We start from the raw sequence: 57,671 nt of genomic DNA on the forward strand, positions 1-57,671 counted from the left end.
CATCTCCCGCTCGAATGCCACCGCGATCGGCAGGAGAGTTGGCGAAGACCTTCGCCACCAACACCCCATGATCCTCCTGGACGCTCAGACCACTATTGGGATCACCGTTAATCTCTTGCTGAACTTGGGGCGTCAGGGTTACCAGTTGAATGCCCAGGTAGGCATGGTCAACCTTTCCCCGAGCAACAAGCTGCTGGGCAATTTGCTGAACCCGATCAATGGGAATCGCAAACCCCAGTCCTTGGGCACCTTGAATAATTGCAGTATTCATCCCGATCACCTCGCCGTTGCGGTTCAGCAGTGGCCCCCCAGAATTGCCAGGGTTAATGGCCGCATCGGTTTGGATAAAATCCACCCGCTTATCGGGGATGCCCACTTCCCCGCTGGAACGGCCCGTGGCGCTGATAATCCCCTCAGTCACGGTGTTGTCCAGCCCAAGGGGATTGCCAATGGCGATCGCCCATTCCCCAGGCTGCAGATTTTTAGACGTTCCCAGCTTCACAGTTGGCAAATTAGAGGCTGCAACTTTAACAATGGCCACATCGGTGACCGGATCAGATCCCAGCACCTTGCCCTGAAAACTGCGGCCATCCTTGAGGGTCACCTGCACCGTATCTGCGCCCTCAACCACATGGGCGTTGGTGATGATTTGGCCCTCACTGTTCATAATGAAGCCGGATCCCAGCCCCCGCTGCACCTCTTGATTGGGCGAGGTAGGAACCTGATTTCCAAAAAATTCCCGAAAGAAGGGGTCTTTAAAGATATCTGGCACCGGCTCGCTGACCGTACGCGAGGCATCAATGCGAACCACCGCGGGTCCCACCTGGTTGACAACCTGGGTAATGAAATTTGTCGCCGAGTCCTGAGGCGTTGGCTGGGGCGACAGCCCCAGGGTGGGCGAGTTTTCTGCTGAATTTAGGGATCGATGCCACATCCAATAGCGACCCACCGTGGCCAGACTTGCCCCTATACATAAGCTTATTAAAACAAGCCCCAGTCGTCCCCAGGGCCGCCGCGACGGAGTAGGAGGACTGGAATGATGACCCATGGAAGATTCTGAGGAAGTTGTCATGTGGAGTCTCCTTTCCATAACACCAGAGCGTAATAATCGAAAAAGCAATGCTGTTGTCAACTCAGATGGAATCACCGGACATCGAATTTGATCTACGGCGACTTTGCCTCAGACCACTAGAAGGGATAGTTCTGGGGTTCAAACCGATTCAGAGCATCGGGGCAGCTGTCGTTCTGAGACCAATAACCCCCCGAAACCAGCAGCAGCTTCTTGCATCATCTGGCGATGGAAGCAATCCCTCTGATAAATGGTCAAATCCTCCATATGCTTCTCCTACAGAAAACCAACCCTCTTCCAATCCATCCCCCTAGGGGGCGATAGGATTCACTGTAGAAAAAGGTTGTGTCAATCTGATGAACGATTCGTGTCAGTTTAATCCGAGGCCATCGCCCGTTCCCCTCCATGCCCTCTAGCCCCTGCACCGGGTCGTCCAGTCGGACAGCCAGAGGGGTGGCACTAACTCCAAGGGGGAATCAGCTGTACCTTAACGGCCCAGGCAATCAGTGGTACAGTCAATTTCGTGGCGCCAGAAAGTTCAGTCACCCCTGACATCCACGACTTTTTTCAGAAGTCTAGAACGGAGGGAATAGATGCCAATTGAAACCAATGGGGAGAATAGAAACGCCAAGCCCAATCCCAAACGTTTCGGGGGCACTCTCCTCTCGTTCCTGACCTTTTTGATTTTATTTAATCTTTTCCTGCTGCCGGCCTTGAGACCTGGTCCGAAGCGGGTTCCCTACAGTCAGTTTATTCAGCAGGTGCGCGCCGGGAAGGTGCGTCAAGCGCTCATTGAAACCAATGAAATCCGCTATCTGCTGAGGGCCGATCCGCCCAAGACTGGGACAAGTCCGCCCAATCAGATCAGCAGCACCACGGACCCGGAAGATCTCTACGTGACGGCCCCCATTCCCAGTGACATGGATTTGGTGCAGCTCCTGGAGGAAAAAAATGTCGAATTTGGGGCACCGCCCCCCGATCAGTGGGCCTGGCTGGGAACTTTATTGGGGTGGCTTGGGCCGCCCCTGGTTTTCATCGCCCTCTGGGCCTGGATTCTCAATCGATCAGGCGGCATGGGATCTGCAGCACTAACCGTGGGGAAAAGTAAAGCGCGCATCTATTCTGAGGGGGTGACCGGAGTGACCTTTCAAGATGTTGCTGGGGTTGATGAAGCCAAGGCCGAGCTAGAGGAAATTATCACCTTCTTGAAGCATCCGGATAAATACACCCGCCTTGGGGCTGTCATTCCCAAGGGGGTGCTCCTCGTCGGACCGCCGGGTACGGGGAAAACCCTGTTGGCCAAGGCGATCGCCGGAGAGGCGGGGGTTCCCTTCTTCAGCATCTCCGGCGCTGAATTTATCGAGCTATTTGTGGGGGTGGGAGCAGCCCGCGTCCGGGATCTGTTTATGCAAGCGAAACAGCAGGCCCCTTGCATTGTCTTTATTGATGAACTGGATGCCCTGGGCAAAACCCGTCGGAGCAGCAACTCCCTGGGGGGAAATGATGAACAGGAACAAACCCTGAATCAGCTGCTCACGGAAATGGATGGCTTTGAAGGAAACACCGGGGTGATTTTGGTGGCGGCCACCAATCGTCCTGAGGTACTGGATCCAGCACTCCTGCGTCCGGGTCGCTTTGACCGGCGTGTGGTGGTGGATCACCCGGATAAATCGGGCAGATTGGCAATTCTGCAGGTTCATGCCGCGAAGGTGCAGCTGTCATCGGAGGTTGACCTCGGGGCGATCGCGGCTCAAACCCCTGGGTTCGCCGGGGCAGATCTCGCCAATTTAATCAACGAAGCGGCGCTGTTGGCGGCTCGCCAGGATCAAGAAACCGTGAGTATGGCCAACCTCAATGAAGCCATTGAGCGAGTCATTGCTGGACTAGAGCGCAAGTCTCGGATTCTCAATCCCAGTGAAAAAAAGATTGTGGCCTATCACGAAGTGGGCCATGCCATCATCGGATCCCTGATGCCGGGGGCCAGTCGGGTGCAGAAAATATCCATTGTGCCCCGAGGCGCAGGCGCACTGGGCTATACCCTGCAGCTTCCCGAAGAGGATCGCTTTCTCATGTCAGCCCCCGAAATTCGAGGTCGCCTGACGACGCTCTTGGGGGGGCGTTCCGCGGAGGAAGTGGTGTTTGGCCAGGTTTCCACCGGGGCCAGTGATGATATCCAAAAGGTAACGGATCTCGCAGAACGGATGGTCACGCTCTACGGCATGGATTCCAAACTCAGGCCCATTGCCTTTGAAAAAACGCAGCAACAGTATCTGGAGGGACTACAAAATACAAGGCGGGTAATCAGCCCCACCGTGGCCGCGCAAATTGATCAAGAGGTGAACGCCATCATTGAATCGGCCCATCACATCGCCCAACAAATCCTGTGCACCAATCGTGACCTGCTAGAGACCATGGCTCAGTCCCTTTTGCACCAGGAGATCCTGGAAGGAAAGCAGCTTCAGGATTATTTGGCACAGTCGAAATCCCCTGAGGATCTGGCGCCTTGGCTCCAAACTGGACAACTCCAGCAGCCCCCCCCCGCTGAACATCCCCAAGATCCCGGACCGGACCTCTAGTGAGCCCTGGACGGCTCAGGGTCTTTGCTCTAGGGCGTTATCCTGTTCCTCGGACAGGGACTCCGGGAATAGCATCGCCAGGGTTTTCAGACTAATCCCCGTCAGAAAAACCAAGGAAATCAGCACTAAAAAAATCAGCATCGTCAAAGCTTCCCCTGATGAGGTACAAAAATTAGCCTAACGGGTTCATGTGACAGGGCTGTGTCATGGGTGTCACTGTTCTACTCACCGTTAAGGGCGGTGACGATCCGCTAAGGGCAGCGAGACTCTGAAGGTGCTGCCCTGACCCAATTGGCTCTGCACCGTGAGGGTCCCTCCCTGCAGCTCCACTAGCCGGCGGGTAATGGCCAGCCCTAACCCAGATCCCTGGGAGTGGGTCTGTTGGGCCTGGGGCGATCGCCAGAATCGATCAAAGACATGGGGCAAATCCTCAGGGGCTATGCCTGGCCCGGTGTCGCTGATGTCAATCCACAGACGATCCTGTTGCAGGCTGGGGGAAACGCTAATGCAGCCCTGTGTCGTGTAGCGAAGCGCATTCCCCATCAAATTGAGCAAAATTTGCTCCGTCCGATCGGGATCGGCCCAGGCTAGCGGTAACGCGGGGGGGATGTTCACGACTAAACGGGGGCTATTCTCGTCCAGTTGGGTGGCAAACACCTCTTGGACTTGCCGTAGCAGGCGAGCTAAATCCACCGCTTGAAAGTGGAGGGGCAGATGCCCCGTCTCCGCCTTGGACAGGGTTTGTAAATCCGCCACCAGACGTTCCAATCGTCGCACCCGGTTCTGCAACTGATTAAACAGGAGCGGAGTGGGCGCAATGCGCTCATCGGCTAATTCTTCCAAATAGCCGCGCAGAATCGTGAGGGGAGTTCGCAACTCATGGGCCAGATCTCCAATCATTTCCTGGCGTTTTTGCTCCACTTGCTCCAAACTCAAGGCCATGCGGTTAAAGCTGCGACCCAGACGATTGATTTCAGGAATAGAACTGGCTGGAATCCGCGCCTCTAGGTTGCCCGAGGCAAAGGCCTGGGTGGTGTGTTCCATGTTGATTAACGGGGTGGTAATGCGTTTGGCGACCCAATAGCTGAGCAAGAGCGCCACAATGGCCCCCGTAAAAATAGACCATCCGGCACTGGCATGCCAGGCGATGGCAAATCCCTCGATCAACACATCCTTAAGGGGCAAAATCTCGGTTTGATTCAGGACCAGATCTTCCAGATGATCGGCAAAATAGCGAAAGGCGGCGTAGCGATTAATGACGATATAGCAGCTCAGGCTAAAAATCATCACCAGCAGGTGAGAAAGGAATAGCCGCGATCGCAACCCCATGTTGTTCATCTTTGCGGGTACTCACTGCAACTTTTTATTCCTGGTCTTCAAATTTGTAGCCCACACCCTGCACAGTTTTGATAAACGTGGGTTTGGCTGGATTCGGCTCTATTTTTTTACGCAGGCGAGCGACTTGGGTATCCACCACGCGATCATCGCCATAAAAGTCATCTCCCCAAAGATTATCAATGAGCTGGGTCCGACTCCAGGCCCGCCCCGGATAACTCACAAAGGTTTCCAGCAGCTTAAATTCCAGGGTGGTCAATTCCAAGATTTCCGCCTCCTGTCCCGACAGATGACGTTGGGCAATATGCTGATCCAGGTTAACCGTGAAGTGCGGAGTGCGATAAATCAGGGCAGCCGTGGGGTCATGGCGCAAACTGCGTCGCAAAAGGGCCCTCACTCGAGCCACCAGTTCTCGTGGGCTGAAGGGCTTCGTGAGGTAATCATCTGCCCCGGTGGATAGGCCAATAATTCGGTCCAGCTCCTCTGCACGAGCCGTTAACATCAGGATATAGGGATCCTTACCCAGGGGCTGCTGGCGAATTCGGGTACAGATTTCCAGTCCGTCGATGCCCGGCAACATCAGATCCAAAATCACCAGATCCGGCTGTACGGTTTGAACCGATCTCAGGGCCTCCGCACCATCCCGACAGGTTTCACAAACAAATCCTTCAGTTTCAAGCAAGTTTTGTATCAATAGCGCAATCTCTCGCTCATCTTCGATAATCAAAATGCTCGGTTTCATGGAAGTTGTTGTCTTCACCTGCGTATGCTTTACCGCTCTATATTGTACTGGTTCAGCCCCGGCTCGCCGCCGAAGAGGGCGGGGACCCATGGGGTTGGACAGGATGGCCCACAAAGGATAGGGCATCACTCAGGTGCCGGTGAAAGAAGTTCCAGCCCACATCGGGACCGGAAAGGCCATGTCCACCGGGGAAGACCGCCAGAACATGATCAATCTTGAGCTGATTCAAGGTTTGATGAAAACGGTGACTGGAGTGGCGGAAAAACGTATCTTCCCTATTTTTGCCAGCGGCCAGATAAATCCGTAAACCCTGAAGATCTTGAGCAGGAAGTTGAGAAATAAACTGTTCCGGACTGTTGTGAGCACCGCTGGGATCGGTGAAGTAGCCACTGAGACTGAATAGCGTTTTGAAATGGTCAAGGTGGCGCAAGCCAATATTCACAGCGCCCCAGCCCCCAGAGGATATCCCCCCCATGGCCCATTGTTCTGGATCATGAGCTGTTCGGTAGCGACTCTTGACCACCTGCACAAGTTCAGTGCCGATTAGGGTTCCCACCTTGCCATTTGGGCCGTCAAAGTACTGTGGATCCCAGAGGGGGCTGGATCCTCGCCGATCGTTGCCGTCGGGCATAATCACAATCGAGGGAGGCAGTTTTTTCTGGCCGTAGAGCTGATGCAGCACCGATGCAATGGCGTATTTTTGATCGTAGGCTGTCACCCCATCGTGGCCCCCATGCAGCAGAAAGATCACCGGGTAGTTCTGCTGGGGATGTTGGGCATAGCCGGGGGGCAAGATCACACCGTATTGGCGCAGGGTTCCCATGGCTTGACTTTGAAACGACTCCAGCTTGAAGTCCAGGCCCGGAATGGCTTGCCCCCCGATCGCATCAAGCTGGGGCGCCCCCGCGATAAACACGTAGCCATAGAGGGCGGATCCCGCTAGGATTGCTGGGCCCACGACACTCAGCCATAGGAGCCATAGGCGTCTGTAGCGCATTGAAGACTTCTCCACCTGATTAGGAGCAACGCCAAAATTGGGAGATTCAAGGACGAGCTTTGCGCCGACGCCCCGTTCTCCACAGGGAAAATCCGGTGACTGCCAGCACAAGCAGCCCCAAAGCATTCAGAAAGGGATAAAGGATCTCTAAACGGATCGGCCCAAGGTTTCCCTTGTGCAGTTCTAGCAACCAATCAAATCCGCTGTCTTTGCCCAGAAGATCAACCATCTGGTAAACCGTGCCGGTTATTAAGGTGAGCAGAATTGGTCCCAGCAGGATTGGTGCTAACGTGCGATGGATCTGGCGCAATGAAATTGCGCGGGAGGAGGATTTGTGAGTCATGCAGGGATGGGCCTATTACCCTCGATCAAAAGAATGGGGAGCGATCGCGTCTATTACGATGTCCTTTACAACACACGATGACTGGATGCATCCTCAGTGTTGAGGATCGAGGTGACCTGAGTGTGACAATCTGGTGTCATTTCCAAGAGTCACGCCGTTAACCTTTGGCAAGAACGATTCTAAATCTAGCCGAGGGGGGATCTGGGAGGTCAAGCTCATTGGGGTAGGGATCACGGAAAATCGCTACAATAAAGCGGTCTTGGCCGATGCCCCTGGGAGCGCCAGCATTCCATGGGCGATGAGCTGCACGGCGATCGCCAAGGGAAAGAGGACTAGAGAATCGGCGAGATATCGGCGATAATTAGCATAGAGATAGCGCGTGGAGGTCAGAAAAATGATCACTCTATCGCTTCCCGTACAAATTATTGCCCTCTGGACGGTTTTTCTATTCGGGCTTGTCTTTCACACTCAGCTGGCCTTGATGCCCTTGCTATATGGCGTAGAGGTGGCCATTCCTCGCTACCAGGGCAAAACGCCAATCTCTCATCTGTGGGGAATGCTGGGCTTCTTCGTCGTCCCCATGGTCATGATTGTGCTCACGGCCCTCAACACTTCTTGGATCTATCGCATAATCCATTTGGGCGTCACGGTGATCTATTCCATTCTAAATTTCCTGCACGTTGCTCTGGATCTGAAGGTTCAGCCCATCGAATGGTACCAAATTGCTCTGGTTGCCACGATGTTCATCGTGGGCCTGGGATTGAACGGGTTAGCAGTCCTCTGGATTTTGCAGTAAGGGGGCGGGAAAGGACTGGCGAAAGGAGCAAGGTGATCAGGTAAACACTGCCCGACACCAGAATGATGGTGGCCCCTGAGGTGAGATTGAGGGTAAAGGAAAGCCAGAGCCCACCAGTGGTGAAGATAACCCCTAAAAGACTGGCCACAACCATCATCCACTTCATATTTTTTACAAACTGCCCACTAATCGCCGCGGGCATAGTGAGCAGGGCAATCACCATGATCAAGCCAACCACGCGCATCATCATCACCACCGTGAGCGCAATTAAGCACAGTAGGGTGATGTAAATGGTTTTGACGGGGACATTCATGACCGTGGCAAACATTTCATCAAAGGAAATGGCTAACAGTTCTTTATAAAAGAGAGACACTAAGGTCACAATGATGCCGTCTAAAATCAACATGATCCAGAGATCCTGGGTGGGAACAGCTAATATGCTCCCAAACAGGTAACTCATCAGGTCGGCCTTATAGCCGCTGGTAAGATCCACCAGGACAATCCCAATTGCCATGCCAATCGCCCAAATGACGCCGATGATCGTGTCGGTTCGCTGGCGAGTTTGGAGTTGCACGACGCCCATTGCTAGCGCAGCGCCAATACTAAAAATCACGGCCCCCAGCACAGGATTAAACCGAAAGAAATACCCCAGACCAATACCTCCGTAGGCGGCATGGGCAATGCCGCCGCTCACGAAGACAATCCGGTTGATCACCACAAAGGTGCCCACAATCCCACAGGCAATGCTGACCAGCACTCCCGCCAGCAGAGCATTACGCATAAAGTCAAACTGTAAGGCCTCAATCATCGCTTATTTCTTCACTGAGGTGTTTTGGAAAAACTCGGTGCGGCACCCCATGGGCAATGAGATCAACCGGACATTGGTAGACCATCTCCAACATTTCAGAGGTGATATGGTCGTCCCCGTGGTAGTACAACGTCCGATTCAGACAGCCAACGGTCTTGACACAGGCAGCGATCGCACCAATGTCGTGGGAAATCATTAAGATGGTGATGCGCTCATTCAGGGTTTTTAACAGATCATAGATATGCGTTTCCATCTGAGGGTCAATGCTCGCCAAAGGCTCATCCAGGAGCAAAATCTGGGGCTCCGTTGCCAGGGCTCGCGCAATGTAGACTCGCTTTCGTTGCCCCCCAGATAGCGTGCCCACCGCCCGATTTTTTAAATGCAGCAAATCTACGCTCTGGAGGGCAAGGGAAACCTGCTGCGCATCCTGGCGAGTATAGCGCTGGAGTATTGAACGGTGACCCAATCGGCCCATCATCACAACATCCCAAGCCGTCACCGGAAAAGCGCGATCGCAATCAACCTGCTGGGGCACATAGCCCACATAGCGACGGCCTTGACGCACCGCGCAATCCATAATCTCAACCGTGCCTTGCCAGGGCGCTAACAATCCCAGCAACACCTTAAAGAAGGTGGTCTTGCCCCCGCCATTCGGACCGATTAAGCCAATGAAATCCCCCTGCTTTACGGTTAAGTTGACCGCTTCGAGAACGGGTTGGTGGTCATACCCGGCCCAGAGCCCCTGAACCCGGATGACCACGGGTTGCCGATCGGTGCGTTGCTGAGGGATGTGAGCCTGCTGCATTGCGTCAAAAAGGAAGCCAGAGGGGATTCAGGGCCAGAACAGCTTCAGAGTTCCTCAGAAAATGTCTCTGCCACCTGCTGTAAATTATCTATCCAATCATAGGCCAGGGGATCAATGAGTAAAACCTTCCCGCCAATTTCCTGGGCAATCGTCTTCGAAGCCCGCTGGCTAAATTGTGGGGAGGCAAAGACCACCTTGATGTGGTGTTGCTTTGCAAAGCGAACAAGATTTGCAAGTTCTGCCGCACTGGGTTCCTCTCCCCCCACCTCAACTGCAAACATTTGTAACTGATAGTCTCGCGCAAAGTAGCCCCAAGCCGGATGAACCACCAGAACGCGGCGGTTTTTAAGATTTTTTAAGCGGGTTCGGATGGTTTGGTCCAGCCGATCGATATCTTGCCCTAGAACCTGAAAATTTTGTTGAAACTGAGCCGATTCTGGGGGGCGCAGTTGGGATAGGGTGTCATAGATGACCTGGACTTGTTTTTTAGCCAATTGGGGCGATAACCAAATATGGGGGTCGACATTGTCCTTGGCAGCCTGCCCCTGGGGTGCAAGGGGCGAAGGCTCGGCTGAATAGATGGGCGTGGGTAGGGGCAAGCGCTGAATTCCGCTGGTTGTGTCTACCACCTTCATCCTGGGGTTAATCGCCCTGAAGCGATCCATCCAGGCCTCTTCAAAACCAATGTGGATTTGGAAGTAGGCATCGGCCCGACTCATCACCCTCAACTGGGCCGGGCTGGGTTCGTAGGTATGGGGCTCGGTGCCCGCAGGAACCATTGTTTCCACCTTCACGGCCGCTCCCCCAATTCGGTTAACCCAGTAAGCCTGGGGCGGAATACTCACCATCACCTCAGCAGTGGTGGGGGACTGAGGCAGTTTGGCAGGTGCCCGACAGCCCGCGATCGCGCCGGAGCCGAGGAGGCATAGCAAGATTCCCAACATCCAGGATGTTTTGAGTCTATCCATTGATATCCAAGCCAATTCACGCAGACCGGAACCCTCACTCCCCACCGAACCGATATTCTCGCATCAATCGCGACAGTCGGGCCAGAACCTGATCGACCTCTGCAACAGTTTGGGACTCAAGCCCCAGCGCCAGCAAGTCGGGGCCGAATTCACCGGCATCTCCGAGTTTCAAAATCATCCCCAGGTCTTGAGCGCCCGCAAGCACAGCCGGGAGAGGACTGGGTTCGTCCACTTCAAAATCGAAAGGGATCCTGAAAGAGATCTCGGACTCCTGTTCCGGAATCTCCTCAACACGGACTCCCTTTGTTCCGATCACCGAGACACTCGTGAGGTTGCTCATGACCGTGATATCATGGGTTTGAAGCTCATGAGTGACCAGTTGTTCGTCTTCATGGCCTTATCCTCCGAAACAGAAATGAACTGGAGTCGCCCTGGCACTAATATATATTTATATACTCATATAAAGGAATGATCGTAGCATTTCTCAATCTCTGCTAGGTCGCCAAGCTGGAGAGGAAAAAGCCAGGGATTATAGAGGCAAAGCTCCATTGCAACTCCACCACTCCAGGGAGTAAACCTCTCTCGGGGTGAGTCCGTGCAAGCAGAGAATTGAATTTGGAGTCAGAAAGAGACAATCAGGGAAGAAACGCGAAGGGAAGAACCCAGATGTTTGCCAAACTATTAGTCGCCATGGATCATTCTCCCCGAGGAGAAGCGCTGTTCCAGAAAGGCTTGGCGCTGGCCAAACTCCACCAAGCCGATCTCATGCTCTTGCATGTGCTCAGCAGCGAAGAAGAGGGAAGTCCAGTTCCCATTCCCGCTGGCGCAGACAATATGTACTGGTCTCCTGGACTCGACTTCAATACCGAAATTTGGCGGCAGGAATGGGAAAATTATGAAAGCGAATGCGTGGAGAAACTGCGATCGCTTGCCCAGGAAGCGAAAAAATCCGGTGTTAACAGCGAATTTCGTCAAATTCTTGGCAATACAGGCCGCGTTATCTGCGAGTTTGCCCAGTCTTGGGGAGCCGACTTAATTCTAATTGGCAATCGCGGTCGTTCAGGTCTCAAGGAAATGGTTCTCGGTAGCGTCAGCAACTATGTGCTGCATCATGCCCTGTGTGATGTCCTCACCTTTAAGTCCTTATAAATTTTCCGCCAGCGCCCTTAGATCATCGCCAGGGGCGAGGCCATAACCCGGTCTTGCCAGGGCTGATCAACTTTACCTCAGCTTTATCTGACTGGATTCCTGGAGTTTATCTCCCCCGCAGCCCTGCGCGTAAACACAAATTTCCGCAGCTCCTCCAGTCCCAGCAGCAAAAAAGGCCACATGATCAGCATCCCCCATTGATCCAGCCGGAGGGGAGCAGTCCCAAAAATATTTTCCAGCGGGGCAAGATAAATAATGGCAAGGATAATCGTCCACTCAGAAACAATCCCGATCCAGATCAAGGGGTTACTAAAAAAGCCCATCCGAAAAATAGATCGACGCTCTGATCGACAGGCAAAAACATTTCCGTCTTGACAGGCCACAATGGTGGCCAGGGTCAAGGTTGTGGCCTGATGATAGATATTCAGAACCTGGGGATCCGCTTGATGCTGCAGAATTTGGGGGGTGATTGCCTGCAAATCGGCGAGGCCGTAGCCCTGCTGCTGCCAAACCGCTAGAAACACCGCCATGCCAGCAAAGGCCTCGAGAGGCCCCAGAAATCCGTAGGCCCGAGCGAGTAAGGATCGATCCAGCAGCGGCTTGTGCTTGGCCCGCGGCGGCTGATTCATCGTTCCAGGTTCTGCAGCCTCTGCGCCCAGGGCCAGGGCGGGAACCATGTCGGTGCCCAGGTCGATGGCAAGAATTTGTAAAATTACCAGGGCGGGAGGAATTTTCAGGATGACCATCAGCAAAAACGGCACAATTTCAGCCACATTAGAAGCCAAAATATAGGTCATAAATTTGCGGATATTCTGGTACACACTGCGTCCCTGCTCCACCGCACTGACGATGCTGGCAAAATTATCGTCTAAGAGCACGATATCAGCGGCTTCGCGGGCCACATCCGTGCCATTGCGCCCCATGGCAATGCCAATGTTGGCCGCTTGCAGGGCAGGCGCATCGTTCACACCATCGCCCGTGACGGCCACCACCTGGCCCAGGCTTTTATAGGCTTCCACAATTCGCAGCTTTTGCTCTGGCATCACCCGCGCAAAAATAAGCCCCGGCCAGCGGTGGAGAATCTGGCGGAGCTGCGCATCGGAGAGATGGGATAGTTCATGGCCAGTCACCACCCGCGCCTTACCCTGGACTAAACCAATATTGTTGGCGATCGCTGCGGCGGTTTTCCCATAGTCTCCGGTCACCATTGTGACTGAGATGCCCGCCCGATGACAGTGGGCGATCGCCTCTGCCACCTCAGGACGCGGCGGGTCCATCATTGCTGTTAGCCCAATAAAAATCAGTTCCTGCTCTAAATCCTCTGGGGGTTGATCTAGAAGTTCCCGGTCACCTTTGCGGGCGGCAACCCCCAGGACGCGAAAGCCCTGATCGGCCCAGTGGTCGTTGGCCTGGGTAATCAAGGTACGTTCGGCCTCGCCCAAGGGCACCAGCTGGCCCGCCGCAAGCATCCACTGGCAATGATTTAAAACATCCAGAGGCGATCCCTTCGTAAAGCTTAAATAGGCGTGTTCATTGGGCCACAGCTCTGCCAGGTTCCAGTCCAGAACCACGGTCATCATGCGCCGATTGGAATCAAAGGGAACTTCCCGCAGTCGCGGCGATCGCTGCTGCAATTGTTCGCTTTCAAGACCAGCCTTGAGGGCCGCAACCAGCAGGGCCGCTTCGGTGGGATCTCCCACCTCCTGCCAATCGGAAATGGGCTTCACCTTGCCCTGCGCTGGCGAGGTGAGATGAATCAGTCTTGCATTGGAACACAGGGCACCGCCCACCAGCAGCAGTTTTGCCTGCAGTTGGGCATGGGAGTCTGCAGGCAGATCCACCTGCCCCACGGGACTATAGCCCACCCCCGTCACCGGAATGGATTGATTCGGAATCCACAGCGATCGCACCGTCATTTCATTTTGGGTCAGGGTCCCGGTCTTGTCTGTGCAGATGACTGAAGTGGCGCTGAGGGACTCAACCGCAGACAGACGCCGGACCAAGGCGTTGCGTTGGGCCATGCGCTGAACCGCGATGGCCAGCGACAGCGTCACCGTAGGCAGCAGCCCCTCCGGCACAAAGGCCACGATAATGCCAATGGCGAAGACAAAGCTCTCCTGAAAGTCCATCCCCACCAGAAACTGGGTTAACAGAAACACCAGCATCCCCATACTGATGGCCAAACCCGTAATAAAGCGCACGATCCGACTAATCTGAAATTCCAGCGTGCTGGGCTCTCGCTTCACGGTAGTCGTCAAATGGGCCACATGGCCAAATTCTGTGCGGTTTCCGGTGGCGTAGACCACGGCCAACCCTCGACCCGCCGCCACCGTAGAACCGGCAAAAACGAGATTCGACAGCTCAGCAGGCTGCACTTTTCCCCCAGAGGGCACCGTTCCCTGGGCCGCAATTGGATTGGCCTGCCGCGCCACCGGCAGGGATTCTCCGGTGAGGATGGAGGTATCCACGTAGAGCGCCTGCACCGAAATCAAGCGGGCATCGGCAGAAATTCGATCCCCCTCCTCCAGCTGGATTAAATCTCCCGGCACTAACTCTCGGGCTGGAACGATCCCCAGAACTCCCTCGCGGAACACCTTGGCCTGAGCAGGCAGCACATTCTTCAGAGCAGCAATGGCCCGTTCCGCCTGAAACTCCTGAGAAAAGCTGAACAGGGCATTAATCCAAATCACGGCCCAGATTGCCCATCCCAGTTCCGTCGCCCCGGAGATAAAGGCTAAAATCCCGGCCACCCACAGCAGCAGCGCCATGAAATGGGTGAGTTGATCTAAAAATCGCAGCAGGAGAGGACGGCGGGGCGGATCGGGGAGTTCATTCGGCCCATTCTCAATCAGGCGCTGCTGAACCTCCTGGGGCGCAAGGCCCTGAGGTGAGCTGGATAGGGACGAAAAAACGGCTTCGGTTTCCAGAGACCAGATGGGCGGCAGCATAGATCTCCCTCTCTAGCAGCGAACTCCAGGGTAGACGGATAGACTGAGACGATGGACTGGAGAGGGCTTGAATAGGGTGAACGGATCCGGGGAACCCCAGTTTTTCTCCAGGATGGGATTACTGTAGCTGAATCCAAGAGGGGGAAAAACAGCGATCGCCCAGATCTTCACAAATCTCTAGTACAGCACTTTTAGTCCGGCGCTTTAAACGCTGGGCATCCCCCGAAGGGGGCAAGGGCAACCGGTTGGGTCCGGTTCAATCTCCCTCGAAGTAGGGATGATCCGGGAGGGCGATCCGCACGGTCGATGAATCGGGAAGATCCCCAGGATCCCCATCAATCCTGGCGGGGCCTCGATTAAGATAAGGAATGGTCTATCCTTGCCGAAGAGAGGCCCCCTGGCGCAAGAGACGGACAGATGCCCCCAAGGTGTGAGGTTAGAGATGCCCTCTGATGTCTTGCAGTTAATTCCCCTGGAAGCCTTCAAGTTAATAACCGTCTTGTTTTTGTCCTTCCTGATTGGGCTGGAGCGCGAAGAACATAAGCTGAGCAAGGGGTTTGCCTTTGGAGGTGTGCGCACCTATCCCCTCATTGGCTTGCTCGGCTACAGTATTGCCTTCCTCTCCCAGCGTCAGGCTCTCCCCATTGCCTTGGGATTAGCGGTGATTGCGGGCTTTATGATGCTCTCCTATTGGCATAAGATGACCACCGCGCAACGGGTGGGATTGACCTCGGAGATGGCGGGTTTAACCACCTATATCGTCGGAGCTTTGGTCTATTATGAACACTTTTGGATTGCCTCTTCCCTGGCGATCGCCAGCTTGATCTTGCTGGAGCTGAAATCTTTTTTAGAAACCCTGGCCCGGCGGTTTTCCGAGACCGATATCCTCAATTTCACGAAGTTTCTATTCTTGACCATCGTAATCCTGCCGATTCTGCCGGATCAGGTCCTAACCCCGTTTGCCCTTAATCCCTTTAAAACCTGGCTGGTGGTCGTTGCCGTCAGCGCCATTTCCTACGGCAGCTATCTCCTGCAGCGCTTTGTCCAGGGAAGACGCACCATTTCCTTGGTTGCATTGCTGGGAGGCGCCTACTCCTCCACCGTGACCACGGTCGCCCTGGCCAAGCGAGCCAGTGTCGACTCCCGCCACTGGGCCAGCTACACCGGCGGCATTTTGATTGCCTCGGGCATCATGTACTGGCGTCTAATGGTCCTGTTGAGAATCTTTAATGCCAACCTAGCCGCAAACTTGAGCGCTCCCTTCCTGGGGTTGGGAGCCATGGGCCTGGTGAGCGGATTGGGCATCTCGCTGCGGCGACCGGCCATCTCCGATCCCGAGGTTGTGGAGGCCCCTCCCCCCCAGGGCAATCCCCTGGAACTGAAGGCTGCCTTTAGTTTCGCCGCTCTATTCATTGGCATTACGATGATTGCCAAATATGTCATTCAGTATTTCGGCAACAGCGGTGTCTACACCCTGGCCGTTATCATGGGGGTCACCGATGTTGACCCCTTTATCTTAAGTTTGACCCAGACCGGAGGCCATTCCATTCCAGGGGGGGTTGCGAGTGCCGCGATTGTGATTGCCGCCGCCAGTAACAACCTCGTTAAAGGGGTCTACGCCCTCATCTTTGGCGATCGCCAAACGGGGCGCCGGAGTTTGGCGGGGCTGGTGATCTTCAGTCTCCTCGGACTGTTACCCTTGCTCGGCCTCTTGTAGAGAGATCCGCTTATGTTTCAGATTATTTTAGAAATATCCAACCCAGATTAAAAATAGACGGTATGACTCAGCATCAGATGGGGTTTTGGTCGGTGGTCGCGGTGGGAATCGGCGGCATGGTCGGAGGCGGCATTTTTGCCGTTCTGGGATTAGCGGTCAAGGTCACCCAAGGAGGCGCGCCCCTTGCCTTTGGTCTGGCCGGCATCCTGGCCCTATTCACAGCCTACTCCTACGCAAACCTCTCCGTCAGCTTCCCCAGCCGTGGCGGCACCGTGATCTTCTTTAATCGGGCCTTTGGCACGGGGCTATTTACCGGCGGCATGAATATTCTCCTGTGGCTGAGCTACATTGTGATGCTCTCTCTCTATGCCTCTGCCTTTGGCAGCTATGGCGCAACCTTTTTTCCAGAGTCCTTTCAAGGCTGGGCTAAACATCTGCTGATCAGCGGGATTATTGTGGCGATTACAGGACTCAATCTCCTCAGCGCGGATTTGGTGGGGCGAGCTGAGCGCTGGATTGTGATCTTCAAGCTGGTCATCCTGACCCTATTTGTGGGCATGGGATGTCAGGGAATCCAGGGTAAATCTATTCAACCCGACACCTGGGCCTCACCTCTGGCATTGGTCGCCGGCGGAATGTTAATTTTTTTGGCCTATGAAGGCTTTGAGCTGATTGCCAATGCCGCAGAGGATGTGAAAGATCCCGGTCGAATCCTGCCGCGGGCCTACTATACCGCCGTAGGATTTGTCCTGATTCTCTACGTCCTCATTGCAATGATTACGGTGGGAACCCTCTCGCTCTCGGAAATTCAGGCAGCCCATGAGTATGCCCTCGCCGCCGCGGCAAAACCCTTTCTGGGCCCTGAGGGCTTTACCTTAATTGCGATCGCGGCGATGCTGTCTACAGCCTCTGCTATCAATGCCACGCTCTATGGCACCTCGCGACTGAGCTACATGATTGCCAAGTCTGGCGAGTTGCCTAAAATTCTCGAAAAGAAAGTTTGGAACCAGCCCATTGAGGGACTTTTAATCACCAGCACCCTCACCTTGGTGATCGCAAATTTCTTTGATCTGTCGGGCATTTCCACCATGGGCAGTAGCGGATTTTTAATCATTTTTGCGGCGGTGAACTGGGCCAACGTCAAACTGCACTCACAGACCCGCAGTCATCGCTGGGTTTCGCTGATCGGCGCGATCGCCTCCATTGCCGCAGTGCTTGTTCTCCTCGGGCAAACGGCCCAGACCCAACCCCAAAACCTCTGGGTGGTGGTGATCATGGTGCTGACAGCCTTCACCCTTGAGTTGATCTACCGTGCCCTCAAGGGCCGGACTTTGCGACTGAATCAGCCCCCTAAGTCAGACCCCTAAATCAAACCCCTAAGTCAGACCCCTAAGTCAGACCCCTAAATCAGCCCAGAGGTCCCCTGAAAACCGAATGAATAGGGAACCCCCCGTCTTGATATGAATGCAATGAATCGTTGGGGTATTCTTAGGCCCTCATCGAGGTGAAACAGGTTGAAATATGACTCAACAGAGTTTCTAAATCGAAGGGTTTCGCCAAAAAAGAGCTGGCACCCGCAGCCAGGGCGGTTGCCTCATGGGTTGGAACACCGCTGAGGGCCACAATATAAACGGCGGGGTCCATGGCCTTCAGGCGACGGATCAAGGTAAAACCATCCATATTCGGCATCATCAGATCGCTCAGAACCAGCTGAATTTCTGACCGATGCTGCTGGTATTGTTCTAGGGCTTCTACACCATCTTGTGCCAGCAAGGTGCGGTAATGGTGGCTTTCGAGAAAGGATTGTAGCATCATGCGCACGATTTCCTCATCTTCCACCACTAACACCAAGGCCTCGTGAGTTTCTGACATCAACGCCGGGGAAAGACCTGCCAAGTCGGAGTCCGGGACGCTGTCCTCCATCTGCGGAAAATACACTTTAAACTGAGTTCCCTGGCCCACCTGACTGACAACTTGCACAAACCCCTGATTTGCCTTGACCAGACTGCGCACCGTGGCCAGACCTAAGCCAGTGCCCTGTCCCGGAGGTTTGGTGGTAAAGAAGGGATCAAACATTCGCTCCTGGACCTCGGGCGTAATCCCCGTCCCGGTATCAGTCACAGTGATCAGGGCATAGCGGCCCACCCGAGCATCCAGCGTTTGAGCCGCCATGGCCTCATCTACCCAGACATTCTGGGCGGAAATGCCCAAAGTGCCGCCGTTGGGCATGGCATCGCGCGCATTCACATAGAGATTCATAACAATCTGGTGTAGATAGGTGGGGTCAGCCAGCACCTTGCCCAGAGCGGGCTGAGTGGCCCCTGCGGTAGGAATCTCAACCTGTATCTCGATGGATTTCGGAAAGCTTTGCTGCACAATCTTGATTTCTTCTTGCAGGAGAGCGGCCAAATTCACCGCGGTTTGCTGGCCCTGGCTGGCCCGTGTAACTGACAAAATTTGTTTAACCAGGTTCGCTCCTCGCTTGGCGCTGGATTCGATAATTTGCAACTGTTCTATCCCCCTGGCATCCAATCCCCGCTGCGTCATCTGCAGCACTTGAGTCATGCCCAGAATAGGGGTGAGCATATTGTTGAGGTCGTGGGCAATGCCGCCCGCCAGAATACCCAAGCTTTCTAGGCGTTGGGCCTGATAAAACTGAGCCTCCAGATTTTTCTTTTCGGTGATATCGGTGGAGATACCGCAGAGGGCGTAGGGAGTTCCGGTGGCATCAGACAGGGGAAATTTGACGGTAATGAAGCTGTGGATGCCATCGGGCAAGGGCAACGTGTCCTCAATTTGCAGCAGTTGACCGGTTTCTAAAACAGCTCGATTTTGGGTGGCAAACCGATCGGCCATCTCCGGGGGCCACACCTCCTGCAACCCTTTGCCCACCAGATCCTGGGCCGAGATGGACAGCAGGGCGGCATAGCTGTGATTCACGAGCAGGTGTCTATTTTGATGATCGAGCAGGTAGATAACCGCCGGAGAGTGATCCAAAATGGCTTGGAGCCGCTGTTCGCTCTCTCGCAGCGCCTGTTCAGCCTGCTTGCGTTCTGTAATATCTTCGTGGGTACTGACGTAACCGACGATTTCTCCGGCTGTGGATTGAATGGAGGCTACATGGGCAGAAATCCAGCGGATTTCTCCCTGGGGCGTGAGTAACCGAAATTCAGGCAGGCGATCGCTGTCCCCCTTCAGCACCCTTTCCCAAATCACCCCCAGCCTGTGCCGATCTTCCGGGTGAACGGCTTGCAGCCAACCGTTCCCCAGACAATCTTTTAGGCTGAGCCCCGAGAGTGCTAACCAGCAGGGATTGACATACAGGCAAATCCCATCGGCATTGGTCTGACAGATGCCAATGGGAGCCGCTGCGCTCAGGGAGCGAAAGCGCGCTTCGCTGGCTTCCAGAACTGCCTGCATATGCTGCCGGGCAGAGAGTTCATCGCGCGTTTGTTCGTAGAGTTCTGACTGCTGACTGGCAATTCCCACCTGGATCGCCAGGCGCTGCAGAAGTTCAATTTCAGCCGGTTCCCACTGGCGAGGAGCGTCACACTGGTGGGTGATCAGCAACCCCCACAGATCATGACCTAGCAAAATCGGCACGGCCAAACTCGCCTTCACCTGAAACTGCTGTAATAGATCAACATAGCAGGGCTCTAGACCCGGCTGGTTGATATCCCGCAAGATGGAAACGTGCCCCTGAAGATAGGGCTGGATAAACTGGTCTGCGAAGCAGGGGTCATCAATGGTGGTGGATTGCAGAGCAGGCCATTGTTTGCCTACCGATTCCATGATCACATCGCCCTTCCAGTCTGGGCGGAAACGAAAGATCACAACGCGATCGCACGCTAGCCATTCTCGGACCCGCTCCACAGTGCAATGGAGAACCTGATCTAACTCCAGGGACTGGCGAATTTCCTGGGCAATATCAACCAGCAGTTGCTCCTGGCGGATCTTCTGTTGTAAAGCCAGTTCAGCCTGTTTGCGATCGCTAATATGAATCCCCACCGTGGTCACCTGCCAGCAAGCAGCCGCCTCATCCCACTGGGAGGTCAGGGTTTCGGAAATCCAGCGCACGCTATCGGTTTTATCCCGGAAGCGGTACTCAATCGTGAAGCTCTGCTCGGCAAAAATCCGCTCAAAGGCGGGCATGATCACCGTTTCCACATCTTCCGGCAGCACCCGCGATCGCCAGAGTTCCTGGTCTCCGATGATTTCAGCCTGAGAGTAGCCGTAAACACTCTCACAGCCCAGGGAAATGAGTTTGTGAACGTAGGTGCCATCGGCATAGGCAGCCAGCTCACCAATGGCCACGCCCACATTGTCAAGAATGCGGCTGAGTTGGGCCTCGGATTGATACAGAGCGGCTTCGGCCTGTTTGCGATCGGCATCTAGTCGTTTCCATTGGCTAGTCTCCAAGACAGTGCCCACCAGTCGATCAATCTTGCCTGCAGCATCACGCACCGGTGAGAGGGTGGTGAGGAACCAGACGGGGCGATCTTGATAGACAAAATGATTCTCGAAGACCATGCAGTGATTCGCCTGCACACACTGCTGATAGTGCTGGCGAAATCGGGAACCGATTTCGGGGCCAAACACCTCCTCAGGAGTTTTCCCTTGCACATCTACCAGGGCAATGCCGGTCATCTCCTGAGCCGCGCGGTTGTGACTCACATAGCGAAAATCTCCCGTTTCGGCCACCGCCACCACAAAAATAGGCTGCGCTGCCCCATCGTAAATGCTGCGCAAAAAGGCTTCCCGCTGGCTTAACTCCGCCGTTCGTTCTGCTATCCGATCCGTGAGTTTCTCCTGCACAGCCTGCAGTTCCTGATTTTTCTGCTGCAGTTCTGCCTGCGTCGCGTGAAGCTGTGCCAAGGTTTGTCGCAACTCTTCGTTGACAGCCTTCAGTTCCGCCATCTGCAGCGTGGCGGCGGACTGCTCCGGCGGGGAAAACGCCTTGTCTCCATAGAGAGGATTCAGGCGATAGCCCTGGCGATGCAAGGTTTTGATAAAGTCCTCCGGTGCCCCGGCGGCTTTTAGCTTTTTACGCAACTTCTTGAGATGGGTGCGTACCGTTTCATTGCCAGGAGCCTCCAGAGCACTCCAGCCTTGTTCCACAATGGTGCGAGCATTCAAAATATTGGGGGCATGGCGGAGCAACACCTCCAGCAGGCTATATTCCTTCGGGGTTAGCTGCAACAGCGTTGCCCCATAGCTCACCTGCAAACGACTGGGGTCCAGGGACAGAGATCCCCATCGCAGGACCGGAAAAGCTTGCAACGCACCCCGACGCAGCAGAGACTGGATGCGAGCCAGTAATTCCTCCGCATCAAAGGGTTTAGTCAAATAGTCATCGGCTCCAGCATTGAGAGCAGTCGCCTTCGCCTTGGCCTCCGCCTCCTGTCCAGTCAAGAGCAGAATCGGGCTTTGTATCCCGCTGGTGCGCAGCTGCTGACAGAGTCTGACGCCGTCCATTCGGGGCAACCCAATATCCAGCAGCATCAGATCGTAGCGATAGGCCTCAGCCATTTCCAACCCCGCTAGGCCATCGGCCGCAACGTCCACTGAGTAGTGACAGCTCACCAGTAACGCCTCAATGGCCTGGGCTACAGGGGCTTCGTCTTCCACCACCAAAATTCTCATGACCTCCACCCTGTGAATGATGAGCGGCCTGTTTAATCCTATTATCGGCCTTCACAACATCTTCACGAAAACCGCTCCATAATTCTTATCGATGCTACAGCCGGTGCGTCCCTCTGGTGAACCCAGCCTCTCTAAGGGCGATCTAGAGGGACTGTACGGCTGTAATCTGCCCAAAACAAAGAAAATGAACCCCCTTACCCTGGAGTGATTGCCCTGGAGTCATTTTAATCGTTACCACGGCCAAGAACTTGATGGGGGGGTTCAGGAGTTAGAGATGCCCTTACCGGAAGATATTCTCTGTTGCTATACCAATGACACAGACCAATGTCATATTATTCGCATTTCAAATATTCCTTGCTGGTTCTTTGAAAGAGCCGTTTTTCCGGGAAAATCCGTATTCTTTAGGACTTTCTCCCATGCTCGTCTTGAAGTTCATACCGGAGGAATGAGTAGCTCAATCCTGTCAGATATCATTCCCTGCGATCGCCTTGCAACAAGCAATTAAATCCGCAGCCGGTTCAGGCGATCTAGCCCCTTTTTGTCCTTCAATTAACTGCATCCTAGGAACAAAGAGATCATGGATAGATTCTGATTCCTCAAAGAGCCCCTTTCAGTAAGCACAAAATCAGTAAGCACAAAATATAAGCAGGTTACATCGAACTAGATCCAGTTACTCACAGTTTCTTCACAGAAAAAATAAATAATAGAGTTATAGAATCCAATAATTCATGAACCTTGGGGGTATATCATGCTGAATAGGGACTGTCCAGCAACAATAGATTTGGCTTGGTGGATGCAGATTGAGACCCGAAATCCGGTCGCAATTTACTACTTTGGTCCCTTCGAAGATCAAATTCAGGCTGAAGCATCAAAATACGCCTACATATCAGACCTGGAGGCAGAAAATGCCAGCATTCTCTGTGCAAAGGCTGTTTTCTGTCAGCCTCGACAGCTGACTATATACCAAGATGACCTCAATATTCACGACCTGGAACAAGCATCTTTCTGGCTATTCATGAATTTGCTGGACGAACCTGAAGATCGAGGCCTGCATCAGGAAGAGCGCGAAGCCCTCACCTTCTAGCAGCGAGGAAGCAAACCCAGCCTTTGCATAGGGGATCGAGCGAGGCGATCCCTGGTGTCTCAGAGGAGGTTCAAAGGACTCACAGAGCCCAGGATTGAACTTGATCTTGCGGCCCGATGTGCTTGACGAAACTGTCACGACTTGGACACAGCGGTGTCACACCCGATGTCTACCGTTAAGCCTGTTAAAAAGTATCCAGTTTGGAGATCAAGGCAATGAACCTCTCCTCCTCAACAAAAGGATCTTCTCTGATTGTATTGCTCATGAGCTTTGGATTACTGAGTAACCCAACCATCGCAGCAGTGAATGCCGAAGAGATTCTCCAGCCTGAAGCAGAAACTTCAAGCCAGTCCGTCCCCCCAGCCACGAAGGATCTAATCAAGGCAGATATGGCCTATATCAAGGCCATGAAACTCCGACTAGAAAGAGACTAGGTCAAACCAAAATCTGAGCCAAATGCGCTACTTCCGCAGGGCTCAGTTGCCAACCCAAAGCCCCAGCATTTTGGGCCGCCTGCTTGGCATTTTTTGCCCCTGGAATTGGAACCAGGTTGCCCTGGGCGATCAACCAGTTCAGAGCAACCTGGGCCGGGGTGCGGTCGTATTTTGCGCCAATATCTGTCATGGCCTGAATCAGGGGCTCAATCCGGCGCAGATAGCTCGCCTGAAACTTAGGGCTGAGGCTGCGCGCTCCAGTGGGTTGCTTCGGCGCATCAGCGGTATATTTCCCCGTCAATAACCCTTGAGCCAGGGGACTGTAGGCTAAAATCGTCACCCCCAGATCCCGCGCGGCGGCTAATACACCATTGGTTTCAATGTTGCGATGCAGCAGCGAATATTGCATCTGGTTCACCGCCAAGGGGACCCCCTGATCGGCCAGGAAGCGATGGGCTGCGCGCATCTGGGCTGCGGAATAGTTACTCACCCCCACAGCCTGAATGCGGCCTTTCTGAACCTCCTGCGCTAGGGCCTGCATCAGCGATCGCTGGCTCAGAAAAAAGCTAAAGGGCCAGTGAATCTGGTAAAGGGCAATGGAAGTAACCTGAAGTCGATCCAGGCTTGCACTCAGGGCCTGCGCCACGGAACGGGCCGAAAAGCGCCAGGGAACGGGGAAATATTTAGTGGCCACGCTCACCGGCTGATCTTGCTCCTGCATGAATCGCCCCAGCAGCGTTTCCGACTTGCCCAGGCCATACACCTCCGCCGTGTCAAAAAAGTTCACCCCTGCCGCGATCGCAGCCTGGAACGCCTGCCTCACCTCCTCCTCGCCGTAGTCTTTGCCGTATTGCCAGAACAAAGAGTCTCCCCAGGCCCAGGTTCCGATTCCCAGGGCGGGAACAGTTGGCCCAGCGGGACCCAGTTGCACCGTTTGAGCAGAGGTCAGAGAAGTCATAGAATCGCACCCGTTGCAGGTTTTGCCACTGAATATTGTTTTCCCACCTTAACGCTTGTTTTCAGGTTGTGGGGTTGGTCTTCATTCCCTTTGCCCCCCCGTTCAGAACCTCAAAGCAAATGGGGACGCGATTTCCACTGGGTTTGGGTGAGACGATAGAGGCAGTGCTCGCGGAGGATATGGCCAGGGGGAACATTGGGATGCTCGAAGGTTTCCGGGTCGCGGATCATGCCTAGACGCTCCATCACCGCCTGCGATCGCCAATTCAATAAACTGGTAAAAGACACCACCTCCGGGATCTGTAGATCTTCGAAGGCAAAGTTCAGGGATGCCTGGGCCGCTTCAGTGGCATACCCTTTCCCCCAGTAGGGCCTTGCCAGTCGCCAGCCCACTTCGACGCAGGGTTTGCAGGGTAGATCTGCGGCGGGGATATGCAGCCCCACATAGCCAATAAAGGGAACCCGGCGGGGAAGTTCAACGGCCCAAAATCCCCAGCCTCGCACGGTCATGAGCCGTTCACAGCGATCGGCCAGGGCGTCGCTCTCCTGGCGCGTGAGGGGAGCAGGGAAATATCGCATCACCTCTGGATCCGCATTGAGGGCCGCAAAATAGGGGCGATCGCCGGGCTGCCACTGGCGCAACAGCAGACGGGCGGTAACAAGGGCAGTCATTGCAGGGAAATAAATTGCAGGGAAATAAACTGCAGAGAAATAAACTGCAGGGAAATAAACTGCAGAGAAATAAAGGGTGAACGTTGATCTTGATCCTAGGACGATCAAGCCAAAAGCGCCGCCAAATGGCGACGCTTTCACGGGAGGATCAGACCGTTTAGCCCTGGGGAACAAAGTTGAAAAAGTCTCTTCGGGGAGAGGGGCATCCTTGCCACAGGCGGGTTTAGGATCGCTCGTTTGCGTCTTATCCTTTCGGAATAAGTTGCCTTTATCGGAGACTGGCGAAGGGCTAATCTTTTTGGGGGGAAGTAGCCCAACGCCTTTTATCCTAAGGGGTATGAAAGCATCTGTCTTCCGAAAAACCACGGATTGGCAGCCAATCCACCGGGTTGGAATTGGAGCACGCCCTAGGTAAATTTACGGAGAGATTCAGAACACTGAGGAGATTAGGCCCCCTGGGAATCGGGCAAGCGGGAGTCCAGAGGGAAGAAAGGGATCACTCAAAGGGTGCGTCGCTGGGTGGCAACGGCCTCAGAAGCAGGTCGGGTTGCGGCCACCCAATCCTCAGACTCCAATCCGTCTCCAGTTCCATTCTGAGAATCCGGCGGTGGCGATGGCGGACGGAGGCGGGATTCCGCTGACTTAATCACAATGTAAAGCACAGGCGCCACAAATAGACTCAGAATCGTGGCAATGCACATCCCCCCCACAATTGCAGTGCCCAAGGACTGGCGCGCTGCCGCCCCTGGCCCGGTGGCAAAAAAGAGCGGCATGGCCCCAATCACCGTCGACAGCGCCGTCATTAAGATCGGGCGCAGTCTCTCCTTAGCCGCCTCAATCACCGCGGGAATAATCTTCATGCCGCGATCGCGCTGCTGATTGGCAAACTCCACGATCAAGATGGCATTTTTACTGGCAATGCCAATCAGCATCACAAAGCCAATTTGGGTATAGACATCGTTGGCAATTCCCCGCAGGACCAAGGCCAAGAGCGCCCCCAACATCGCCAGGGGAACGGTCAACATGATAATCAAGGGATCCACGTAGCTCTCATACTGGGCCGCCAGGGTCAAAAACACAAAGACAATCCCCAGGGCAAAAACAATCACGCCTTGACTGCCCGACTCAATCTCCTCTAGGGATAAACCCGACCATTCAAACCCAAAGCCTCGCGGCAAAGTTTCCCTAGCCACTGCTTCCATGGCAGCGATCGCCTGGCCTGAACTCTGCCCCGGAGCCGCCGCGCCGTTAATCTCAATGGCCCGCGAGAGATTGTAATGATTAATAATCGATGGACCACTGGTTTGGGTGACGCTCACCAGACTGCTGAGGGGAATCATCTGTCCTGTCTGCGATCGCACGTAGAGCTGTCGAATATCCTCGGGATTGGATCGAAACGCTTGGTCCGCCTGAACATAGACCCGATAGGTGCGCTGAAACTGATTAAAGTCATTGACGTAGGTGGACCCCAGAAAAATCCGCAGGGTATCAAAAATATCCGCAATGGACACCTGAAGGGCACTGGCCTTGGCGCGATCCACCGTCACGGAAATTTGGGGGGTGTTGGCACTAAAGTTGGGGCGCAACCGCTGTAGAACCGGATTTTGGGGAGTGGGATAGGTGCTCGCCCGTCCCATGAATTCTCCCAGGGTTTGCCCCATCACCTCGAAGCCCAACCCGACCCGATCTTGCAGATAAAACTCGAAGCCCCCTATGCTGCCCACTCCATTAATCGCTGGGGGGGCAAAGGGAATGACCGTGGCCTCCTGAATCCCCATGAGCTTGGGAAACAAACGCTCAATCACCGCGGCAGCCGATCCCTGGGGACCGGGTCGCTGATCCCAGGGCTTCAGGGTTGAAAAGATAATTCCGTTGTTGGGGGTCGATCCGCTGAAGCTAAATCCGCCCACGGCAAAAATATTCTGGATCTCCGACTCTTCCTTGAGAATAGCCTCCGCCTGTTGGAGAACGCTTTCAGTGTAGTTCAGAGAGACCCCCTCTGGGCCTTGCACAATGGTGATGAAGTAACCTTGATCCTCCTCGGGCAGAAAGGCCCGCGGGACAAAGTTATACAGCCCATAGGTGAGCACCAAGGCCACCGCAAACCCAGCCAAGACCAGGCTGCGATGCCGGGTGATGTAGGCCACCGAAACGCCATAGGTTTGGCGGGCCCGATTAATCAATCCGTTAATGGCGTTAAAAAACCAGTGGTTGGGTGTCTGCCCCTGACGCAGCAGCAGCGCGGAAAGGGTTGGGGTCAAGGTGATGGCATTGAAGGTGGAAACGGTAATGGCGCAGGCAATGGTGAGGGCAAACTGCTGGTAGAGCTGGCCTGCGGTTCCTGGCAAAAAGGCCACCGGCACAAATACGGTCACCAACACAATCGAGGTGGCAATCACCGCGCCCAGCAAATCGTCCATGGAGGCGATCGCCGCCGCCACGGGCTGCATGCCCTCTTCCTGAATGCGACGGGTAATATCCTCCACAATCACGATGGCATCATCCACCACCAGTCCCGTGGCGAGGGTGAGGCCAAACAGGGTCAGGGTGTTAATGGAAAAGTCCAGGAGCTTAATAAAAATAAAGGTGCCCACCAGGGCCACGGGAATGGCAATTGAGGCAATCAGGGCCGATCGCCAGTTTTGCAGAAACAGATAAATAATGACGATCACCAGCACAATGGCCAGCAACAGCGAAGTAATCACCTCCCTGGTCCCGGCCTCAATGAAGCGGGTAGTGTCAAAGGCAATGTCGTATTTCACGCCGGGGGGAAAGCTGGCCGACAGGGTTTCAATTTCGGCCCGAACGGCGTTGGCCACATCCAGGGCATTGCTGCCGATCTGCTGCTGAATCCCCAGTCCCACGCCCCGGCGTGAAACGCGATCGCTGGCCATAAACCGGAGCAAGGATCCATAGTTTTCCGCGCCTAGCTCAGCCCGTCCCACATCACGCAGCTTGGTCAAGGTGCCATCTTCAGCGGTGCGGATCACCAGTTCATTAAACTCGGCGGCATCTTCTAATCGCCCCAGAGCCGTCACGGAATATTGATATTGCTGGTTGGCATCCACGGGCGGCTGACCCACTTGCCCAGCCCCCACTTGTAGATTCTGAGCTTGCAAGGCCGCCACCACATCCTGGGGTGTCAAGCTTCGACTGGCCAGACGATTGGGATCGAGCCAGACGCGCATGGCATATTTCCGCTCACCAAAAATGCGCACATCATCGACTCCCTGAATCCGGCGCAGGGAATCAACTAGATAGAGGTCGGCATAGTTACTTAAATAGACATCGTCGTAGCGATCCTGTCCAGCCTCATCGGCTTCCGCGTAGAGTCCAATGGCCAACAAAAAGTTACTGTTGGATTTATTCACCCGCACCCCAGTTTGTGTCACAGGACCGGGCAGACGCGAAAGCACACTGGACACCCGATTCTGCACGTCGACAGCGGCAAGATCTTGATCGCTCCCGAGATCAAAGGTGAGATTAATATTGCTGGTGCCATCATTGGCGCTGGTGGACTTCACGTAGCGAACGCCTTCGAGTCCATTCAACTCCCGCTCTAGGATATTGGTGACCGTGGTCTCCACCACCTCCGCATTGGCCCCCACATAGTTGGCATTGACAGAAACCTGGGGCGGGGTAATGTTGGGATATTGGGCCACAGGGAGGGTGGGAATAGCGGCCAGGCCCAAAAGGGTCACAATGATGGAGCAGACCGTCGCGAACACGGGCCGCTTGATGAAGAAATTAGCGACGGAGAGAATCATGGGTTGGCTTGAATGGGGGCGCAGTTTTGCAATTGCAATAGCCCAGAGGTCACGATGCGTTCACTCGGATTGAGGCCTGCGGACACCTCCTGGGCATTGCCCACAATGGCCCCCAGATCCACGGGCTTTTGCACCGCAACGAGCTGATCGGGCGCGGGCGGAGGGCCTTGTTGCTCAGCTTGGCAGCTAGACTCGCCGTAGGGCTGGGCCACAAAGACAAAGTTCTTCCCTGCCAAACGACTGATGGCCGTGGTGGGAACCAGCACCCCGCGGCGACTCTCCCAGATAATTCGGGCCGTAATAAATTGGTTGGTCCGCAGTTGTCCGCCCACATTGCTAAAGTTGGCCTTCACCTGCACCGACTGGGTCTGGGGATTGACATTGGGGGAAATAAACGACACCTGGCCGCTTTTTAAAACCTTGCCCTGGTTATCGATCAGCTGCACCGGCAGGTTTAAAGCCAGCCGCGCCGCATCTTCCTGGGGAATGTCAATATTGACCTCCAGCATCTGATTCTGGGTCAGATCCAACAAAGCCGTTGAGGAGGCCACCAGATCTCCGACCTTGGCGTTGATTTCCCCAACAACTCCGGTAATTGGCGCGACGACCGTGTAATACTTCAGCTGGGCCTGCGCCTGGTTGGCAGCGGCAATGGCCGTTTCTCGCTGCTGGCGAGTGCGCATCACATTGGCCTGGGCGCGGGCAATGGTGGCCGCCTGGGCGCTGATCTGGGCCTTAATTTCAGCCAGGCTAGCGCGGGCCTGATTCCAGGCCGATTCCTTCTCTTGCAGACTCTGTAAACTGGTGGCTCCCTGGGCTTGGAGTTGACGAAAGCGGTCGTACTCCTGGCGCTTAAACTGCAGATCCGCCTCCCGCGACGCCTGGGTGGCCCTGAGAACCTCTAGGTCGCGGCGGGCACTCTCTAGTTCGGCATTGGCAGCAGCAATTTCGGCGTTGGCCGTATTGATTGCAGCCTGGCTTCCCGCCACCTGAGCCTCCTGTTCCGTGGCATCTAGGCGCAGCAGAGGTTCATTGGCCTCAACGCGATCGCCTGGGCGCACGTAGATCTGACTGACCCGCCCGCTGGCCTGGGGCTGAATTTGCAGGGATTTGCGCGATCCTAAATTCGCCACGTAGTCGGTGCTATCTTGCACTGGTCGAAGGGTAGGCTGGGCCAGCGAGACCCGCATGGGGCCAAACCCAGGGGGAGCCCCGCCTTGGGTCAGGGGCGCTACAACGCGACCGTACAATAGCCAGGCAATTCCGCCAAGACCCAGTAGCCCCAGGATCAGATACAGCCATCGGCGGCCGGGGGCTGAGGAATCTTGATCGGACGACTGAGGGCTTTCAAAATCGTCCGATCTGGTGATAGCGGTATCTGCAGGGATGGGTTCAGCGGATGAGGCCTCTAGCGGCGGATCGTAGGTGGGATGGGGAGGATTTCGAGGAGGATTCATGGCAGGGGACTCATGGCAGGGGACTCACGGCATTCGCATCTGACCCATCGGGCCGCTAGGGAGTGACAGAGGGACCCGTCATCAGGGATTGTTCTCGGGACAAAAGGGTCTGTAGCCATTGCTGTTCATCACATAACATCTCCATTCCGCGCTGAACAGCTTGGGATTGGTAAACATCTAGGGGGCCCAGGGGCAAAGGCTTAGAGCGCAATAACTGCTCACGCTCCCAGCATTGGGCCAGCCGATGCTGAATGAGCGCAATTCGCTCGCTGGGATCTAACTCCGCAAAAAAGAAGGCTTTGATCATGAATCTCGCCCGACTGTTAACCCAGCTTTCGTTGGGGGTTTGCAGCATCCGCGATCGCCACCGCTCATGCCCCTGCGCGGTGGTGCGATAAATGATCCGGCTTGAGGCTTCCGGTCGTTCAGAGGTGGAGGAGAGGGTGGTAATCAGCCCCTGCCGCTCCAGACGACGCAGGAGGGGGTAGATCGCTCCATAATTCACGCTAATACAGGACCCCATGAACAACTCCAGCATTTTGGTGAGTTGATATCCATGCAGCGCCTCTTTTTGCAGTAACCCAAGGGTGGCTAGCTCCAGCATGTATCAGGCTGATATATCAAACAAATGCTCATACCTTAACGCTAGGCTGAAGCGTTTTGCAATCTCTCGCGATCCCCCTTTAGATAGAGATTTTCTAGGAGAGTTTCTCTGGTTTCCTGGTCCCTGAGGCGCTGAATCTGTTGAACCCAGCGCCTGCACCGTCGATTTTCTCCCCCGAGAGCCCGATCAGAGGCAAACCTTACCAGGCAGTGGTTACCGTCATCACCAGTAGCTGCACCAAACTCCAGCCCAGAAGCACCATGGCGCTTAAGGAGGCGATGGCAAACCCCGGCCCACGCTTCTCCGCCGCTTGATAATAGCCCCAGGCGTAAAGAATGCGGCCCACAATCCAAATGCCCCCTAAAATGGCCCCGATCAGGGGGCTAACGTAGAGTGAAAATATCCAGAGCAGGGGCAAGAACAAAATAAGCTGCTCCAGGGTATTTTGCTGCACCCGCACAACCCGTTCAAAATTGGGGTCACCACTCATTTGGGGGACGGGAACCCCATACTTGGCCCGCGCTCGACCCACATTAATGGTCAAGACAAAATAGAGCAGCAGACTGAGCACTGTGACCAGCGCAGTTAAGGGAAGAGAAGCCATGGCAAGCAAAAAGCAAGAGTACCGAACTATTATGCCTAGATTGTGTCCTGACTTTCCCAACCCCTCCCCGTCATTGCGCCCCCTCCCGCATCAAGGGGAACCTTTTGGATCACGCTGGAGCCCTGGCCTTGGCCTGACCTGGCTTGGCGATGGATTCTTCCTCCTGAGCTAGAGGGCCTATTCCGGAGATTGCTGTTGCCTCAAGGCAGTCACCAGGCAAAGACTGAAGCCACAGCCCGCTGCCACAAAAAAGATGCCTTCCTGGACCATGGCCCAAGCAGGTCCAAACAGAGCTGGCGAGAGAAACTGGCCCAGGGAGGAAATTCCGGTCCCTAGGCCTAGCAGGACCGTTTGCTGGGCAGTGGGTGCATAGGTGGAGAGCCGGTCATACAGATTGGGCATGACAATGCCAAAGCCAATCCCAAAGGGAAGGGCACTGACCACAATCAGGGTGGGCGTCAATACCAAGGGAATGGTGAACAGGGATAGAGACATCAGGAAAAACCCCAGGGCAATGGCTGTTCTGGCACCTAGCCAATGGGCTAGTTTGGTTGCGCCAAAGGCAGAGACCACCGCAGCCCCAATGGCGCGGGTAGCCAAGACTGTGCCATTAATCAAGGGAGGAGCGTTCATCGCCGCCTTGAGGTATAGCGGCGCATAGACCACCACCACGTAAAACAGGGCAGAGGCCAGGGCCAAGGCCAAAAAAATGGCGATCACGCCGCGCCTTTGCACCAGATTCACCAGGGCCGCGTTGTTCTTGAGATCCCCATTCAGGGGATGGAGGGCAGCCGGAACCTGAAGAAACAGCAAGGCCGCGATCGCCACCGGGAGCGCTGTGCCATGGAGCCAAAACGCATAGCGCCAGTTTTGAGATCCGACCCAGCCTCCCAAAAGGGGGAAAAATACCGTGGAGCTGGCCAGGGCACTGGTGACGTACCCCATCATCTTGGTGCGGGCTGATCCGTGGTAAAGGCTGCTCAAGACCCCAATACTGACCGCCGCAATGCCGCCACTGGCAAAACCGACCATGGCCCGGCACAAAAACATGGTCCCAAAGTGCTGACTCCAGGATCCTAAGACCCCAAATAGGGCATAGCCAACCAGAGACCCCACTAGGACGCGTCGATGGCCCAACCGTCCGGCAGCCAGACCCAGCAGGGGGGTGGCCAAGGCCAGGGTTAGGGTGTGGATGCTCACCAGCCATCCCGCCCACCAGGGACTGACCTTTAAAGTATCAATGACCTCGGGAAACACGGGCGCCACCATCGATCCCGCGGCACTGCTCAAGGCCCCTGAGGCCAACAGAACAGCCAGCTGCGTCCAGGAGGGGCGCTCCCGACCCACGCAGGTGAACTCGGGGATCTGTGAATTCGCCATGCCTTTCCCCAACACCTCCCATTCTTGGAGATCACACTATCAACCCTTCCGGAAGAAAACGCAACCTTGTCTAAATCGAGGCAGGACCCATGCCAGGGGGGAGCGGTCATGCCATAATGCAAAGGGCAAAAAGGCCCCAGGCCCAGCGGACTCCCACGATAGGGTTCCAATCTCAACTCTTGATCCCAAGGAGGAATTTCACCGGATGAAGGACGGCGTTCAATTTGTCATTAATTCTCCGATCATGCGCCGCTTGATTGATGCCGTTCCGGATTATTCACTGGTCGGAGATGCAGCCTGCTTTAGTCCCGATCAATTTCCTTGGGCTGCCACCCTAGAGGCCAATTGGAAAACCATTCGGGAGGAGCTCGATCAGATTTTGGCCCATACCGATGCCCTCCCCAACTTTCAGGACATCATGCCTCGCCAGGAGCGTATCAGCAAAGATGACGGCTGGAAAACTTACTTTTTCTGCGCCTTCGGCTATGTTGCTCAAAAAAACTGCGATCGCTGTCCCCAGACCTGGAAACTGCTCCAGGAAGTCCCAGGGCTAAAATCTGCATTTTTTTCAATTCTGGCACCGGGCAAGCATATCCCCCGACACACGGGAAAACACAAGGGCATTATTCGCTATCATCTGGCGCTGAAGGTTCCCGAACCGCGCCAAAACTGCCGCATTCAAATTGGCGATCATCTCCGTCACTGGGACGAGGGAAAAAGCCTCATTTTTGACGATACCTTTCCCCATGAAGTTTGGAACGAAACCGACGGCTATCGCGTGGTGTTGTTTGCCGATATTGCCCGGCCGCTCCGGTTTCCCCTGTCCTGGATTAACGCCCTGATTTTTCAAGCCCTGCGGTTTTCCCCCCTCGTGCAGTCGGCCAAACAAAACCATGCCGCCTGGGAGCAGCGCTTTGATTCTGCCCAGGGACAGGCCCCGGCCTCGTCCTCCTCCTAGCCCCAGGCAGGCGAGGAACCCGTTGAACCCGGCCTTCTAAGTTTGAGTCGTCAAGGCACCCTGCCCCTGCGATCCATAGACCCACAGATTTCTGGAGTGAGGGCCGTCATTATTCTTTTCTCTCCCTTTCCTGGCTTTATGTCGGAAGTCCTGTTCTTCAGGCTAGGATATCTTTCAACAGATTGTTCCACGTTCTCCAGGGTTCCCCAGGGTGCCATGACGGACTTCCGACAACTTGACAGCCAGGCGGACCCCTCCCATTCTGCCTCTCAGATGACCGATCAACAGCCGCCGTCTACGCCGCCTCATGTTCCCCACGTTGACCAATTGCCCTGCGTTCTTTTCTCCCGCAGCGTGGAGGAGACCTGGCCCATGGAATATCTCAGTGCTGGCTGTGAGCGCCTCACCGGATTTACCCCACAAGAACTGCTGGCGGGGGATTTGCTGACCTACAATGCCCTGATTCACGAAGATGATTTTTTAGCCCTGGCGACCCTGCTCCATGTGCTGCGATCGCAGCCCGATCCCTACCAAATTGAATATCGTCTCAGACACCGCAATAACGATCAGCGCTGGGTTCTCGAACAGGGTCAGGCGGTCCTGGACCCCACCCGTCAGCTGCTAGCCCTAGAGGGGGTGCTGACCGATATTACTGAGACCAAAAAGGCCCAGGAACAGCTCCAGTTTGACGCCTTTTACGATCAGCTGACCACCTTACCCAATCGATCTCTATTCATGGATCGCCTGGAGCGGGTCCTAAAGCGCACCAAGCGCCGTCCTGACTACTGCTTTGCCGTCTTCTTTTTAGATCTCGATCGCTTCAAAGTGATTAACGACAGCCTCGGTCACCGTGCCGGCGATGAGTTGCTGGCCTCCGTAGCCAAGCGTCTCAAGGACTGCATCCGCCCCGGCGATACCGTCGCCCGACTGGGAGGAGATGAATTTACCATGCTGGTGGACGACATCAACGATATGGAGGATGTCAATCAGATTAGTGAACGGGTATTAGAGCAGATGCGCCATCCCTTTGTCCTGGAGGGGCGCGATATTTACACCTCCACCAGCATTGGCATTGCCCTGAGTTCAATTGGCTACAACCAGCCCGATGAAATGCTTCGCGATGCTGACATTGCCCTTTACCAAGCTAAAGCCCAGGGCAAGGCCCGGTTTGCAATTTTCAATCCCGGTATGCATATCCACGCAGTGGCGCGTTTACAGCTGGAAAATGATCTGCAAACCGCCCTGGCCCAACAGCAACTGCGCCTGTACTATCAACCGGTGGTGTCCCTGGAAACAGGACGGGTTGACGGCCTGGAAGTTTTTGTCTACTGGCAACATCCCGAACGAGGGTTGGTCGGTCCGGCTGAATTTATTCCGGTCGCCGAGGAAAACGGCACCATGATTGCCATTGGCCAGTGGGTCCTGCGCGAATCCCTGCAGCAGGTCAAGCTCTGGCATCAAACCTTTCCAGCCGATCCGCCCCTATTCATGAGCGTGAACCTTTCGGCATCGGAGGTGATCCATCGGGAGTTTGTCGACACGGTCCAGCAGATTCTGTCCCAAACGCAGATTCCGCCCCACTGCTTAAAACTAGAGGTGGCGGAGAAGACCTTCATTGAAGATCCCGAGGTCATTGCTCACCACCTTCAACAGCTGCGCACCCTGGGGGTCAAGGTGTGCATTGACGACTTCGGGACGGGATATTCCGCCCTCAGCGCCCTTAAGCAGTATCCCGTGGACGTGATTAAAATTGATCGGTCCTTTGTGAGTCGCTTAGACCACAAGGAAAACCTGGAAATTGTTCGCTCGGTGATTCATCTTGCCAGCAGCTTAGAGTTCCAGGTGGTGGCCGAGGGAATTGAAAGCGTGACGCAGCTGGCCCAGCTGCGCGCTCTGGGCTGTGAATGGGGTCAGGGCTACTGCCTGGCCAGGCCCCTTGAAAGTCGACTCGTGGAAACCTGCCTACTCCAAGAGCCCACCGGAGAGTTGACCTCCTCTGTGTCGGTGGTGCTCCCTCGGCTGCTGGTTCACAGCAGTACCGGGCAGTATCATCTGTTGCTGGTGGGGCAAACCTCTTGGACCCTAGGACGCAGTCAAGAGAGCTCAATTTTTCTGTCGGACCGGATGGTGTCCCGCGAGCACGCCATTCTGCTGCAGCTGGCCCGCACGGGCGATTTTTTCTTTGTGGATCTGGGCAGTCGCAATGGTTCCTTTCTCAATGGCACGCGGATTGAGATGCCCGTCCGCCTCAAGGAGGGCGATCGCCTCAAAATTGGGAAAACGGAGCTGGAGTATCGGGAACTGACCCGGTCCAACGCCTCGGAGGGCTCAGATTTCCCCTATAAGCTGGTGCTCATGCATCAAAACTACAACTTACAGGGGGAAGTCTGGCGGGAAATCTTAATTTCCCAGGGGGTCTCCGTCATCTGGCACACCGATGATGGAGACATGCTAGACGTGCTAGAACAGCTAGACACAGCCGGCGATAAGCTACCCGATGTATTACTGCTGGAGATCAGTGAGCTCAAGCCCGATCCAGCGGCCTTTTTAGAGCGGCTGCAGCAACGCTATCGCCAGTTAAAAGTCATCCTCACCAGCGGCCGCGCCAGCGAGATTCCTCCAGATCAAGAGCAGTGGGCACGAGACCAGGGGGCGATCGCGCTACTGCCGGGGTTCAACTTTCGGGGCAATGACCTCACCACCAACAGCGCCGATATTGCCGATAAGGTGCAGGTGCTGCTGGATCAAATTGACTGTTATCCCTCTAGGCCTCGACTCCTGGAATCAGCCTACGTGGCACTGCAGATTGTCATTCGTAACGAAACCCTTTATTGAGGCACGCCATGCCATCTCAGCAGATTCTTCGAACGCAGGTCCTGGTGGTGGGGGGTGGAACCGGAGGAACCGCCGCGGCCATCCAGGCGGCGCGTCAGGGCGTCGAAACCATCCTGGTCAGTGAGGGGCCTTGGCTAGGGGGCATGCTCACCTCAGCCGGGGTTTGTGCTCCCGACGGCAATGAGCTAACGGCCTTTCAAACAGGATTGTGGGGATCCTTCCTGAGGGCAATCCTGGACCGCGAACCAAGCGGGGTGGACCATGGCTGGGTTAGTTTTTTTACCTATCAACCCCACACCGGAGCCAGTATCTTTGCCGACTGGGTGGCTCAGCTTCCTCATTTACAATGGATTCAGGGCTACGAGCCCCAGGCCGTATTCCGGGAGGGCGATCGCATCACTGGCGTAGCCTTTGACGGACTCAGCGTTTATGCGGACCTGACCCTGGATGGCACCGAGCTGGGAGACCTTCTGGCCCTGGGAGAGGTCCCCCACCGACTGGGATGGGAGCTGCAATCGCAATGGCAAGAGCCCAGTGCCCCCCTGGAGGAATCTCCCCTGACTCAGCGCTACCCGGTTCAGGCCCCCACCTGGGTGTTTTATCTGCAATCTGCTATGGACCCAGGGGCAGGCCGCGTCGCGCCGCCCTCAGGGCCTAGCCCCTTCCAGCAGGCTTTACAAGGCTACAGCCCCCATGCCTTTATCCAATACGGGGCGATTCCCCATCAGCGCTACATGATCAACTGGCCCCAGCACGGCAATGACTACGCCCAGGGCGTCATCCGGCTCTTTGAATCGGCCCAACAACGCCAAGCGTTTTTGCGCGAAGCCCACGCCCACAGCCAGCAGTTTGCCCAGTTCCTCAGCCATCATCTAGAGCACCCCTACGAACTTGCGGATTCCCTCTTTCCCTCGCGGCCTGGACAGCTTGGCGGTGGGGCCTTTGCACTACATCCCTACTATCGTGAAAGCCGACGACTGGTGGGAATGACAACCGTCATTGAACAAGATCTCCTGCCCCAGGGGGCGGTGGCGCCCCTGCCTCGCGATGACACGGGACAGGTGAGCGCCATTGCCATTGGCAACTATGCCAACGATCACCATTACCCCAGCGGAGACATCCCTCTCGCCCCCAAATCCATGCGCTGGGGAGGGCGCTGGACCGGCACAGCCTTCACCATTCCCTACGGGTCCCTCGTTCCCAAGGCGGTGGATGGGCTGCTGGTGTGCGAGAAAAATATTTCCGTCTCCCACATGGCAAACGGCGCCACCCGCCTGCAGCCCCTGGTGCTCGGCATAGGTCAGGCCGCTGGCATGGCCGCTGCCCTGGCAGTGCAGCAAGGAATTCAACCCCGCGCCCTCAAGGTGCGATCGCTGCAAAACGCTCTTCTCAACGATGCCCTGGCCCCGGCGGCAGTGGTGCCGTTTTACAATTTAGCCCCCCACCATCCCGACTGGAAGCAGCGTCAGATCGAGGTCCTGGAGGACCCCAGCCGCTATCCCGCCACGGGCAATTGCCCAGACTTGCCGCCCTGCTCCCCACGGCTGGGCAAGGCCGAGCAGCAGCGCCTCCACACCGTTCAAGGACGCTTCGAGCGCTGCGGCCCCAATCACTATCAGATCCATCTGGATCCTCCGGGGCAGACTCCCTGGAGTCTGGTCACCCTCCACGCCCAGGTTCATGATCAACTGCAGAGCCTGCCCAATCACGCCTCGATCCAGGTCCAGGGCTGGTTTAATCCAGCCGGCGGGTGGATTCGCGTCCATGCCCTGGACTAGACAGGCTCCAGCACTGAGATACCGAACCGACAAAACTGGGTCACCCAGCATTGCAGGTCCGCATCGGCAATGGCGGCTTGGACCTGCTGGGCCAAGGCTTGGGCCTCCGCCTGGGTCTGGGTCAGGGCAAAAACCGTTGGCCCGGATCCGGACATCAGACAGCCCAGGGGCTGATGCTTCAGGAACGTCTCCTTCAGCCTTGCCACCCTAGGCAACTCATCCAAGACCGCCCTTTCAAGATCATTGTGGAGGCATTGCCCAATCTGCACATAATCCTGGGCCTGCATGGCCTTAAGCAAGGGTACAGAGGGACCCTGACGTCGCCGCACCTCCTGGGCCTCTGGGCTGTTCGCGTAGCAATCTGCAAACCGAGTCCGATAGGTTTGGTAGGCCCAAGGCGTGGACACCGAGAGACTGTCGTACTTGGCCAACACCGCATAGCACTGATCTAGATCGGCTAGGGGCGAGAGCTCTTCCCCTCGCCCCAGGGCCAGTTTGGTCCCGCCACCCACGCAAAAGGGCACATCCGAGCCCAGCTGAGCGGCATAGTATTCCAGCTCCGCCTGGGTTAGCCCCAGGTTCCACATCAGATCCAGCCCCACCAGAGTGGCAGCACCATCGGTGGACCCGCCCGCCAACCCGGCTCCAATGGGAATCCGCTTCTGAATTTGAATCTCCACACCGCCATGGCCAGGGTATTGCTGCTGCATCAGCCGGGCCGCCTTATACGCCAAATTGCTGGAGTCCGTGGGCACCATCGGATGATCACAGCGCACGATAATGCGATCCCCGGCTAGAGGGGTGATCTTCACCTCATCGGCTAAATCCACGCTCTGCATCACCATCACCAGTTCGTGGTAGCCGTCCGGGCGATCGCCAATCACCTCCAAGAGCAGATTAATTTTTGCCGGAGCCAGAAGAGTGTAGGACTGCATAGGCAAGGGGCGCAGCAACAGCAAGGAAGAACCATTGCCCACTGTAGCAGTGGAGATCCCCTTTGCTGACGAACCACGGCGAAAATTAAGATTCCGCGCCCCCCTCCATGGCACGAGCGGGAGCGGGTAAGCGTCGGCTCAGCTCAATCCACTGATCCAGGCCCAGATCTTCGGCCCTTACCTCCGGGGAGATCTGCATTGAAACCAGGGCAGCAGTGATTTGATCTTTGGTGAACATTGCCCCCAGGGTATTGCGCAGCATTTTGCGGCGAGTACTAAATCCCTGTTTAACTAAGGTTCGCATCCAGCGCGGTTGGGGAGCCGGATGAGGATAGGGGCGCGGAGTGAGGCGAATCACGGCTGACTCCACCTGGGGAGGCGGCTTAAAGGCCGAGGGAGGGACCGGGAAAAGCACCTCGCAATGGGCCAGGTACTGCACCCGCACCGATAGGGCCCCAAAGGCCTTCGATCCAGGCACCGCTGCAATTCGCTGGGCAACTTCGTTTTGCACCAGCAGCACAATGACCTCCAGGCTTTTTTCCAAAGGGCGATCGATCGGACCCAGAAGCTTTTCAAGAATCGGCCCGGTAATGTTGTAGGGAATGTTAGCCACCACCTTATTGATCTCGGAAAACACCGGATCGGCCTGCATCCCCACAAAGGGAAGATGCAGAAAATCGGCCTCCACCAGCTCAAAGCGCGGATGACCCTGGAAATGCTTGCGGAGATAACCACACAGATCCCGGTCAATTTCCACTGAAACCACTTTTCCCGCCTGGGCCAGCAGACGCTCGGTGAGCACCCCCTTACCCGGGCCGATCTCCAACACGTGATCCCCAGCGGACAAATGCGCCGCCTGGGCGATCTGATCAAGGACCGTCGCACTCTGGAGCCAATGCTGGCCAAATCGTTTTCTCGGGCGGGGTTTCATGGAGGTCTATTGTCCTATTTCGGTTTTCCCTAATTCATCTTTCCTAGGCTGGAATAAGGTCTAGAGCTACCATAGGGCTAGAGTCTTAAACTCCATTGAGGCCAGAGATGGCGCTGAGGACTGGGCAGGGTGGGGCGCCCCTTCATTGAGGCAAATCGCCTGCATCGGTAGAAAAGCCATCGCCAAAATTTATCCTTCCTTCGCTACCATTGAAAACCACCATGGGATTTTTCGAGTCAGACATTGTGCAACAAGAGGCCAAAAGCTTGTTCGAAGACTACCAGTCTTTGACCCAGCTGGGTAGCGAATACGGTAAATTTGACCGTGAGGGGAAAGTCATTTTTATCCAGAAAATGGAGGAGATGATGGATCGCTATCGAGTCTTTATGAAGCGATTTGAGCTCTCCGATGATTTTATGGCCAAGATGACGGTGGAACAGCTCAAGACCCAGCTGGGCCAGTTTGGCATGACCCCGCAGCAAATGTTTGAGCAAATGAACCAGACCCTGGAGCGCATGAAGCGGGAAGTGGAGACAGACCGTTGACTATTTTGACCAATCTTGACGGCCTTATTGCCCCCACAGCCTCCGTTTCTGTCCTGGACCGGGGCTTTCTCTACGGCGACAGCGTTTATGAAGTGGTGAGAACTTACAAGGGCCAACTCTTTGGCCTGGATCCGCATCTGCGCCGACTGCGTGCATCGGCAGACTATTTGTATCTGGAGATTCCCTGGAGCGATCGCCATATTCGCCATGAAGTTGAAAGAACCCTGGCGCAAGCAGATTGGCCTGAATCCTATGTTCGAATTGTAGTCACGCGCGGAACCGAGTCAAAAATTAGCCTGCAGCCGAGTCCCGCCCTTGAGCCGAGTCTACTGATTATTCTCAGTGCCATTGACCCCACGCCCACCCTGTCCCAGACAGGCGTGAACTTGGTGATTCCCGATCGTCTGCGCAATGATCAACGAGCCCTATCGCCGAAGGCCAAAACCGGCAATTATCTAAACAATATTCTGGCCCTGCTGGAGGCCCAGCAGCAGGGAGCAGACGATGCCCTGCTGCTGAACGGGGCGGGTCTGATTACGGAAGCAACCACCAGTAATCTGTGGGTTATTCGGGACGGCAGGGTGATCACACCCGATGACGACGTCGGAATTTTACAGGGCATCACCCGAGACTATATCTTCCAAATTCTAGAGCAGCACCATATCCCCCACCAAAAGGCCCACCTGAGGCCCTCGGACCTCGAAGGCATAGAGGAGGCGTTTCTCAGCTCCTCCGTGCGTCTGATTATGCCGATCCGATCCATTGATCAAAGGCCACTGCCCCACTGCCCAGGTCCAATGACCCAAAAAATTTGGGATGAATTTCTGACCCTGATGGACCCCACTTAATCTCTCCCACTGCATCTTTTCCCACTGAATTTTTTAGGATCTCTCTGAGAATCTTGAATCCTCCCTCAATTTCGGCTGCCCTCTGGCGGGGGCTGGGTGAAAACGAGGGGACCCGGCTGGCTAGCTTGGGGTGGGTTAGTCCCGGAGTCAAGCACCGGGTTAAGAACAGGGGGCAGGCCTCCAGAGAGTATACTCAGGGGTAAGGGGGGCTGGCTGAGAACCGCCCCATAGCCTGAGGATAAAAATGGCTGGTAGCTTTCAATTCCGCTTAAGTGACGGTTCATAAAGGCCAATCCCAGGGCTTTGAGATAGTCCTGAGCAATATCGGGACGTCGTCCCCAAAAGGCCTCTAGCTGAGGAATATTGCCCTCCTCCTCGGCCTCGGGGACTTGAATCAGGGAAAAATGCGTGCCGGCGTTGATCAACACAAAGTATTTCTGCGGCGTGGTCAGCCAGCTAAAGGGTCTGACCTGCTCAGGCACCAGGGGAGCAACGGTGTCGGCACTCCCGCCAACAATCATGGTGGGAATGGCAATATCACTCAGGCCCTGCGGCCCAAAGAGACTACTGCCGATGGGGTTCATCGCAATCACGCTCTTGATACGGGGGTCTGCGAGCTGATAGTCCTGCACTGGAATCCGCAGGTTCAGGCACTGCAGCAGCAGCGAAAGATTAAAGGTGTCATCGAGATTGACGGCACAGTCCCTTGAAAGCTGATTAAAGTCCAGCTTTGCTCCCGCTAGAGCCAGGGCAGTGTAGCCCCCGAAGGACTGGCCCATCACCGCGACCCGATTAAAGTCAAGGCGCCCCGCAAGATCGGGGGTGTTGGTCGAGAGCTGCTCTAGCTGATCCAGGGTAAAACTGATGTCCAGAGGTCGATCCAGAAATTCCATGCGATCAATCACATCGTTGGCTTGACCGCTGAGCAAGGCCTCTAGCTGGGCTTTGTTACTGCCCGGATGCTCGGGCACAACCACCACATAGCCCCAGGAGGCAAGATGCTCCGCCAGATAAACAAAGCTGGTGCGATCGGAGTTCAGACCGTGGGAAATGACCACCATGGGGCGCGCAGTGGCCTGATCCAGGACAGGAAGATAGAGATCCACCGGAAAGGATCGCGATCGCCCCGTGTAGTCCAGGCGTTTCTTGCTGTTATCGGTCAGGGGCAAGGAGATTCGGCGCCAGCGTTCCGGACCAGGCCGGGCCAGATCCAGGGTCCAGGACTCCGATAGGCTTACCTCTGCCTTGCCAGCCTCGGATTCAATGGCGGTAACCACCTGGTTGGTCTGCGCTACGAGCCCTTGCACCTCTTCAAACAGGGCCAGCCCAGTCCTGAGATCCACATGAATGCCCTGGGTCGGATACTGCTTGAGGACGTTGAGAGCGGTGAGGCCCTCCTCCTGCGCAGCCGCTAAAATCAACGCCGACCGGAGGGCAAAGAATCCCCCCTGACCTGACTTAGGCTGCACCACCTCAGAAATTCGCCGGAGAAGGCGCTCACCAATGGGCGTGTATAAAAATTGGGAAATCGTGAGCGGGTCTAAATCGACTCGCTCACGCAGTCCACTGCGCACTTGCTCTAGCTGGCCACGCTTAAAGAAGCGGCCATAGGTGATTAAGTTATCGGTGTAGCGCCCTTCACGCACAAATATCTCCAGAGCCTCTATGGAAATGGATCGCTCAAACAGAGAATAGGACGCATAGATGCGCTCAGCGGCATGGACAGGACGCAGAGCGGCGCAAGCCAGCAATACCCCAAGGGCGCTTAGCCCTCGCCGGTAAACATGTTTCATGAGGGTTGAAATGGCAGGACAGTGAAGGGAAACACAAAGCTTTGCTTCAATCAGGGGAGAGCGATCAGGTTTGATCGGTGACGGTATCTGGATCTGTGACCCTATTTTACATGAGTCAATGAATATTCCTTCTGGGGGCGAATTGTGACGCCAAACACCGAAAGATCAGGCTGATTGAGCGACTTAACCGTGACTGGCAGAGAAAAGACCGGTGGGTTGGATTGCACAGGCAAATAGGTTGCAAAAAAACTTAGCGCGATCGCCCTAAGGACGACTCGGGTCTTGCGACTGATGGTCTCTGGACTACCGGCGGGACCATTGAGGAGGGCATCCTGGGCAGAGAGATCGCCGATACTGGAAAAATGATTTGCCTGATCAAGGAGCAGCAAATGCTGGTGAGGACTGGACAGCTGTTGAAAGGCGGCCCACTGTTCCTGGGCTAGGGGGGCAATGTAGTCTGTGCCGCCTGCCACCATCAGCAGGGGAATTTGAATGTTTTCCAGTCCGGTCGGGCCAAACAGCGCACTGGAAATCGGATTGACCACCATCACGGCCTTCACGCGAGGTTCGGATAACTTAGGCAGGGGGACAGAGATGGCAGCAGCTTGGCATTGCAGGAGCAGCGACGGGTTAAACGCCTGCAGGGAACCTTGTTGGCAGGTTTGCCGCAGTTGGGGCAAATCCAGCTGTCCCCCGGCGTTGACTAGGGCGGTATAACCTCCAAAGGAATGTCCGATGATGCCCACCTGGTTCAGATTAAGACGCCCCTTCAGCTGCGGATCAAGGTGACTTCGACGGGTCAATTCATCCAAAATAAACTGGATGTCCAACGGACGATCAATAAACTCCTGGGGACGAGAGATCTCGCTCAGTTCGCTCTTGAGGAGCGCCCGCCAATAGGCAACGGAACTCCCTAAATGCTCGGGAATGATCACCGCGTAGCCATAGGAAGCCAGGTGTTCGGCTAGATAGGTGTGGGAGGTTCGACCTGCACCCAGACCATGGGAGAGAATGAGGACAGGGGCCGGGTCACCCCGATGGGGCAGGTAGAGATCCAATGGCAATGACCGGACGCTGCCCGAAAATTGCAGGCGCTCAGAACTCGAGTCTTGCAGTTGTAGACTTCTCGTTTGCCAGCGAAACGGGCCTACCTGAGTTAAGGCTTGCACCTGGGAAGGGAGCAGGGGTCGGATCGAGGCCGTTGCGTCCAGGGATCGCTGCTTAATTTCCTGCTTAACCTGCTGCTGATCCGCAGTTGCTCTCTGCAGCAGCTTGAACAGTCGCAGTCCTTCCTGCACGTCAACACGAACTCCCGCTGCCGGGAAGTGACGCAGTAGCCCCAATAGCGTGATGGATTCCTCCTGAGCCGCCGTCAAAATGATGGCGGTGCGCAGGGCAATCACGGAGTCCATTTCAGGTGCATCGGCCTGCACGAGCTGGCTGAGATCTTCTAGAAATCGATATCCACTCGAGGTGGATAGGAACCGGGCCAGCACCTGGGGAGGAATGTGCAGAGACTGGTTCAAGGTGCGCCGTAAATCCTCAAGTTGGGTAGGATTGAGTCCTCGGAGGTAGGAGTTTAACAGCGGCGATCGCTCCCCCTTGGTGGCGTAGGCTTCCAGATCGGCCACGGGCAGCTCTAAACTCAAAAAGGAATATTGAACCCGCAGGGTGTCTGCGGCCTTGAGGGGGAGCGCCACCTGCAAAGCCAGCAGGATGGACATAAGACCGGATCGAATCCCCAAGCTTGGCCGTGACAGGACGGTTCCGGGGAACCCGATCCCCCGTCTCCTTGGCATGGAGTTCCCCCGCATCGGGGGTAGAGCGCGCCAGCTATTCATCAAGATTCCAGTTCAATCCAGAGCGATCGCCTGAGTTGATGCTAGCAAACCCCAGGAACCCGCGAGTCAACCCCCTGCGCTTTGCTGAATTATTGCCGCCGCAATCCAGTTCTCAGGCCGGGACAACCCATGGGGCCATCATCTATTGGACCACCTGTTCCACTGACCGGTCCAGGGCCGCTCCACAGATCTCCGATGCACCCTCTAGGAGCGTGGCATCGACCCGATCGCGATCCAGGGGAGGCGGGGTGAGGGGCATCCGTTGCAGGTGGGGTTGATGGATCGGCACGGGCTGGGGCAAGGTAAACAGCTGAGCTTGCATCTATTCAGCCACCGCCTCAGGCGCGGGACCAAGCGCCTTGATCAAAGCCGCGTAGCGATCTTGCACCGCAGTCGGAACCTCCTCGGGCCAGGTTTCTAAGGTTTCATACCGCCAGATCCAGGGCCAAGAGGCTAATTGCTTTTGCAGCTGATCGATGAGGCGAATCAGAGTGGGCTGAAGGCGTAAGGCAAGGCCATGCTGCCGGGTCACCCGGCTGGTTCATGAATTAAGTTTCATCGACGGATACGATTTGTTGCATTCCCCTAAGATTACTAGAGCTGTCCCCGGAGAAGCAGATGTTCTTTAAAACAAAGTGGTAGGATTCAAAACAGCTAGGGGTGCCCACCCTTGGGGCTGAGAACAAACCCTTAGAACCTGAGTCCGGTTAGTACCGGTGGAGGGAAGCTGTTTATGTCAGAGGACAAACCTATGCGTAAAGATTGGGTCGCCAAGCGTCACGGTCAAGCGAACGTCTCGCAGATGCACTACGCCCGTCAGGGAATCATCACGGAAGAGATGGACTACGTCGCCCAGCGAGAATCACTGCCGGTGGACTTGATTCGGGATGAAGTGGCCCGCGGGCGCATGATTATTCCGGCCAATATCTGCCATGAAAACCTGGAACCCATGGCCATTGGGATTGCCGCCAAATGCAAGGTGAATGCCAACATTGGGGCTTCTCCAAACTCCTCTGGCATCGAGGAGGAGCTGGCCAAACTCCAGCAGGCGGTGAAGTACGGGGCCGATACGGTGATGGACCTCTCCACAGGCGGGGGCAACCTGGATGACATTCGCACTGCGATTATTCAATCCTCTCCCGTGCCCATTGGCACCGTTCCCATCTATCAAGCTCTGGAGAGCGTCCATGGCAATGTGGAAAATTTGACCCCCGAGGATTTTTTGCATGTGATTGAGAAGCATGCCCAGCAGGGCGTGGACTATATGACCATTCACGCCGGCATTCTCATTGAACACCTGCCCTTGGTGCGCCACCGGATTACCGGGATTGTGTCGCGGGGCGGCGGCATCTTGGCCCGGTGGATGCTGCACCACCATCGGCAAAATCCCCTCTACACCCACTTCGACGACATCATTGAAATCTTTAAAAAGTATGATGTCTCCTTTAGTCTGGGCGATTCCCTGCGACCTGGCTGCACCCACGATGCCTCCGACGACGCCCAGTTGGCAGAATTAAAAACCCTGGGGCAGCTTACTCGCCGCGCCTGGGAACACGATGTCCAGGTCATGGTAGAAGGCCCCGGACATGTGCCCATGGACCAGATTGAGTTTAATGTCCGCAAGCAAATGGAGGAATGTTCAGAGGCGCCATTCTACGTCCTTGGACCTTTGGTAACCGATATTGCCCCCGGATACGACCACATCACCTCTGCCATTGGCGCTGCCATGGCGGGATGGTATGGCACGGCAATGCTCTGCTATGTGACCCCGAAAGAGCACTTGGGTTTACCCAATGCAGAGGATGTGCGCAACGGTCTGATTGCCTACAAGATTGCGGCCCATGCGGCGGATATTGCTCGCCATCGTCCCGGTGCCCGCGATCGCGATGACGAGCTGTCCAAGGCCCGCTATGCCTTTGATTGGAACCGGCAGTTCGAGCTGGCCCTCGATCCCGATCGGGCCAGGGAATATCACGATGAAACCTTACCGGCTGACATTTACAAATCCGCTGAGTTTTGCTCCATGTGTGGCCCTAAGTTTTGTCCGATGCAAACCAAGGTAGATGCTGATGCCCTCACGGAGCTGGAAAAATACCTGGCCAAGGAAACCGAAACTGTGGGGTAGGAGGGGGCACTCCAGCCCAATCTCTGAGAAACCAACTTACGGTGGCTTGGACAACGAAGCCCCTAGGAGGCCATTCGTGCCTGTATGGGGTTAGGTTGCGTGGGACCGGTGGGGGCAGGCTGACCCTGGAGACGGCCCTGGAGCAGGGCCGTTGCCCGGTGGGCCGTTAAGGGGTGATCAAACAGGTAGCCCTGCCCCTGGGGACAGCCAATTTCCCTGAGGATGTCTGCCTGGAGATGGGTTTCAATGCCCTCGGCAATGACCCCCATGTTTAAACTCTGGGCGATCGCCAAAATAGCCCGGATCACTTCGGGGTTATCGTGGCGGTGTCGGATTTGTTGCACAAAGGACTGGTCAATTTTAAGGTAATCGATGGGAAGCTGATGCAGATAGCTCAGCGAGGAATAGCCCGTGCCAAAGTCATCCATGCAAATTTGCATCTGGTTCTGTTTAAGGGCTAGAAGCTGATCCCGCGCAATTTGGGTGTTTTCAAGGATGGTGCTCTCTGTAATTTCGAGCTTAATCTGGTTAGGCTGGACCCCAGACTGGGCTAAAATTTGCTGAATATGTCCGGCAAAGTTGGGCTGGCTTACCTGTTGACTAGACAGGTTAACCGTCACAAACAGGGGCAGCGGCGATCCCTCCAGGGTATTCCAATACTGCATCTGAGTACAGGCCTGCTGAAGCACCCAATTTCCCAAGGTCAAAATTTGCCCCGTTTCCTCGGCAATGGGAATGAAGAGATGGGGAGGAATCAACCCCCGCTGGGGGTGATTCCAGCGCAGCAGGGCTTCAAATCCCAAAATCCGCTGGGTGCGTAAACAAACAATGGGTTGATACTTCAGCTCAAACTCTTGCTGGGCAATAGCGCGCTGCAGGTCCACCTCTAGCTGCAGCCGCTGCTCAGCGCGGGCCTGCATCTCTGCCGTGAACAGGGCATAGCTGGGCTGACTGCGGGCTTTGGCCTGGTACATGGCAATGTCAGCCCGGCGCAAATAATCCTCCGCGCTCAGGGGGCAGTGATCGCTCAGGGCAATTCCAATGCTGGCCCGGGGATAAAATACCTGATCATCCAGGTGAATGGGAAGCGCCAGCACCTGTAATATCCGCTGTGCAGTTTCAGTGGCGTCCTCCCGTCGGGTCACCTTCTTGAGGAGCACAATAAACTCGTCTCCCCCCAGCCGAGCCACCGTATCCTCGGGACGCAGCGCCTGGGAAAGCCGATGAGCGATCGCCCTGAGGAGCTGATCACCAGCCCGATGGCCCAGGCTATCGTTCACCAGCTTAAAGCGATCTAAATCGAGGAATAAAACTGCAAAGGCATCGCTGGCGCCTCTCCGGTACTTCGCAATTGCCTCCGTCAACTGGTCCAACAGGAGCGTGCGGTTGGGCAACCCCGTCAGGGGGTCATGGAGCGCATCAAACAAAAGCTGAGCCTGGGCCCTGCGGCGCTCCGTAATATCCGTCATGGACCCGGCAATTCGATAAAGTTCACCCCGATAGTCCCGCAGCGCCATCCCCCGACAGAGCACCCAGAGATACTGGCCGTTTTTGTGCCGAATCCGATGCTCCATCTCTAGCTGCTCTAGCCGACCCTGGCGATAGTGATCCAGGGTGAGTTGAAACTTGTCTAAATCCTCAGGATGAATTCGCTCCAGCCAGTCTTCGAGGGTATTGCCCATCTCGTGAGGATCTAGGCCCAGCATCGATTGCCAGCGTTCCGAGAAATACAGGGTTCGCGTTTGAAAGTCCCAGTCCCAAATACCATCATTGGCCGCTTTAATCACCAGAGCATAGCGCTCTTGGGTTTTTTGCAGCACCGTTTCGGCCTCCTGCTGGGCCGTTAAATCCGTGGCAAAGGCCACGCTGTACTCTCGCTGCCCCATCCTCAGGTAATGGGCCGTAACCTGCACCGGCAGCAGTTCTCCCGACCGGGACCGATGGCAAGAGGCAAAGCTGAGGCAACCTGAGGCGGTGAGCTTTTGCCAATAACTCCCCCAGGTTAGGGGAGAAGCATTGGGGTCAATATCAAACACGGACAACTTTTCCAACGCCGCCTGGGTATAGCCGAGGAGTTGACAGGCTGCTTGATTGACGCGGAAGATGCGAGCGTCCTGCTGAATCCATAGAACAGAAACAACGGTGTGCTCAAAGGAAAAATCCGCAAGCTGAAGGGCCTCTTGAGGCGTTAATGGGGTGGATTGAATCATTGACTGCAATGATAACAAGTGCGGTCCTTAGAATCCGAACTTCCCCCCAGAGACAGATTGTTATTCTACTTAAATGTACAGGAATTTCAGGGCTTCTGTGATCCGTAAATTCCCGGAATCTTCCCCACACCGGCTGCAGGCCCTGACCCAGGGGCAAATATGGAGGGATCTAGCATAGATTTGCCTGAATCTGCTGATAGAGCGCCTCGATTTCCGATTCCAGGGTTAGGTAATGTACGCAGGCCCTGATGCAGTTTGGGAACTTAATCAAACGCAGCAGAAAACCTTGATCCTCTAGCTGATGCACAAATTGGAAATGATCCACCCCCTCTAGCTGAAAGGAAACCAACCCAGAGTCGGGCGCACAGGGCAGTAAGCAGTTTACGCCAGGGATGGATTGCAACCTATCCCAAAGCTGTTGGGCCAGCATCTTGATGCGCTCATAGCGATCTTGAGGCGACAGCAGCGCGCCATGTAGCTTAAGGGCCCTCTGCAAACCGACCCCCAGGGGAAAGGCTGAGGTCGCGACTTCAAAGCGGCGCCCGTCAGGATACCAGCGGGTGGGACGTCCCTGGGCATCCGTAGGACCGGATCGCCACCCCAGATAGGTGGGCTCAAACTGATCCAGGCTGGCAGGTGGAATATACAGTCCCCCCAGCCCGTCGGGACCACACCACCATTTATGGCCGGTAAAGGCATAGGCATCCACCTCCAGAGATCCCAACGAAGGGGGCAGCATTCCCACCGATTGGGCCGCATCCACCACAATTAAAAGGTTCGGATTGGCCACTCGGCAGGCAGCGGCAATCTGCTGAACTGGCAGAACCTCTCCGGTATTCCAAAGCACGTGACTGAAGGCAACGACTCGGGTTTGGGGTTGGACCTGTGCGGCCAGAGTCGCAACGAGGGTCCCCTCTCGCAAGGGCGCCAGGATTGGGCAGATGTCCACCTGCACTCCAAAGCGATGGCCCAACTGCCGCCCAATGGCCATGACCGTAGGATGCTCGCAATCGGAGAGAAGCAGGCGATCGCCCGGCTGCCAGTTGCAACCCCACAGGGCAATATTGCCCCCCCCCGAAACAGACTCAGTTAGGGAAAGGGTCTCAGGAGGAACCAATAGCTCGGCGGCCATGGCCTGGCGAGTATTTTCCACCTGATCACTCACCCAGCCATTGGCCTGACTGGAAAACGGCCCGACGCGCTGGAGATACTGATAGGCGCGCACCATCTCATCTAAGGCAGGTTGGGGGAGCGGGCCTTGACCGCCAAAATTAAAGTAATAGTTATGGCCCAGGGCAGGAAACTGTTCACGGTGGGCCAGGAGTTGTACGGGAGACAATACATCCATCTTGAGTTTAGTTGCCGGTAAGGTCATGGGAAGCCAAGGGCGGCAAAAGCGCCTCTAACACCAATTGCTGCGCCAGAGGCATTTGGCCATAGGAAAATCCGTAGGGCAGGGTCTCAGGCAGCTGGGGGAAGAACTCCGCCAGCAGATCGGGACTGCCGTAGATCACCAAGGCTTCCAGGCACTGGCGACGCAATAATTGGTTAAACCAATGGCGCGCAGAGTCTTGCAGCCCTGCCGAGCCGCAAAAGGAATTGCCGCGCACAAACAGTTGCAAAATGGTCGGCCAAGCAGCCTGACGATCTTGTTCCAGCTCTAGATCCAGACCGTGGGCATCAATCATCTGCACCTCGTAGCCCTGGGATTGCAAATGGGCCACCGCAGGGGCCTGCGGGTGCAAAAAGTCGCACTCTAGCAGGGAATCCACCACAATAACGGTGCGGCCGGGCTGGGCGGACCGAGAGATCTGCCCCCGGCACTGATTGGAGTCACGCAGCAGATCGCGGATAACCTGGAGGCACTGGGGCTGCGCGATCGCCTCCAGGTCAATGGGGGAAGGCATCTGCTGCTCCCAAGCGTGGGGGTGCAATGCGGAGTCCGCACCGAAGGTGGTGATTTTTTGCTTGGTGCGCCAAATTCGTTCTAGCGACGCTTGAATGCGCTCGGCAGCAATGCGTCCGGTTTCCACCGCATCACACAGGGCCGCGATCGCCCCTGGCGGATCGGCAGGCATCATCAACAGGTCTGCGCCGGCCTCAATGGCCAAAACCGCCGCCTCATTGGGACCATAGGGGTGGGCAATGGCGCCCATCACCAGGGCATCGGTCACAATCAGGCCCTCAAACCCCAGATCCTGACGCAGGAGTCGGGTCAAAATTCGGTCCGAAAGGGTGGCCGGATAAATCCGATCCAGGGCAGGAATCCGCAGGTGTGCGCTCATGATGCTATCCACCTGCGCAGCGATCGCCGCTTGAAAGGGCGGAATTTCCACCTGAAACAGGCGATGGCGAGGGTGGGGAAGCTCCGGTAGCTGCAGCGGGGACTCAATGACGGTGTCCCCATGGCCGGGGAAATGCTTAGCCGTGGTGATGATGCGATGCTGCTGAGCGCCCTGAATATAGGCGGTGGCCAGATCAGCAACGATCTGAGGGTGATCGCTAAAGGCCTGCACATTCATCACTGGATTGTGGGGATTGTGGGGGACATTCACCACCGGCGCAATCACCCAGTTCAGACCAATGGCCAGAGCCTCTTGAGCCGTAAAGCTCCCCATTTGGCGGGCGTAGAACTTGGCCTTGGCTAAATCTCGTTGTGCAATGGCGCCCAGAGCCATGGGAGGGGGGAACCAGCTAGCACCTGAAAACCGTTGCCCCACCCCCTCTTCAACATCTGCGGCCAGCAGCAGCGGAATTTTGGCCCAATCTTGTAGCTCCTGAGTCCGCAGAGCCAACTCTCCCGCACTGGCTCCCAGAAGGATGACACCCCCCACCCCCAAATCCTGAAGCCAGTGCTTCAAGGTGGCCGCCGGGGGTTCCCAACTGGGATAGCGAATTTGATGGTCGAACAGATAGCCAGAGGCGCGCACCACCATGAGCTGGGCTACCTGCTCAGCAAGGGTCAGGTGGCTCAGATCGGGCAAAAGATGCTTCACGTTGGCTCACGTTGGGTCAACATCAAACTCATCCTCCACCCGTGGCTTTGCCCCTCCAAACCCAAGCGCTGCTTTAAACCGGTTCCAAACATATCGCAACCTATGGAAGTCGCCCTTGGGAAGTGCGCAGACCCAGCACAAACCACGGCGCGAGTGTCAATCCAGACTAAAGTCTGCCACCTTTTTCTCCCGGCTGAGCTGATTGAGTAAGGACAGGACCTGGGTTCCCTCTTCAATTCCCCGATCTTCAATAAAGGAAATTTCCGGGGTGCGGCGCAGCCGAATTCGATGCCCCAGTTCTCGCCGCACGAATCCCTTTGCCGCCTTGAGGCCTTCCATCGTGATCTGCCGGGCTTCCTCCGAGCCATAGACACTGACAAAAATTTTGGCATGCTGAAGGTCACCAGACACATCCACATTGGTGACACTCACCATTCCTGTTCCGACCCGCTCATCTTTAATTCCCTGTAGCAGCATTAGACTCACTTCTCGCTTAATCATCTCGGCAACGCGCGAGACTCGACGTCCGGTAGCCATAGGTTCACCTCTCCTGCAACGGAATAAATGGGGGTCGTTTCCGCCCTGAGCTTAGTCTATACCGATAATCCCAGCATCGCCTTGAGGGTAAAGGTTAGAAACATAATCCCGCTGAGCACAATCCCCACCAGCGCAATGGCAGTGGTGGGTCGCTTTAACAGGGGCACCAGCGGCTCAATGAAGTTCCAGAAGACCCCGACGGTCAAGGCAATGAGATAGCGAGGATATCGAAGAACGTTTTCAAAAAACTCTTGCATGATAAAACTTAAACGCCAACAGGAATAGCGTTTTATAAATGCTGACGCTGTTTATCCTAAGGCATCGGCGGGGGGGAGTGCCAAAACCAGTGGCCCTATTCCACCGCCTGGGCGCGATCGCCCACCTTGAATCCGCGGCCTGCCAAAATTTTACCCACCGAGGACCGAGGCTGAACCTCCACCAGCTGCACCCGACCGATGGGCTGGGTTTAGCGGCGCAGAAGCTGTCCGGTGACCGGATCTTTCACCTCCTTGACCACGCGAAGTACCGCAAGAATCATGCCGGGACGGAATCCATGTTCTCCCCCTTTATTGAGAATCAACTGTGAGCTGGTCACATCGGCCACTAGCATTCCGGCGGTGGGCAGAACCGCTGGCAAAGCTTCTAATTTGGGGGAAAGGGCCGCAATTTCCTTCACCACGTTGTCCACCGCCTGCTCAGCCGCAGCGCCCAGCAGGCGATCGCGGCTACTCGATTCAGAGGTGGTGGTCACGCCCAAAATACTTTCCCCGGCGGACTCACTCGAGACCTCTCCTAAACCTTCAAAGGCTCCGAGAATTTCCCCCGTGGCAGTGCTGACCAGGCGAGTGGTGATCTGAACCGCCGCGGTTTCCTGCTTGCGACCTTTCCCAAAGATACTGCCGATGGAAAACCCCTTTTTCTTTTCTTCGACATAAAACCGGGTAATGGAGCCAAAGATGACGGCATCAACCCCCAGCAGCCGCCCAATCTGGACGGCTGTGCTGGGCTCGACTCGACCGCTCTGGCCAAAGTTTTGCTCAGCTAAAATTTTATTCACCTGGCTGCGCTCAATCATCACGTAGGTGCCATCTTGAACCATTTTGTTCGTCAACAGGTTGCTAATGCCCTTAGAGGCCCCATTATTTTCAAACAGCCCCAGGGCAAACCCGGTTTCACTCACGCTGGCAAAATCAAAGTCCAGAACCGCAATCCGTCGATTTCCCTTCACCTTAATTTGTTCGACGCCAAGATCCGAGGCCAGGGACTGGGCAGCAGAGAAGGTCGGTAGGCTTCCAGACACAATCAAAACTGAAGAGAATAGAGCGATCGCCAGTAATCCTTTCTGTTTAGAAGACATAGCGGTACTTACCTGTATTTATAGCCAGATTTTTTATCACTATACCGATAGCAGAAAAATTTACATACGTTTTTTTAGGGGGCCCCTGCCTCACAATCATGAAACCGGTGCTGTCCGCAACTGCTCCAGTTCCGGGCAAGTGCTTACCGCTTCGGTCCGAGGGATCGCAGCCACAATCTGGGCTAGAATACCCAGGCAATTAAATTTGGCTGGGAGCCATAGCCGGATGCGTTGGCAACGGGGACGTAGAAGCCTAAACATTGAGGATCGCCGTGGAATAGGGGGACCGGCCGTTGCCGCAGGGGGAGGGATAGGGGGATTCATTCTGGTGCTGGTCGCGATGTTGCTGGGCATCGACCCCAGCTTTATCCTGCCGCAAGGAGGGCCGCCCCCCGCCGTTCCCCCTCCATCTGTGGGAGATCAACACGAAGCGCTGGTTGATTTTGTCTCCGTGGTGCTAGCCGATACGGAGGACACCTGGAAACCGCTGTTCCAAGAGATAGGTCGGCCATACCAAGAACCTAAACTGGTGCTATTTCGCAACCAGGTGAACTCGGCCTGTGGGTTGGCCCAGGCCGCTGTGGGTCCCTTTTACTGTCCGGCCGATCAAAAAGTGTATATTGACCTGTCCTTTTATCAAGAATTGCGCACCCGTCACAACGCGCCTGGAGACTTTGCCCAGGCCTATGTCATTGCCCACGAAATTGGCCACCATGTGCAAACCCTGCTAGGCATCTCTCAACAGGTGCAGCGGGCAAAGGGTCGGGTGAATCAGCGCGACGCCAATCAACTGTCAGTGCGCCAGGAACTCCAAGCCGACTGCTATGCAGGGATCTGGGCCCACCACGCTGACCGAGCCAGAAATATCCTGGAGGCCGGGGACATCGAAGAAGCTCTCAAGGCCGCCAGTCAAATTGGGGATGACACCCTCCAAAAACAAGCCCAGGGTTACGTGGTTCCCGACAGCTTTACCCATGGATCCTCAGCCCAGCGAGTTCGCTGGTTTAAACGGGGGCTGCAAACAGGTGAAATGAATCAGTGCGATACCTTTAGTCCCCCCCAAGTGTAAATCTCCCTAAATGTAAGTCCCTTCCAGTACAGGTATGCCCATGAGCCCCCTTGGCGAGTTTGCCGCGATTACCGCAGCCTTCATCTGGGCCGGTGCTTCGGTGATCTATGCCCGACTGGGTCAGACGTTTGCACCCATGGGGCTGAACTTTGCCAAGGGAGCCATCGCGGTGATCCTGCTGCTACTGACTCCCCCCCTATGGCAGCAGGACTGGGCCAGCGTGGAATTACAGCCCGTAGCGCTCCTAGCCCTGAGTGGGGCACTGGGAGTGGGGGTGGGCGATACGCTGTTCTTTGAAACCCTCAAGGCCCTTGGGCCACGGCGTACCCTATTGCTGGAGGCCCTGGCCCCCGCCGTGACCGCGGCCCTGGCCTGGCTGTTTCTACAAGAAGCCCTCCCTGCGATCGCCTGTGCTGGGATAATGCTGACGCTGCTGGGAATAGCCTGGGTCATTCGAGAGCGCACACCAGAGGGAACCCATGACCCCCACCTCCGTCGCGGTTTGACCTTGGGATTGGGATCCGCCCTGACCAATTCCACCGGGGCTCTTTTGGCAAGGGCAGCCCTTACTGACACCGCTATTGATCCCGAGCTAGCCGCTCTGGTGCGAATAGGGGCAGGCCTAGTGCTCCTGATCAGCTGGGGGCTGGGACGAGGTCTGATGCTGAAATGGTGTCGAACAATTTTTCTCAGTCCCCAGGTTAAGGCCCTATGTTTAGCCGCCTTTGGGGGAACCTATCTGGGCATTTGGCTGCAGCAGGTGGGCTATAAATATGCTCCTGCAGGCATTGCCCAAACCTTGCTGGCTACCAGCCCCCTGTTTATTTTGCCCATCACCCTTGCCCAGGGAGAGCGGGTCAGTCCTCGCGCCTGGCTCGGTGCCATGGTCTGCGTTGCTGGGGTTGCCACCTTATTTTTAGCCCGCTGAGGGCCTTTGGCTCTGTCCCCAAATTGGCACAGGGATTTTTACCGAGTGATTCAGATCCCCATCTGGAACATACATTGGGGACAACAAAGGGGTATCCGCGATTCGGTACACTCAAGGGGCTGAGTATCTGATTGCTTGAATTCCCATGACTGACTCCAATGCTGTCAGCGCCGCCGTCGCTAAGCTCTACGACACCTATCCCTTCCCACCGGAACCCTTTCTAGACGAGCCCCCCCCTGGCTATAACTGGCGCTGGAATTGGATCTCGGCCTTTAACTTCTGCGCTGGGTACAAGCCGGAGCGCCAGGATATCAACATTCTAGATGCAGGCTGCGGATCAGGCGTGAGCACCGAATATCTGGTGCACCTCAACCCCCAAGCCCAGGTAACAGGCATTGACCTGAGTGGCGGTGCCCTTGAGGTTGCCAGGGAACGCTGCCAGCGATCTGGGGCCGATCGCGTCCAGTTCCGCCATCTGAGTCTCTTTGATGTGGATCAGCTTCCAGGGGAATTTGATTTAATCAATTGCGTAGGGGTGCTGCACCACACCGCCGATCCCAAAGGGGGAATCCAGGCCCTGGCGCAGAAGCTTGCCCCTGGTGGGCTGCTGCATATTTTTGTGTACGGGGAGCTAGGCCGCTGGGAGATTAAGCTAATGCAGGAAGCCATTGCCCTCCTCCAAGGCGATCGCCGTGGGGACTACACCGATGGGGTGCAGCTTGGACGCCAGCTGTTTCAAGCCCTACCAGATCACAGCGCCCTCGTGCGGCGCGAGAAGGAACGCTGGGCCTTAGAAAACCAGCGCGATGAATGCTTTGCTGATATGTACGTTCATCCCCAGGAAATTGACTACAATATCCGAACCGTCTTTGAGCTGATTGCCGCCTCGGGCCTCTCCTTCCTGGGATTCTCAAACCCCCATCTCTGGAGCCTCGATCGCCTTGTGGGTCAGGCCCCCCATCTCATGGAGCGAGCCAAGGATCTCTCGGAGTTAGACTATTATCGTTTGGTGGAAATCCTCGATCCGGGGTCTATCTCCCACTATGAGTTTTTTCTGGCCAAGCCACCCTTTGAGCGTGAAGACTGGACCGAGGATGCCAGGCTCCTAGAGGCGACCGCCGAGCTGAATC

At 55.7% G+C, this 57,671-nt stretch carries 49 protein-coding genes and 1 riboswitch (1 of these 50 running past the window's edge); of the genes, 17 read left to right on the forward strand and 32 right to left on the reverse strand.

The features are described from left to right. Window positions 1–1,048, reverse strand: a 1,048-nt coding sequence (locus QQ91_RS03620) for an HhoA/HhoB/HtrA family serine endopeptidase (RefSeq protein WP_375340932.1), incomplete at its 3' end; no start/stop codon positions are given. A gap of 614 nt (window positions 1,049–1,662) precedes the next feature. On the opposite strand from QQ91_RS03620, the gene ftsH reads away from it, so the two are divergent. After that, complete coding sequence (ftsH, locus tag QQ91_RS03625) at window positions 1,663–3,645, forward strand: ATP-dependent zinc metalloprotease FtsH (protein ID WP_166280152.1); 1,983 nt, start codon at window positions 1,663–1,665, stop codon at window positions 3,643–3,645. Window positions 3,646–3,660: 15 nt separating this feature from the next. On the opposite strand, the gene QQ91_RS21585 is transcribed toward ftsH, so the two are convergent. The 6 genes from QQ91_RS21585 to QQ91_RS03650 all read right to left on the reverse strand — a co-directional run bounded on the left by QQ91_RS21585 (window position 3,661) and on the right by QQ91_RS03650 (window position 7,464). After that, window positions 3,661–3,786 (reverse strand): hypothetical protein, encoded by a 126-nt coding sequence (locus QQ91_RS21585; protein WP_284707154.1) that lies wholly within the window; start codon window positions 3,784–3,786, stop codon window positions 3,661–3,663. Between the two features lie 90 nt (window positions 3,787–3,876). Next, entirely contained in the window at window positions 3,877–4,983 is a 1,107-nt protein-coding gene (locus QQ91_RS03630; RefSeq protein ID WP_166280155.1) for a sensor histidine kinase, read from the reverse strand. A gap of 25 nt (window positions 4,984–5,008) precedes the next feature. Further along, window positions 5,009–5,722, reverse strand: coding sequence for a response regulator transcription factor (locus tag QQ91_RS03635; protein WP_166280158.1), 714 nt, complete (start codon window positions 5,720–5,722; stop codon window positions 5,009–5,011). Between the two features lie 52 nt (window positions 5,723–5,774). Beyond that, complete coding sequence (locus QQ91_RS03640; RefSeq protein ID WP_166280161.1) at window positions 5,775–6,719, reverse strand: alpha/beta hydrolase; 945 nt, start codon at window positions 6,717–6,719, stop codon at window positions 5,775–5,777. A gap of 46 nt (window positions 6,720–6,765) precedes the next feature. Then, window positions 6,766–7,062, reverse strand: a complete 297-nt coding sequence (locus QQ91_RS03645; RefSeq protein WP_166280164.1) for a PepSY domain-containing protein — start codon at window positions 7,060–7,062, stop codon at window positions 6,766–6,768. 243 nt (window positions 7,063–7,305) lie between these two features. Beyond that, on the reverse strand, window positions 7,306–7,464 hold the full coding sequence (locus QQ91_RS03650; RefSeq protein WP_166280167.1) for a hypothetical protein: 159 nt from the start codon (window positions 7,462–7,464) through the stop codon (window positions 7,306–7,308). Between QQ91_RS03650 and QQ91_RS03655 the strand changes: the two genes are divergently transcribed. Continuing rightward, entirely contained in the window at window positions 7,457–7,858 is a 402-nt protein-coding gene (locus QQ91_RS03655; RefSeq protein WP_166280170.1) for a hypothetical protein, read from the forward strand. The two genes, QQ91_RS03650 and QQ91_RS03655, sit on opposite strands and share 8 nt — an antisense overlap. Here the strand turns inward: QQ91_RS03655 and QQ91_RS03660 are convergent. The 4 genes from QQ91_RS03660 to QQ91_RS03675 are packed head-to-tail and all read right to left on the reverse strand — an operon-like array spanning window position 7,806 to window position 10,779. Further along, window positions 7,806–8,666, reverse strand: coding sequence for a metal ABC transporter permease (locus tag QQ91_RS03660; protein ID WP_166280173.1), 861 nt, complete (start codon window positions 8,664–8,666; stop codon window positions 7,806–7,808). The two genes, QQ91_RS03655 and QQ91_RS03660, sit on opposite strands and share 53 nt — an antisense overlap. Next, the gene (locus QQ91_RS03665) at window positions 8,659–9,471 is read right to left on the reverse strand and encodes a metal ABC transporter ATP-binding protein (protein WP_166280176.1); all 813 of its coding nucleotides are present in this window, start codon (window positions 9,469–9,471) and stop codon (window positions 8,659–8,661) included. The genes QQ91_RS03660 and QQ91_RS03665 overlap by 8 nt, the downstream gene beginning before the upstream one ends. A gap of 44 nt (window positions 9,472–9,515) precedes the next feature. Beyond that, window positions 9,516–10,439 (reverse strand): metal ABC transporter solute-binding protein, Zn/Mn family, encoded by a 924-nt coding sequence (locus QQ91_RS03670; protein WP_166280179.1) that lies wholly within the window; start codon window positions 10,437–10,439, stop codon window positions 9,516–9,518. Between the two features lie 34 nt (window positions 10,440–10,473). Further along, window positions 10,474–10,779 (reverse strand): hypothetical protein, encoded by a 306-nt coding sequence (locus QQ91_RS03675; protein ID WP_166280182.1) that lies wholly within the window; start codon window positions 10,777–10,779, stop codon window positions 10,474–10,476. Window positions 10,780–11,105: 326 nt separating this feature from the next. On the opposite strand from QQ91_RS03675, the gene QQ91_RS03680 reads away from it, so the two are divergent. Then, the gene (locus tag QQ91_RS03680) at window positions 11,106–11,588 is read left to right on the forward strand and encodes a universal stress protein (protein ID WP_166280185.1); all 483 of its coding nucleotides are present in this window, start codon (window positions 11,106–11,108) and stop codon (window positions 11,586–11,588) included. A gap of 83 nt (window positions 11,589–11,671) precedes the next feature. Here the strand turns inward: QQ91_RS03680 and QQ91_RS03685 are convergent, their stop codons facing one another. Beyond that, on the reverse strand, window positions 11,672–14,536 hold the full coding sequence (locus QQ91_RS03685) for a cation-translocating P-type ATPase (RefSeq protein ID WP_166280188.1): 2,865 nt from the start codon (window positions 14,534–14,536) through the stop codon (window positions 11,672–11,674). A gap of 442 nt (window positions 14,537–14,978) precedes the next feature. Here QQ91_RS03685 and QQ91_RS03690 point away from each other — a divergent pair, with 442 nt between their 5' ends. Next, window positions 14,979–16,253 carry an MgtC/SapB family protein gene (locus tag QQ91_RS03690; RefSeq protein WP_166280191.1) on the forward strand — a complete coding sequence of 425 codons (1,275 nt, stop codon included), beginning with the start codon at window positions 14,979–14,981 and terminating at the stop codon, window positions 16,251–16,253. Window positions 16,254–16,315: 62 nt separating this feature from the next. After that, window positions 16,316–17,620: an APC family permease gene (locus QQ91_RS03695; protein WP_166280194.1), complete on the forward strand. Its 1,305-nt coding sequence runs from the start codon at window positions 16,316–16,318 to the stop codon at window positions 17,618–17,620. Window positions 17,621–17,741: 121 nt separating this feature from the next. On the opposite strand, the gene QQ91_RS03700 is transcribed toward QQ91_RS03695, so the two are convergent. Further along, the gene (locus QQ91_RS03700) at window positions 17,742–21,896 is read right to left on the reverse strand and encodes a response regulator (RefSeq protein WP_166280197.1); all 4,155 of its coding nucleotides are present in this window, start codon (window positions 21,894–21,896) and stop codon (window positions 17,742–17,744) included. 208 nt (window positions 21,897–22,104) lie between these two features. On the opposite strand from QQ91_RS03700, the gene QQ91_RS03705 reads away from it, so the two are divergent. The 3 genes from QQ91_RS03705 to QQ91_RS03715 all read left to right on the forward strand — a co-directional run bounded on the left by QQ91_RS03705 (window position 22,105) and on the right by QQ91_RS03715 (window position 23,414). After that, complete coding sequence (locus tag QQ91_RS03705; RefSeq protein ID WP_250833246.1) at window positions 22,105–22,401, forward strand: DUF1830 domain-containing protein; 297 nt, start codon at window positions 22,105–22,107, stop codon at window positions 22,399–22,401. Window positions 22,402–22,644: 243 nt separating this feature from the next. Then, window positions 22,645–22,980: a DUF1816 domain-containing protein gene (locus QQ91_RS03710; RefSeq protein ID WP_166280203.1), complete on the forward strand. Its 336-nt coding sequence runs from the start codon at window positions 22,645–22,647 to the stop codon at window positions 22,978–22,980. A gap of 215 nt (window positions 22,981–23,195) precedes the next feature. Beyond that, window positions 23,196–23,414 carry a hypothetical protein gene (locus QQ91_RS03715; RefSeq protein WP_166280207.1) on the forward strand — a complete coding sequence of 73 codons (219 nt, stop codon included), beginning with the start codon at window positions 23,196–23,198 and terminating at the stop codon, window positions 23,412–23,414. A 1-nt stretch (window position 23,415) separates the two neighbouring features. Here the strand turns inward: QQ91_RS03715 and QQ91_RS03720 are convergent, their stop codons facing one another. The 7 genes from QQ91_RS03720 to QQ91_RS03750 form a co-directional block, all read right to left on the reverse strand. Beyond that, entirely contained in the window at window positions 23,416–24,372 is a 957-nt protein-coding gene (locus QQ91_RS03720; protein ID WP_201277307.1) for an aldo/keto reductase, read from the reverse strand. A gap of 110 nt (window positions 24,373–24,482) precedes the next feature. After that, the gene (locus tag QQ91_RS03725) at window positions 24,483–25,043 is read right to left on the reverse strand and encodes a GNAT family N-acetyltransferase (protein WP_166280210.1); all 561 of its coding nucleotides are present in this window, start codon (window positions 25,041–25,043) and stop codon (window positions 24,483–24,485) included. A 500-nt stretch (window positions 25,044–25,543) separates the two neighbouring features. Beyond that, on the reverse strand, window positions 25,544–28,810 hold the full coding sequence (locus QQ91_RS03730; protein ID WP_166280213.1) for an efflux RND transporter permease subunit: 3,267 nt from the start codon (window positions 28,808–28,810) through the stop codon (window positions 25,544–25,546). Next, window positions 28,807–30,267, reverse strand: a complete 1,461-nt coding sequence (locus QQ91_RS03735; protein WP_166280216.1) for an efflux RND transporter periplasmic adaptor subunit — start codon at window positions 30,265–30,267, stop codon at window positions 28,807–28,809. The genes QQ91_RS03730 and QQ91_RS03735 overlap by 4 nt, the downstream gene beginning before the upstream one ends. 55 nt (window positions 30,268–30,322) lie before the next feature. Continuing rightward, window positions 30,323–30,871, reverse strand: a complete 549-nt coding sequence (locus QQ91_RS03740) for a helix-turn-helix transcriptional regulator (protein ID WP_166280219.1) — start codon at window positions 30,869–30,871, stop codon at window positions 30,323–30,325. Window positions 30,872–31,070: 199 nt separating this feature from the next. Then, a complete protein-coding gene (locus QQ91_RS03745; protein ID WP_166280222.1) occupies window positions 31,071–31,475 on the reverse strand; it encodes an MAPEG family protein in 405 nt (134 codons plus the stop codon). Window positions 31,476–31,652: 177 nt separating this feature from the next. Continuing rightward, window positions 31,653–32,855 (reverse strand): MFS transporter, encoded by a 1,203-nt coding sequence (locus tag QQ91_RS03750; RefSeq protein WP_166280225.1) that lies wholly within the window; start codon window positions 32,853–32,855, stop codon window positions 31,653–31,655. A gap of 205 nt (window positions 32,856–33,060) precedes the next feature. On the opposite strand from QQ91_RS03750, the gene QQ91_RS03755 reads away from it, so the two are divergent. The 3 genes from QQ91_RS03755 (at window position 33,061) to QQ91_RS03765 (ending at window position 38,426) form a co-directional block, all read left to right on the forward strand. Next, a complete protein-coding gene (locus QQ91_RS03755) occupies window positions 33,061–33,813 on the forward strand; it encodes an aspartyl/asparaginyl beta-hydroxylase domain-containing protein (protein WP_166280228.1) in 753 nt (250 codons plus the stop codon). Between the two features lie 216 nt (window positions 33,814–34,029). Next, window positions 34,030–36,648, forward strand: coding sequence for an EAL domain-containing protein (locus QQ91_RS03760; RefSeq protein WP_166280231.1), 2,619 nt, complete (start codon window positions 34,030–34,032; stop codon window positions 36,646–36,648). Window positions 36,649–36,656: 8 nt separating this feature from the next. Continuing rightward, window positions 36,657–38,426, forward strand: a complete 1,770-nt coding sequence (locus tag QQ91_RS03765) for an FAD-dependent oxidoreductase (RefSeq protein ID WP_166280234.1) — start codon at window positions 36,657–36,659, stop codon at window positions 38,424–38,426. Here the strand turns inward: QQ91_RS03765 and ispE are convergent. Then, complete coding sequence (ispE, locus tag QQ91_RS03770) at window positions 38,423–39,361, reverse strand: 4-(cytidine 5'-diphospho)-2-C-methyl-D-erythritol kinase (RefSeq protein ID WP_166280237.1); 939 nt, start codon at window positions 39,359–39,361, stop codon at window positions 38,423–38,425. The two genes, QQ91_RS03765 and ispE, sit on opposite strands and share 4 nt — an antisense overlap. Window positions 39,362–39,446: 85 nt before the next feature. Continuing rightward, window positions 39,447–40,292 carry a 16S rRNA (adenine(1518)-N(6)/adenine(1519)-N(6))-dimethyltransferase RsmA gene (gene rsmA / locus QQ91_RS03775; RefSeq protein ID WP_166280240.1) on the reverse strand — a complete coding sequence of 282 codons (846 nt, stop codon included), beginning with the start codon at window positions 40,290–40,292 and terminating at the stop codon, window positions 39,447–39,449. Between the two features lie 221 nt (window positions 40,293–40,513). On the opposite strand from rsmA, the gene QQ91_RS03780 reads away from it, so the two are divergent. Both QQ91_RS03780 and QQ91_RS03785 read left to right on the forward strand, forming a co-directional pair. Further along, window positions 40,514–40,837, forward strand: a complete 324-nt coding sequence (locus QQ91_RS03780) for a DUF1825 family protein (protein WP_166280243.1) — start codon at window positions 40,514–40,516, stop codon at window positions 40,835–40,837. After that, window positions 40,834–41,685, forward strand: a complete 852-nt coding sequence (locus tag QQ91_RS03785; RefSeq protein ID WP_166280246.1) for an aminotransferase class IV — start codon at window positions 40,834–40,836, stop codon at window positions 41,683–41,685. The genes QQ91_RS03780 and QQ91_RS03785 overlap by 4 nt, the downstream gene beginning before the upstream one ends. Before the next feature lie 65 nt (window positions 41,686–41,750). On the opposite strand, the gene QQ91_RS03790 is transcribed toward QQ91_RS03785, so the two are convergent. From QQ91_RS03790 to QQ91_RS03805, 4 genes are all read right to left on the reverse strand, one after another. After that, window positions 41,751–43,478: an alpha/beta hydrolase gene (locus QQ91_RS03790; RefSeq protein WP_166280248.1), complete on the reverse strand. Its 1,728-nt coding sequence runs from the start codon at window positions 43,476–43,478 to the stop codon at window positions 41,751–41,753. 101 nt (window positions 43,479–43,579) lie between these two features. Then, on the reverse strand, window positions 43,580–45,202 hold the full coding sequence (locus QQ91_RS03795) for an alpha/beta hydrolase (RefSeq protein ID WP_166280250.1): 1,623 nt from the start codon (window positions 45,200–45,202) through the stop codon (window positions 43,580–43,582). A 259-nt stretch (window positions 45,203–45,461) separates the two neighbouring features. After that, a complete protein-coding gene (locus tag QQ91_RS03800; protein WP_166280252.1) occupies window positions 45,462–45,641 on the reverse strand; it encodes a hypothetical protein in 180 nt (59 codons plus the stop codon). Then, window positions 45,642–45,851: a hypothetical protein gene (locus QQ91_RS03805; RefSeq protein ID WP_166280254.1), complete on the reverse strand. Its 210-nt coding sequence runs from the start codon at window positions 45,849–45,851 to the stop codon at window positions 45,642–45,644. 114 nt (window positions 45,852–45,965) lie between these two features. Further along, window positions 45,966–46,061, forward strand: a riboswitch (TPP riboswitch). 9 nt (window positions 46,062–46,070) lie between these two features. Between QQ91_RS03805 and thiC the strand changes: the two genes are divergently transcribed. After that, the gene (gene thiC / locus QQ91_RS03810; RefSeq protein ID WP_166280256.1) at window positions 46,071–47,444 is read left to right on the forward strand and encodes a phosphomethylpyrimidine synthase; all 1,374 of its coding nucleotides are present in this window, start codon (window positions 46,071–46,073) and stop codon (window positions 47,442–47,444) included. Window positions 47,445–47,506: 62 nt separating this feature from the next. Here the strand turns inward: thiC and QQ91_RS03815 are convergent, their stop codons facing one another. From QQ91_RS03815 to QQ91_RS03840, 6 genes are all read right to left on the reverse strand, one after another. Continuing rightward, window positions 47,507–49,654, reverse strand: coding sequence for a sensor domain-containing protein (locus tag QQ91_RS03815; RefSeq protein WP_166280258.1), 2,148 nt, complete (start codon window positions 49,652–49,654; stop codon window positions 47,507–47,509). Between the two features lie 169 nt (window positions 49,655–49,823). Continuing rightward, window positions 49,824–51,029, reverse strand: a complete 1,206-nt coding sequence (locus QQ91_RS03820) for an aminotransferase class V-fold PLP-dependent enzyme (RefSeq protein ID WP_236096060.1) — start codon at window positions 51,027–51,029, stop codon at window positions 49,824–49,826. Beyond that, window positions 51,010–52,650, reverse strand: coding sequence for a glycoside hydrolase family 3 N-terminal domain-containing protein (locus QQ91_RS03825; RefSeq protein WP_166280260.1), 1,641 nt, complete (start codon window positions 52,648–52,650; stop codon window positions 51,010–51,012). Before QQ91_RS03825 ends, QQ91_RS03820 begins: the two co-directional genes overlap by 20 nt. Before the next feature lie 156 nt (window positions 52,651–52,806). Further along, window positions 52,807–53,187 carry a 30S ribosome-binding factor RbfA gene (gene rbfA, locus QQ91_RS03830; protein WP_166280262.1) on the reverse strand — a complete coding sequence of 127 codons (381 nt, stop codon included), beginning with the start codon at window positions 53,185–53,187 and terminating at the stop codon, window positions 52,807–52,809. Window positions 53,188–53,243: 56 nt separating this feature from the next. Further along, entirely contained in the window at window positions 53,244–53,444 is a 201-nt protein-coding gene (locus QQ91_RS03835; RefSeq protein WP_166280264.1) for a DUF751 family protein, read from the reverse strand. A gap of 209 nt (window positions 53,445–53,653) precedes the next feature. Further along, a complete protein-coding gene (locus tag QQ91_RS03840) occupies window positions 53,654–54,544 on the reverse strand; it encodes a CsgG/HfaB family protein (protein WP_236096061.1) in 891 nt (296 codons plus the stop codon). A 226-nt stretch (window positions 54,545–54,770) separates the two neighbouring features. On the opposite strand from QQ91_RS03840, the gene ypfJ reads away from it, so the two are divergent. From ypfJ to QQ91_RS03855, 3 genes are all read left to right on the forward strand, one after another. Beyond that, window positions 54,771–55,613, forward strand: coding sequence for a KPN_02809 family neutral zinc metallopeptidase (gene ypfJ, locus QQ91_RS03845; RefSeq protein ID WP_166280266.1), 843 nt, complete (start codon window positions 54,771–54,773; stop codon window positions 55,611–55,613). A 40-nt stretch (window positions 55,614–55,653) separates the two neighbouring features. Next, window positions 55,654–56,541, forward strand: a complete 888-nt coding sequence (locus QQ91_RS03850; RefSeq protein ID WP_166280268.1) for a DMT family transporter — start codon at window positions 55,654–55,656, stop codon at window positions 56,539–56,541. Between the two features lie 145 nt (window positions 56,542–56,686). After that, a protein-coding gene (locus QQ91_RS03855; protein ID WP_166280270.1) for a class I SAM-dependent methyltransferase crosses the window boundary here: on the forward strand, window positions 56,687–57,671 show its 5' portion. It continues 209 nt past the right edge of the window; only the first 985 of its 1,194 coding nucleotides appear in the window; the start codon lies at window positions 56,687–56,689; its stop codon lies off the right edge, out of view.

Source organism: Lyngbya confervoides BDU141951, from assembly GCF_000817775.3.
Classification (GTDB): Bacteria; Cyanobacteriota; Cyanobacteriia; order Thermosynechococcales; family Thermosynechococcaceae; genus Lyngbya; species Lyngbya confervoides.

Bases quoted from the DNA above. Each gene is read 5' to 3' on its own strand.
- ftsH (WP_166280152.1), top strand. From the start codon at position 1,663: ATGCCAATTGAAACCAATGGGGAGAATAGAAACGCCAAGCCCAATCCC.
- QQ91_RS21585 (WP_284707154.1), bottom strand. From the start codon at position 3,786: ATGCTGATTTTTTTAGTGCTGATTTCCTTGGTTTTTCTGACGGGGATT.
- QQ91_RS03630 (WP_166280155.1), bottom strand. From the start codon at position 4,983: ATGAACAACATGGGGTTGCGATCGCGGCTATTCCTTTCTCACCTGCTG.
- QQ91_RS03635 (WP_166280158.1), bottom strand. From the start codon at position 5,722: ATGAAACCGAGCATTTTGATTATCGAAGATGAGCGAGAGATTGCGCTA.
- QQ91_RS03640 (WP_166280161.1), bottom strand. From the start codon at position 6,719: ATGCGCTACAGACGCCTATGGCTCCTATGGCTGAGTGTCGTGGGCCCA.
- QQ91_RS03645 (WP_166280164.1), bottom strand. From the start codon at position 7,062: ATGACTCACAAATCCTCCTCCCGCGCAATTTCATTGCGCCAGATCCAT.
- QQ91_RS03655 (WP_166280170.1), top strand. From the start codon at position 7,457: ATGATCACTCTATCGCTTCCCGTACAAATTATTGCCCTCTGGACGGTT.
- QQ91_RS03660 (WP_166280173.1), bottom strand. From the start codon at position 8,666: ATGATTGAGGCCTTACAGTTTGACTTTATGCGTAATGCTCTGCTGGCG.
- QQ91_RS03665 (WP_166280176.1), bottom strand. From the start codon at position 9,471: ATGCAGCAGGCTCACATCCCTCAGCAACGCACCGATCGGCAACCCGTG.
- QQ91_RS03670 (WP_166280179.1), bottom strand. From the start codon at position 10,439: ATGGATAGACTCAAAACATCCTGGATGTTGGGAATCTTGCTATGCCTC.
- QQ91_RS03675 (WP_166280182.1), bottom strand. From the start codon at position 10,779: ATGAGCAACCTCACGAGTGTCTCGGTGATCGGAACAAAGGGAGTCCGT.
- QQ91_RS03680 (WP_166280185.1), top strand. From the start codon at position 11,106: ATGTTTGCCAAACTATTAGTCGCCATGGATCATTCTCCCCGAGGAGAA.
- QQ91_RS03685 (WP_166280188.1), bottom strand. From the start codon at position 14,536: ATGCTGCCGCCCATCTGGTCTCTGGAAACCGAAGCCGTTTTTTCGTCC.
- QQ91_RS03690 (WP_166280191.1), top strand. From the start codon at position 14,979: ATGCCCTCTGATGTCTTGCAGTTAATTCCCCTGGAAGCCTTCAAGTTA.
- QQ91_RS03695 (WP_166280194.1), top strand. From the start codon at position 16,316: ATGACTCAGCATCAGATGGGGTTTTGGTCGGTGGTCGCGGTGGGAATC.
- QQ91_RS03700 (WP_166280197.1), bottom strand. From the start codon at position 21,896: ATGAGAATTTTGGTGGTGGAAGACGAAGCCCCTGTAGCCCAGGCCATT.
- QQ91_RS03710 (WP_166280203.1), top strand. From the start codon at position 22,645: ATGCTGAATAGGGACTGTCCAGCAACAATAGATTTGGCTTGGTGGATG.
- QQ91_RS03715 (WP_166280207.1), top strand. From the start codon at position 23,196: ATGAACCTCTCCTCCTCAACAAAAGGATCTTCTCTGATTGTATTGCTC.
- QQ91_RS03720 (WP_201277307.1), bottom strand. From the start codon at position 24,372: ATGACTTCTCTGACCTCTGCTCAAACGGTGCAACTGGGTCCCGCTGGG.
- QQ91_RS03725 (WP_166280210.1), bottom strand. From the start codon at position 25,043: ATGACTGCCCTTGTTACCGCCCGTCTGCTGTTGCGCCAGTGGCAGCCC.
- QQ91_RS03730 (WP_166280213.1), bottom strand. From the start codon at position 28,810: ATGATTCTCTCCGTCGCTAATTTCTTCATCAAGCGGCCCGTGTTCGCG.
- QQ91_RS03735 (WP_166280216.1), bottom strand. From the start codon at position 30,267: ATGAATCCTCCTCGAAATCCTCCCCATCCCACCTACGATCCGCCGCTA.
- QQ91_RS03740 (WP_166280219.1), bottom strand. From the start codon at position 30,871: ATGCTGGAGCTAGCCACCCTTGGGTTACTGCAAAAAGAGGCGCTGCAT.
- QQ91_RS03745 (WP_166280222.1), bottom strand. From the start codon at position 31,475: ATGGCTTCTCTTCCCTTAACTGCGCTGGTCACAGTGCTCAGTCTGCTG.
- QQ91_RS03750 (WP_166280225.1), bottom strand. From the start codon at position 32,855: ATGGCGAATTCACAGATCCCCGAGTTCACCTGCGTGGGTCGGGAGCGC.
- QQ91_RS03755 (WP_166280228.1), top strand. From the start codon at position 33,061: ATGAAGGACGGCGTTCAATTTGTCATTAATTCTCCGATCATGCGCCGC.
- QQ91_RS03760 (WP_166280231.1), top strand. From the start codon at position 34,030: ATGACGGACTTCCGACAACTTGACAGCCAGGCGGACCCCTCCCATTCT.
- QQ91_RS03765 (WP_166280234.1), top strand. From the start codon at position 36,657: ATGCCATCTCAGCAGATTCTTCGAACGCAGGTCCTGGTGGTGGGGGGT.
- ispE (WP_166280237.1), bottom strand. From the start codon at position 39,361: ATGCAGTCCTACACTCTTCTGGCTCCGGCAAAAATTAATCTGCTCTTG.
- rsmA (WP_166280240.1), bottom strand. From the start codon at position 40,292: ATGAAACCCCGCCCGAGAAAACGATTTGGCCAGCATTGGCTCCAGAGT.
- QQ91_RS03780 (WP_166280243.1), top strand. From the start codon at position 40,514: ATGGGATTTTTCGAGTCAGACATTGTGCAACAAGAGGCCAAAAGCTTG.
- QQ91_RS03790 (WP_166280248.1), bottom strand. From the start codon at position 43,478: ATGAAACATGTTTACCGGCGAGGGCTAAGCGCCCTTGGGGTATTGCTG.
- QQ91_RS03795 (WP_166280250.1), bottom strand. From the start codon at position 45,202: ATGTCCATCCTGCTGGCTTTGCAGGTGGCGCTCCCCCTCAAGGCCGCA.
- QQ91_RS03800 (WP_166280252.1), bottom strand. From the start codon at position 45,641: ATGCAAGCTCAGCTGTTTACCTTGCCCCAGCCCGTGCCGATCCATCAA.
- thiC (WP_166280256.1), top strand. From the start codon at position 46,071: ATGCGTAAAGATTGGGTCGCCAAGCGTCACGGTCAAGCGAACGTCTCG.
- QQ91_RS03815 (WP_166280258.1), bottom strand. From the start codon at position 49,654: ATGATTCAATCCACCCCATTAACGCCTCAAGAGGCCCTTCAGCTTGCG.
- QQ91_RS03820 (WP_236096060.1), bottom strand. From the start codon at position 51,029: ATGACCTTACCGGCAACTAAACTCAAGATGGATGTATTGTCTCCCGTA.
- rbfA (WP_166280262.1), bottom strand. From the start codon at position 53,187: ATGGCTACCGGACGTCGAGTCTCGCGCGTTGCCGAGATGATTAAGCGA.
- QQ91_RS03835 (WP_166280264.1), bottom strand. From the start codon at position 53,444: ATGCAAGAGTTTTTTGAAAACGTTCTTCGATATCCTCGCTATCTCATT.
- QQ91_RS03840 (WP_236096061.1), bottom strand. From the start codon at position 54,544: ATGTCTTCTAAACAGAAAGGATTACTGGCGATCGCTCTATTCTCTTCA.
- ypfJ (WP_166280266.1), top strand. From the start codon at position 54,771: ATGCGTTGGCAACGGGGACGTAGAAGCCTAAACATTGAGGATCGCCGT.
- QQ91_RS03850 (WP_166280268.1), top strand. From the start codon at position 55,654: ATGAGCCCCCTTGGCGAGTTTGCCGCGATTACCGCAGCCTTCATCTGG.